Origin of the sequence: Gordonia malaquae (assembly GCF_037148075.1) — a bacterium.
Taxonomy (GTDB): Bacteria; Actinomycetota; Actinomycetes; order Mycobacteriales; family Mycobacteriaceae; genus Gordonia; species Gordonia malaquae.
Genome location: NZ_JBBCUB010000005.1, coordinates 114,261 through 171,931, shown reverse-complemented (window position 1 = coordinate 171,931; position 57,671 = coordinate 114,261). Strand labels below are relative to the sequence as shown.

Genomic DNA, 57,671 nt, shown 5'->3' with positions numbered 1-57,671 from the left:
CGGATGTGATCACGCGTCGAATGGTCTGATGCGGTCAGGCGCGTCACAGCGCGACCGCATATGGTGGATAAATGTTGGGCCGCGTCAATGGACATCCAGACAATGGTGATGACTTCGACATCACTGCCACCGTGTCGTGGCATGCGCTCGCCGCGCATCAGCAGCACGTCTACTCACTGCATCTTCGAGAACTGTTCGCGATGGATCCCGAGCGCGGTTCGTCGCTCGTCGTCGACGTCGCCGACCTGCACATCGACTACTCGAAGCACCTGATCACCGCCGAGACGATCGAGTTGCTCGCCAGCCTCGCCCGCGAAGCGGGGCTCGAGGAGAAGCGAGACGCGATGTACGCGGGAGCGCACATCAACACCACGGAAGACCGCGCTGCGCTCCACACCGCACTTCGGCTCCCACGCGACGCCGATCTTGTCGTCGACGGTCAGGACGTGGTCGCCGATGTCCACGAAGTGCTCGACGCGATGGGCGACTTCAGCGAACGCGTTCGCGACGGCTCGTGGGTCGGCCACACCGGGCGACCGATCACCGACGTCGTGAACATCGGCATCGGCGGCAGCGACCTCGGACCGGCCATGGCCTACCAGGCGCTGCGACATGACCGCCACGAGCGGATCTCGTGCCACTTCGTCTCCAACATCGACCCGTCGAACCTGGTGTCCGTCCTCGATCACTGCGATCCCGCGACCACCCTGTTCATCGTCGCCTCGAAGACGTTCACGACACTCGAGACCATCACCAACGCCGTCAGTGCTCGACGCTGGCTCGTCGGCGCGTTCGACGGCGACGCCTCCGCTGTCGCGAAGCACTTCGTCGCCGTCAGCACCAACGCCGACGAAGTCGAGAAATTCGGCATCGACACCGCCAACATGTTCGGCTTCTGGAGTTGGGTGGGCGGTCGGTACTCGCTCGACGCGGCGATCGGCCTGTCGTTGATGATCGCGATCGGTCGCCGCCGATTCGACGAGTTCCTCGACGGTTTCCATCTCGTTGACGAGCACTTCCGCACCGCGCCTCTCGAACACAACGCGCCTGCACTGCTCGGCCTCATCGGCCTCTGGTACTCCAACTTCTGGGGCGCGCAGACGAAGGCCGTGATGCCGTACGCGGACGACCTCGCCCGATTCCCGGCGTACCTGCAGCAGTTGACGATGGAGTCGAACGGCAAGTCGGTGACGACAACCGGGCGGCAGGTCACGTCGCCGACCGGCACCATCTACTGGGGAGAACCGGGGACGAACGGCCAGCATGCGTTCTACCAGCTGCTTCATCAGGGAACATGGCTGATCCCGGCCGACTTCATCGGTTTCGCGATCCCCACCGACGACCGCGAGACCGTCGACGGCGGCTCGATGCACGACGTCCTGATGAGCAATTTCTTCGCCCAGACGGAAGTCCTCGCGTTCGGAAAGACGGCGGAGGACATCGCCGCCGAAGGCGTCCCGCCCGCGCTGGTCCCGCACAAGGTGATGCCGGGCAACCGTCCGTCGACGACGATCCTCGCCCCGCAGATCACTCCGTCGGTCCTGGGGCAGCTGATCGCGCTCTACGAGCACGAGACCTTCGTGAAGGCGATGATCTGGGGCATCAACCCCTTCGACCAGTGGGGTGTGGAACTGGGCAAGGACAAGGCGAGCGCGCTGCTCGGCGTGGTCTCCCAGGCGGATTCGCCCGCGCCGCAGCCGGACTCGTCGACCGACGCCCTCGTCCGCTGGTACCGCTCACACCGAGGGCGTCGAGGCTGACTCCGCCCGCCGCTCCACCCGCTCCACGAGCAGACGGCGACCCGCCCGCTCCTTGAGCGAACGGCGACCCGTCCGCTCCTTGAGCGAACGGAGTGAGTCGAAAGGTCGGTCGCGCTTGCACCGGACTCGGCGAAAAGACGCCTGGACAGCCCGCGGTGACGAGCCTCGTAGCCTCATGCGCCGCGAATCACTTGCCTCATCTCGCACCTCCCTGCCTCAACTTGACTCACCTGCCTGAGCTCAGGCAGGTAGGTCGCATTGAGGCGGGGAGGTGCGAGATGAGGCAGGTATGTGGACGTTCGCTGACGGAGCGCGGTGGGGTGCGTCGCGCGAAGCTCAGCGGCCGAGGGGGCCGCGACCGAGACGCAACAGGAGCATCGCCAAGGTGTGACCTTCGGATCCGAGTGCGGAGAAGCGGTCGAGGACCTTCACTTCGCGGCTGTGGACCAGGCGCGGACCGCCGGTCGCCATACGGTGAGCGCCGATCTTCTTCGACACCGCACTCCGACGCTGGATGGCGGCGAGGATGATCGCGTCCATCCGGTCGATCTCCAGACGCAGGGTGTCGATGTCGTCGGGCAGATCGGCGACATCGGTGCTCAGACCGTCGACTCCCAGGTCCTTGTCGGATTCGCTTGACTCGCTCACGGTTCACGATCTTGCCATGAACCTCGACGCCGAGGGCTCGTGCCCGCCGGAAACCCGTGGCGCGGTGTACCGGCGGGACGCGGTGCGCGACAATGCAGGAATGCTGGATGCCAGGAAGATCACCGCACTCGCCGCGGCTCTCATCGTTGCGCAGACGATCGTGAGGGCGTGGCTTGTCATCCGGGGTGACTTCTACGGAGACGACCTGCTCCTCATCGCGCAGGCGTCCAGCCACGACGGTCTCGGCTGGTCCTTCTTCGGTCAGAGCCATGACGGGCATCTGATGCCGGGCGCCTATCTGGTGGTCGTGGTCTCGACATACATCGCACCGCTCCAGTGGTGGCTGCCCGCCGCGACGCTGGTCGTAGGGCAGGTGCTCGCTTCGCTCGCAGTGTGGCGTGCCATCCGGATCATCGCGCCGAATGCGAGAGGGGGAGCGCTTGCGGCGTTGGCCTTCTACTTGTTCGTGCCGATGACGGTGACCTCGTTCGTGTGGTGGGCCGCAGGTCTCAACACGCTGCCGTTCCAGGCGGCACTCGCATGGGTTGTCGGCAGCACGGTGGTGCTGGTTCGTGACGAGCCGACCGGGCCGCGCCGGACCCGACTGGTCGTCGGTGCGGTCGCCGCGTTTGCCGTCGGCCTGGTCTTCTTCGAGAAGTCGTTGGTGATACTGCCCGTCGCCCTGGTGGTGGCTCTGCTCGCGGTCCGCCACGACCGTCGTGTCGGACCGCTGCTCACCGCGGTGTTCAGCAGGGCGAAGGAGCTCTGGGCGGCGATGGGCGTCGTATTCGTCGCATGGGCGGTGCTGTTCTTCACGACGTCCACCACGGGCGACGGTGAACGTTCGGCGTCGCAGATGGCCGAACTGGTCTGGCGCAGCGTGAACAATGCGATCGTGCCGTCGTTCGCAGGCGGGCCGTGGGTGTGGGAACTGTGGCCGCCCGCTCCGCCGATGGGGTTGGCGCCGGTCTGGATGATCGTCGTCGGCTGGTTGGTGATCGCGGCTCTCGTCGTGACGACGGTTCGCGCCCGTCGCGGTGCGGCGATCGTCTGGGTCTTCGCAGCCGTCTACGCGGTCGGCGTGCAGATCCCCGTCATGTGGCTGCGATCGAGCGAGAACACCGCACTCGAACTCGCCCAGACTCTGCGGTATCTGCCCGACACCGCCCTGGTGTTCGCGCTCGCCTTCGCGTTGATCGCCGCCGCGCCCGCTCCCGGTGGGTCACACGCCGCGAAGGCTGAGCCGGACCGCAGACTCTCGATCGCCGGAGCCGCCGGATGTGGACTGCTGGTCCTGTCGGCGATGGTCGGCACGTCGTCGTTCTCGCAGTCGTGGAGCGAGGGACCCACGGGGGACTACCTGACCAACGCCCGCCAGGCGATGAAGGACAACGCCGGGCGCGTGATGTTCGACCAGGCCGTGCCGATCGAGGTGCTGCACCCGGTCACCTACCCGAACAATCAGATCAGTCGAATCTTCGGGCGCCTGCACGACCGTCCCGACTTCGGCGGATACACCGACAGGCTCGTGGTTCTGGCCCCGGACGGGCGGGCGGTTCCGGGGGCGGTCACGAGGTCCCGCACCATCGCGCCCAGCCGCGGCACGTGCCGGAACCCCGGCATCGCGGGCCCGCAGCGACTCCGCCTCGACGGGCCGCTGTTCAACGTTCAGTGGACGATCCAGCTCAGCTACTGCGCCAACATCGGGGGCGACGTGGAAGTCGGCCTCGAAGGGGGCCAACCGCTTCGCATCACTGTCGAGCCGGGTCTGCACGCGGTCTACCTACAGGTGAGCGGCCAGGGAGACAGGCTGCGGATCCGTCCGGTGACCCCCGGCCTGCGACTGCACACCGGCGAAGGACGTGTTGGACTGCCGGTGATGGCCGACCTCGCGCCCTGAGGGGTCGGCAGAACTGTCGTAGGTCGAAGGTAGCCTGGCAAGGCGATGAACACCTCTGTCACTTCTGCCTCCAGCCACTCCGACGCGGACCTCACCGACCGTGGTCGGGAACTGCTCGACGGGCTCAACCCGCAACAGCGGGCCGCCGTCGTTCATCAGGGTGTGCCGCTGCTGATCGTGGCCGGAGCCGGGTCGGGCAAGACCGCAGTCCTGACTCGTCGTATCGCATATCTGCTGGCCGAACGCGATGTGACACCGGGGCAGATCCTCGCGATCACCTTCACCAACAAGGCCGCCGCCGAGATGCGCGAGCGAGTCATCGACCTCGTCGGTCCCCGCGCCGCGTACATGTGGGTGTCGACGTTCCACTCGACGTGCGTCCGGATCCTGCGCGCGCAGTCGGCGCTGCTCGGCAACCGGAACTCCAACTTCTCCATCTACGACGCAGACGACTCGCGTCGTCTGCTCGGCATGGTGATCCGCGACCTCAACCTCGACCCCAAGAAGTTCAGTCCCCGCGGAGTCGGAACGCTCATCTCGAATCACAAGAACGAACTCGTCGACCCGGAGGAGGCGGCTGCGCGTGCCGCCGGCGACGACGGCGACCCGACCGAGCAGACCGTCGCCCAGATCTACGCCGAGTACCAGGCCAGGCTGTCCACGGCGAACGCTTTCGACTTCGACGACCTGATCGGCGAGACGGTGTCGCTCCTGCAGCGGCACCCCGACGTCGCCGAGTACTACCGCAGGCGTTTCCGTCACATCATGATCGACGAGTACCAGGACACGAACCACGCGCAGTACGTTCTCGTCCGGGAACTCGTCGGTGACGCGGAGTCGGCGACCGGCGGCGTCGAACCGTCCGAACTGTGTGTGGTGGGAGATGCGGACCAGTCGATCTACGCGTTCCGCGGCGCCACGATCCGCAACATCGAGGAGTTCGAGCGCGACTACCCGAACGCCGAGACCATCCTTCTCGAACAGAATTACCGCTCCACGCAAACCATCCTGTCGGCCGCCAACGCGGTCATCTCCCGGAACACCGGTCGTCGTGAGAAGCGACTGTGGACCGACTCGGGAGACGGTGAACTCATCGTCGGTTACGTCGCCGACTCCGACCGTGACGAGGCGGCGTTCATCGCCAAAGAGATCGAGCAACTCGTCGACTACTCGATCGGCGGCTCGGCCAGCCACACCTACTCCGACATCGCCGTCTTCTACCGCACCAACACCGGCTCGCGCGCGCTGGAGGAAGTATTCGTCCGTCACGGCATGCCGTACAAGGTTGTCGGAGGGACGAAGTTCTACGAACGCAAGGAAGTCCGCGACATCGTCGCCTACCTGCGTGTGGTGGCCAACCCCGACGATCAAGTGAGTCTGCGCCGCATCCTCAACACCCCGCGCCGAGGAATCGGTGATCGTGCGGAAGCGTGCGTGGCGGTGCACGCGGAGAACCTCGGCGTGAGCTTCTATCAAGCGCTGATCGACGCGACCGAGGGGCGAGTGGCTCTGCTGAACACTCGGGCGGTCAAGCAGATCACCGGGTTCGTGGAACTGATCGAGGGCCTGCGCACCGACTTCCTGATGTCGTTCGGCGCAGTCGGCGGGGAAGCGGACGAGGCGGTCGCGGACGCGACGACCGAAGGCTCCGACATCGGCGAACTCGTCGACGCCATCGTCGAGCGCAGTGGCTATCGAGCAGAGCTCGAGGCGTCCAACGACCCACAGGACGGGGCGCGACTGGACAACGTCAACGAGCTCGTAGCCGTGGCCCGGGACTTCAGCCTCGAAGCAGCTCAACGTGCAGAGGACGACGAGGACGACGACGCTCCGCTCGACGCTCCGAGTCCTGTCGAAGAGGGCGAACCGGAGCCGGGCTCACTCGCGGCGTTCCTGGAGAAGGTGTCCTTGGTGGCCGACGCCGACCAGGTTCCGGACGAGGGCGAAGGTGTTGTCACGATGATGACGCTGCACACCGCAAAAGGCCTCGAGTTCCCGGTCGTGTTCGTCACGGGCTGGGAGGACGGGCACTTCCCGCACATGCGAGCGCTCGGCGATCCGAACGAGCTCAGCGAGGAGCGACGTCTCGCCTACGTGGGCATCACCCGTGCCCGTCAGCGTCTGTATTTGACGCGCGCCATGTCCCGGGCGTCGTGGGGTCAGCCGGTGTCGAACCCGGAGTCGAGGTTCCTGCAGGAGATCCCGCAGCACCTCATCGACTGGCGACGCACCGAGCCGCGTCGTGCTCCCCGGGAGTTCGGTTCCCGGTCGGGAGGGTTCGGCTACGACTCAGGACGCGGTTCGTCGAGCGGTTTCGGCGGCGGTGAGTCGTTCGGTCGTGGTCGTTCGTCGTACTCCTCCGATCCGACGAAGGGCCGGAACAAACAGGTCAACTACGAGATCGGCGACCGCATGAACCACCCGAAATTCGGGATGGGGAAGGCCGTGGCGAAGGAGGGGAACGGCATCACTGAGCGCATCACCTTCGACTTCGGCGGCAACGTCGGCCGCGTGACCCTCATGACCGCGGGCGGTCTGCCGGGGGAGAAGCTTTAGGCGCCGTTCGGGGATCGAGCGGAACCACCGACGGTGTGCCGGTGACCGGGTCGGGAACCACCAGGGCGTCGATATCGAACACATCACGCACCAGGTCGGCAGTGATCACCTCATCGGGTGGGCCGGTCGTCACGACCTCACCGTCGCGCATCACGATCAGGTGAGTGGCATACCGCGCCGCCTGGTTGAGGTCGTGCAACACGACAACTTGGGTGCGGCCCTGCTCGTGCAACGTCCGGAGCAACTCGAGCAGGTCGAATTGGTGAGCGATGTCGAGGAACGACGTCGGTTCGTCGAGCAGGAGGACGTCGGTCTGCTGCGCGAGGAGCATCGCCAACCAGACACGTTGACGTTGTCCGCCCGACAGTTCGTCGACGAAACGATCGGCGAGGTCGGCGGTCTCGGTGGCGGCCATTGCGCCGATGACAGCGCTCTCGTCGTCCGGAGTCCACTGTTGGAACATGCGTTGGTGGGGGAACCGTCCTCGTGCCACGAGTGATGCGACGGTGACGCCCGACGGCACGATCGCGGTCTGCGGGAGCAGCGACAGCCTACGGGCGATCTGCTTGGCAGACAGCCGTGCCACATCGTCGCCGTTGAGGAGGATCTCGCCGCTCTTCGGCTGGAGGAGGCGTGCGAAGCTGCTCAGCAGCGTCGACTTTCCGCAGCCGTTCGGGCCGATGATCATGGTGAGCGAGTCGGCTGGGATCTCGACGCTCAGATCCTCGAGGATGGTCCGGTCGCGATACCCGACTGTCACTTTGTTCGCGATCAGCGGTGACTCAGACACGAGTGGACCTCCACATGTAGTAGATCAGCAGCGGTGCGCCGAATGCCGAGGTCACAGCCCCGATCGGCGTCGTCCACGGGATGGCGGCCCGGGCGGCCGTGTCGGCCACGACAACGATGATCGCGCCGGCCAGGGCTGACGCCACCAGCGGAGGGGCAGGTCGACGGGCGATGGACCGAACGATCTGAGGTGCCACGAACGCCACGAACCCGATCGGCCCGGTTGCCGCTGTGGCGAGTGACGCGAGGACAACCGAGAGGAAGAGCAGTGTGCGTTCGGTTCGCAGGGTGTCGACTCCCATGGTGGCGGCTTTGGCGTCGCCCAGTGGGAGCAACCCGATCGATCGGGTCAGGGGTATCAGGACACCGCCGCACAGCACCAGCCCGATGAGGACAGGCCAGATGTGCTGCGGTCCGCGGCCGTTGAGTGTTCCGGCGAGCCACGACATCGCTGTGTGCGCCACATCGCCGTCGATGTAGGACAGCAGGAAGGTGATGGCGGCCGAGCACAGTGCGGCCAGCGCGATGCCGGACAGGACCAGACGCAGTGGATCGAGCCCGGCCGCGACCAATGCCATCACGCCGGCGATCACGGCGCCGCCGATGAGGGCCCCCACGGGGACGGCCCACGGAGCGACTGCGGGGCCGCCGTTGACGACGATCACGGCGACTGCGCCGACGGACGCACCGCCGGTGACACCGAGGATGTCAGGGCTGGCGAGTGGGTTTCGGGTCACGGTCTGCATCAGCGCACCAGCGAGCCCGAGCGTCGACCCCGCGAGCGCCGCGACGATCGTGCGATTCGCGCGCAGGTCGAGCATGATGATGCGGTCGGGCATCGCTCCGCCGCCGGTCAGCACCTCAAAGGCGCGCAGCGGCGGAATCGTCGGCACGCCGAACATGAACGCGGCGCCCACCGCGGCGACGAGAAGAGCGGCACACGCCGCGGTCACGGCGATGCTTCGCCGTTCGACGATCATCGATAGTCGGCCGACCGAAGCCACCTGAACGGATCTCAACTTCCCGGCGTTCACAACTGCACGAACCTGGATCGACGGACGGCGGCGAGGAAGAACGGGACGCCGACGAGGACCATCATGATTCCCGCCGGGATCTCGCGGAACGCGATGACCCGGCCGAGGATGTCGGCGACGAAGAGGATCGCCGTCGCGCTGAGTGCCGAGACAGGCACCACCCATCGGTAGTCGGGGCCGGTGAGTGTCCGTGCGAGGTGCGGTGCGATCAAGCCGAGGAACGCGATCGGCCCGGCGATCGCGGTGGCCGCTCCCGCGAGGAGGGTCACGGCGACCACCGCGAGCACGCGAGTCCTGGAGAGATTGAGACCGAGGGACTGCGCGGCGTCGTCACCCATCGTCAACAGGTTGAGTCCGGGCGCAGAGATCGCCGCCACGATCACGCCGACGACCAGGAATCCGATCGCGGGGACGAACGAGTTGTAGTCGGTGATCGCGACCGAGCCGGTCGTCCAGAATCGGTACCTGTCCAGTGTCTCGGAACTCCGTAGGACCAGGGTGGTGGTGATGGCGATGAGCAGTGCGCTCACCGTGGCACCGGCGACGATCAAGGTGATGGGTGACGATCCGCGGCCGCGGGATCCGCCGAGGACGAAGACGGCGACCGCGGCGACCGCCGCGCCGGTGAAGGCTGCCAGAAGCTGGGGCAGCGGGGTGGAGACGGACAGGAATCCGATGCCGACGACAACGGCCAGCGCCGCGCCCGCCGAGATCCCGAGGAGACTCGGATCAGCGAGCGTATTGCGGGTCAGTCCTTGAATGAGGGCGCCCGCCACACCGAGGGACGCGCCGACGAGAGCGATGACGATGGTGCGGGGAACACGGAAATGGAGGACGGCGACCTCGGCGGGTGTCGGCTGTCCGGACTGCCCGTCGACGACGATGCGCAGGGTGTCGCCGGGGGCGGTGGCGAGTGCTCCGATGCACAGGCTCGCGATCGCCAGCGCGAGGACGGTGACGGCGAGGGCCGCGACCGCGGCACTCGGGCGTCGCACCGCGCTCAGTTGTGTTCGCACTCGGAAAAGATTAGCTTAGCCTCAGTTAAAGGGTGAATCCGGGTGGTCCGGTTCCTAGCAGGTCAGGAGTGTTCGAGTGCGTAGAGGTTTGATGTCAGTTGTGGCGGTGGCGGCGGCGATGTCCGCGGTTCTCGCCGGCTGCAGTTCCGGCGCGTCCGATGTGGGAGGCGACCGCACGGTGTCGGTTCAGGGGACCGACTACACGATCCCGTCCGACCCGCAGCGGATCGTCTCGATCTTCAATGCGGCCACCCAGGCGCTCATCGAAGCGGGTGGGGCGGACCGCATCGTCGCCGCGCAGGATCTGTCGCTCAATCTTGTGCCGGCGGCGAACCGGGCCGCATACAAGGCGATCCCCGCGAAGATCGACATGGACGGCTCCGCGGAGTCGCAGGCGTCGTACAACCCGGACCTCTTCGTGTCCGTCGACTTCGTCGAGCCGGGCCTCAACGATGAGCTCGCCAAGTTTGCGCCGGTCGCGATCATGCAGGTGAGCGGCAAGGGGCGCCCCGATTGGAAGGGTCGCTCGAAGGCGGCAGGCGAGATCCTCGGAACATCCGACAAGATCACCGAACTCGAGACGACGCTCGCCGCACGTCAGGCAGACATCAAGTCGCGTTTCGCCGACGTTCTGGGATCGAAGACGGTGACCGTTCTCGATTCCTACGAGCGTGGCAACCTCTACGCCTACGGCACCAAGTCGATGGTCGGCAGCCTCTTCGGCGACGCCGGTGTTCGTTTCGCGCCGTCTGTGGCCGGAGACGGCACCACGCCCGACACCAATCCCGGTGAATTCGAGTCGTCGGCGGAGAAGTTGGGCGACTTCCTCGACGCCGACATCGTCCTCGTCGTGTCCGACTACGACCGGAAGTACGACGAACTGCAGACCGCGCTCGTGAACAACCCGCTTCTCGCCAATTCCGGCAAGCCGGTGCAGTCACTCGGCATGGGACAGATCTCGTCGTACGCCCAGGCTAACTTCCTCCTCGACTCGCTGGAGAAGGCCCTCACGGCCGCTCGCGCGCAGAAGTAGCCCGAACGACGTCGCGCGGCCGAGACCTCATGGTCTCGGCCGCGTTTGTCATTCATGAGGCGTCGCGGCGGGAATCGGTGAGTTCACGCCAGTCCCGCGGTCGCGCCGCTGGGAGATCGGCTATCCAGTCAGAGCGACGAGCCGGATGCCGTGCTTCGCAAGCCAGGGCGCGGGGTCGATCTTGAAGTAGCCGCCGCCTTTGGGGATCCAGACCTCGAAGTGGAGGTGGGGTCCGGTGGAGAAGCCTTCGTTGCCGACGAGGGCGATCACGTCGCCTGCGGTGACCTTCTCGCCCTTGGTCACCTTCACGCCGCTTGACGACATGTGGCCGTACATGGTGATGGTTCCGTCTGCGCCCTTGACCTGGACCCAGTTGCCGTAGCCGGACGCCGGGCCGGCGTTGACGACAACACCGTCGGTGACGGCGTGGATCGGAGTGCCGAGCGGCGCCGCCATGTCCAGTCCACCGTGGAACGCGCCCCAGCGAGGTGCAAACGCCGACGTCAGTGAGTACTTGTCGGAGATCGGGCTGACGAACATCGGGCGACGAGCGGCGTCGTCTGCCGCGGCCTTCGCGGCCGCGATCTTCTTGCCCTGCGTCAGCTGGTCAGAGAAGTCGCTGAAGTCCGGCGCCGCATCCGACTCGGTGATGCCGGGGCCGAGATCGTCGGCCGAACGGGCGAGTTCCGGTGACGCGTCCGCGGGCTCGGGCGCCGAAGCCGCATGCGTCGCCTGGTCCACGCCGGAACCGACGATGGCCACGGCGCCTGCGCCTGCGGCGATCGCCACGAGCGCGGTGCGGGCCTTGAGTGCCGACGACGGAGGACGCAGGCGATGGCGACCGTTCGGCTTCGATCCGGTGCGGGCCTTGGCCAGAGCGGACTCTGTCACGGGCGTCGGGACGTCATCGTCGTCAGTCACCGGGATCTCGGTGGTGCGGACGTTCGCGATCACGGCGTCGTCGGCGCGGAGTCCGAGACGGAGGGCACGAGAGGGGACCGGGATGTCGCGCGTGACCGGAGCGTCGACAACGGCGGAGGCGTCCGCCTCGGGGTACATAACGTCCCGTGTCGTCAAGTGCTCGTCACCTCGTATCGCGTCCTGTGGAATGTAACCATCTCGTTATCAACCTCCACGACGGTAACCAAGTGTCCGCCCTAAGTCCACCTTCGGCCAGAAGTCAGTGAGATGGGGCACAAGCTTGGGGCTGCTTGGGCTGTGGGGGCATGACAGGATTAGAGTCCGATATGGCCCGCGTTACACCGAGGCGGGCAAAACTTACTTCAGATGGTGAGCTGAATGGATCTCTTCGAATACCAGGCGAAGGAACTGTTCGCCAAGCATGGGGTACCCACCACACCCGGTCGGGTGACCGATACTGCCGCCGATGCGCGGGCGATCGCCGAGGAAATCGGCAAGCCCGTCATGATCAAGGCGCAGGTCAAGGTCGGCGGCCGTGGCAAGGCGGGAGGCGTCAAGTACGCCGCTACCCCTGATGACGCACAGACACACGCCGAAAACATCTTGGGCCTCGACATCAAGGGTCATGTCGTCAAGAAGCTCCTCGTCGCTGAAGCCAGCGACATCGCTGAGGAGTACTACATCTCGTTCCTGCTCGATCGGTCCAACCGCACCTACCTGGCCATGTGCTCGGTTGAAGGCGGCATGGAGATCGAAGAAGTCGCAGCGACCAAGCCCGAGCGTCTCGCTCGCATCGCAGTCGACGCCGTCAAGGGAGTCGACCTGGCATTCGCGCGCGAGATCGCCGAAGCTGGCCACCTGCCCGCAGAGGTCCTCGACGCCGCAGCAGTGACCATCCAGAAGCTCTGGGAGGTCTTCGTCGCCGAAGACACCGTGCTCGTGGAGGTCAACCCGCTGGTCCGCACCCCCGACGACCAGATCCTCGCCCTCGACGGCAAGGTGACCCTGGACGAGAACGCCGACTTCCGTCAGCCCGGCCACGCCGAGTTCGCCGACGTCGACGCCACCGATCCCCTTGAGCGCAAGGCCAAGGAGAACGACCTCAACTACGTCAAGCTCGACGGCCAGGTCGGCATCATCGGCAACGGCGCGGGTCTGGTCATGTCGACCCTCGACGTCGTCGCCTACGCGGGCGAGAACCACGGCGGCGTGAAGCCGGCCAACTTCCTGGACATCGGCGGCGGCGCATCGGCCGACGTCATGGCCGCAGGTCTCGACGTGATCCTCGGCGACGAGCAGGTCAAGAGCGTCTTCGTGAACGTCTTCGGCGGCATCACCGCGTGTGACGCGGTCGCCAACGGCATCGTCGGCGCACTCGCCAAGCTGGGCGACAGCGCGAGCAAGCCGCTGGTCGTCCGCCTGGACGGCAACAAGGTCGAGGAGGGTCGCAAGATCCTTGCCGAGGCCAACCACCCGCTGGTGACCCTGGCGGAGACCATGGACGAAGGCGCCGACAAGGCCGCCGAACTGGCGAGCAAGTAGGAGCCTGCGAACATGTCGATCTACCTGAACAAGAACAACAAGGTCATCGTCCAGGGCATCACCGGCGGCGAAGGCACCAAGCACACCGCCCTGATGCTCAAGGCGGGCACCAACGTCGTCGGCGGCGTCAACGCGCGCAAGGCCGGCACCACCGTGTCGCACGTCGACGCTGACGGCAACACCGTCGAGCTTCCGGTCTTCGGTTCGGTCGCCGAGGCCATGGAGAAGACCGGGGCCGACACCTCGATCGCCTTCGTGCCCCCGGCCTTCTCGAAGGACGCCATCATCGAGGCCATCGACGCGGAGATCCCGCTGCTCGTGGTCATCACCGAGGGCATCCCCGTGCAGGACTCGGCGTACGCCTGGGCGTACAACGTCGAGAAGGGCGAGAAGACCCGCATCATCGGCCCGAATTGCCCCGGCATCATCACGCCGGGAGAGGCCCTGGTCGGCATCACGCCGAACAACATCACGGGCAAGGGTCCGATCGGCCTCGTCTCGAAGTCGGGCACCCTCACCTACCAGATGATGTACGAGCTCCGGGACCTCGGCTTCTCGACCGCCATCGGCATCGGCGGCGACCCGGTCATCGGCACCACCCACATCGACGCCATCGAGGCCTTCGAGAACGATCCGGAGACCAAGCTGATCGTCATGATCGGTGAGATCGGCGGCGACGCCGAAGAGCGTGCGGCCGACTACATCAAGGCCAACGTCACCAAGCCGGTCGTCGGCTACGTCGCGGGCTTCACCGCGCCGGAAGGCAAGACGATGGGCCACGCAGGCGCCATCGTGTCGGGCAGCTCCGGCACCGCGCAGGCCAAGAAGGAGGCCCTCGAGGCCGCAGGCGTCAAGGTCGGCAAGACCCCGAGCGAGACCGCTCGCCTCGCCCGCGAACTCTTCGAGGCGCTCTGATCCCTCAGGGACTCATCACAGAACCCCGGTCCGGCACGAGAGTGCCGCACCGGGGTTCTGTGCATCTGACATGATTTACCGATGATCTCGAAGTTAGTGTCCGAAACGGTCGGCAAGGCCGTCTCTGTTCCGGGCAGCACCGTCCGGTTCGTGCTGTCGGAGGCGTTGACGTTCCTCACCGAGGAGATCGATGCGACGCAGATGCTGATGGACGCGATCGACCTCAACCGGATCGTCGGAACGCTCGACGTGAACCCGATCGTCGAGAACGTCGACCTGAACGCTCTCCTCGAGAAACTCGACATCAACGCGGTCCTCGACACCGTCGACCTCAATCGCCTGATCGCTCGCCTGGACATCAACGCAGTCCTCGACCAGGTGGACCTGCCGAAACTGCTGGAGCGGATCGACCTGAACGCGCTCCTGGCCGACCTCGACCTCGACGCAGTCCTCGACCGCGTCGACGTCAACGCGCTGCTCGACGGCGTCGACATGTCGTCGGTGGTACGCGGCGCGAGCACCACCGTCACCACCGAGATGATCTCCGACGTCCGGACCGGCAGCGAACGCGCCGACGACGTCGTCGAGGGCATCGTCAACCGCATGCTCGGACGGAAGCAGGGCAATGAGTGAGGCAGCCGCTCCCTCGGAGGAGACGACGATCCGCGATGCGGGCATCGTGTCCCGGTCGATCGCGGCCGGCATCGACTTCGGCGTTGTGATCGGGTTGATGGGCATCGGGTACTTGTCGATGGCGATCATCCTGTTCGCCGTCGACTTCCGCGAGTTCCGGTTTCCCGAAGTGATGTGGATCTTCACGGCGAGCGGGTTCTTCGTCACTGCGGTGCTGTACCTGTTCGTCTGCTGGGCCGTCACCGGCCGCACCGTGGGTTACGCGTTCCTCGGACTCCGCCTGGCGAACACGGCAGGCGACGACGTCCCGGTGGTGCGGATCCTTCCGCGTGCGGCCTTCTGCGTGGTGTTCCCTTTCGGGCTCGCGTGGGTTGTGCTGTCCCCGAAGCGGAAGTCGTTGCAGGACATCGTGCTCCGTACGCGAGTGGTCTTCGCCGACTGACCTTCGTTCCGTCCCTGACATGGCCGCGGTGTATGTCGTTCGAACGAAATCGACGAGCCGAGGGGGTCTTGCCGATGAATACGTGCCAATCGAGTGGTTCAATACTCCCATGACGCAGCCGCCGTACCCGGGTCAGCCGGGCAACGTCCCCAGCAATCCCAACGTTCCGACGGGCGGATTCGACGCCACGACGAACATCGAGCAGCAGGGACAGCAGTGGGGCGCGCAGCCTGCACCGCAGAGCCAGCCGTTCCCCGGTCAGCCCGCGCCCGGGCAGCAGGTGCCGGGACAGTACGGCCAGCCCATGCCCGGACAGTACGGCCAGCCCGCGTTCGGCCCGCCGGTGCCGGCTCGGCCGTCGTTCCTGGCACTGCTGCCGCTGCCCTACAAGCTTGCGCTCGGCTCTGCGGTCGCAGGCGTCATCACCTTCTTCATGGGCTTCCTGGCATGGCTCACGATCGACGAGAGCGTCGAACGCGACGCGGAGAACTGGGCGGCAGACCTCAACGGCTCGGTGGACATCCCGGCGTTCTTCTCGCCGACCCTCCTGCTCAGCGTCGGCTGGTTTTTCATCCTGCTGGGGGCCGTCGCCGTCGCGACGTTCTCGCTGATCGCTCCCAAGTGGCGCAAGTTCCTGCCGTATCTCGCGTTCGGATCCGTTGCGGGCTGGCTGGGCATCTTCGCGGCCTCGATGGGTATTCCGCCGTTCATCGGACTGGGTGCGGGCGCGATCGTCGCACTCATCCTGGGCTTCGTGCAGGCGGCGCTGCTGGTGGCCGCGGTCATCATCGATGGTCTCGCAGAGGCTAAGAACCCGCCGCAAAACTGATACATGGCGGACGCTGAGCATCCCGTTCCCGGTGCCGCTGGTGCGGTGCCGGGAACAAAGCGTTCCCAGGCCAAGGCCGCTCGACGGGCGGAACTGATTGCCGCGGCGGCTCGGCAGATGGCTTCGCGGGGCTTCTCCGGTGTGCGCTTGGAAGACATCGGCGCGGAGGTCGGTGTCAGCGGGCCCGCCATGTACCGGCATTTCTCGTCCAAGACCGATCTTCTCGACCAGATGCTCCTCGACATCAGCGAGCGACTGCACGCGGGAGGCGAGGGCGTGGTCGAGGCGGGCGGAGAGCCGGGCGACGTCCTGCGGCGGCTCGTCGACTTCCACATCGACATGCTCGTCACCAAGCCGGACTTGATCGTCGTGCAGGGGCGCGACATGTCGTCGATGACTCCCGACACGAATCGCCGCGTCCGATCGTTGCAGCGACGGTATGTCGAGAGATGGGTCGACGTCCTTCTAGCCGCTTCCGGTGAGTCGTTGAGCCGTGAGCAGGCGCGTGTGCGGGTTCACGCAGGATTCGGCCTGCTCAACTCCTCGCCCCGCCTCCCCGCGTATCCGACGGATCAACTCGGTCCGCTCCTGGCCGGCATGGCGCTCGCCGCGCTGTACGCGGACCCGCCGGACTGAGGCGATCACCTGGTGCGGGTTGCGTTTTGTGCCAGCGACACACCCGTTCCTGTTCGATCGATCAACTTCGGGATACGTTCATGTGATGGTCACCTCAACGCGCTCCTGGGTTCGCAGCATTGCGGCGACGGCGACATCGATCGCAGCGCTCGTCACCGTGCTCGTGGTGCCGGCGGCGGCCGAGCCGCAGTCGGGCGGCTGGACGACGCCCCGGCTGACCGTTGCGCATCGAGACATCACCGATGTCACCGGCCGCACCGTGATCCTGCGCGGGGTGAACGCGAACCATCTCGTCGAGTACGCCCAGAACGGGCAGCCGCTGGCGACCGTCGTACCGGAGTCCGACGTCGACTACGCCGACATGGCCGCCCTCGGATTCAACGTCGTCCGACTCAACATCTCCTGGTCGCAACTTGAGCCGACCCGCGGCGCTTTCAACAGGGCCTACGTCGATCGCATTCGGCAGGCCGTCGATCAGGCGAAGGCCCACGGGATCTACACGGTGCTCGACATGCACCAGGACGCCTGGGGCCCGACGATCGGAACGCCGCGCGGCGCCAAGTGCCCGGGCCCGCTCCAACCCGGCATCGGCTGGGACGGTGCACCCGGCTGGGCGACGATCACCGACGGCTGGACCACGTGCACCATCGCAGGCCAGCGAGAAGCCGCGCCGGGTGTGGCCCGGGCATTCCAGAACTTCTACGACGACCGCAATGGAATCCAGGGTCGCCTCGTCGCAACCTGGGCGCGGCTGGCAGGCGAGTTCAAGAACGAGCCGGCAGTCGCGGGCTACGACCTGTTGAACGAACCGAACCCGGGTCTGCGCGAACCGATCGGCGCAGCGGACCAGATCGGCCGGTTCTACCAGCGTGCGATCCGGGCCATCCGCGTCGCCGAGCGAGGCGGTTTCGAGCACCTCGCCATCGTCGAACCCAGTGCGCTCTGGTCGGCCTTCGGAACCGACGTCCTCCCGCCGGCCAAGTACCTGACGGACCCGCGCGTCGTCTTCTCTCCACACCTGTACAGCGGGTCGATCAACGTCAGCAACGACATCCCGTCCGTCGAACAGGGCTTCCAGATCGCGAAGAACGCGGCCGCCGTCTACAACGCGCCGCTGTGGACCGGGGAGTGGGGCTGGTGGAGTGATCCCAGCCGTCGTGCCTCCGACGTCGCTCGCTTCATGCGCTCCGCCGATGCGCACCGGATCGGCGGCGCCTGGTGGTCGTGGGCGCAGGCGTGCGGCGACCCGCATGCGGTGAAGGGCGACGACACCCTCAACGACCAACGTCACCTGAACATCGTCGCCTGCCCGTCGGGCGTCATGGCCGGACTCGACCGCTCTGTCGCAGCGGTCCTCGGCCAGGCTTTCCCTCGCGCCGTTCCAGGACGACTCACCCGCACCGACAAGCGCGGGTTCGCAGGCGTTGGAACCGGCCGGGTGGAGGCGTGGATCCCGGGAACTGCACGCCCCACTGCGAAGACCACCGGACTGTCCGACGTCGAGCTCGTCCAGGTCGATGGAGGATGGCAGTTCATCGCCCGCTCGGCCGGGCGGTACTCTGCGTCGTTCTGAGGCCGTGAACGCGGCCTTCATCGACGAACGCTGCTCTCCTCGACACAAACCGACGCTTCGCCGACAAACGCGGCCTACGTGAAGGCCGCGTTTGTCAGTGAAGGTCGCGGCGGCAGCCGGCCGAACGTCGACGCGAAACGAATCGCCGCCTGGCTGTCCTAGCGTCTTTGACAAACGCTCCCGCAGGGAGCGGTAGCCCGGTGGGACGACTCGACCTCTGACAAGGCCGCCACCCGGTTTCGCGTCAACGTTCGGCTTGCTGGCGGGGGAATCGACGCCGCGACCTTCACCGACAAACGCGGCCTTCACAAAGACCGCGTTTGTCGGCGAGGCGTCGATCTGTGTCTGCGAACGCCGCGTTCGTCGCCGACGGCCGCGAACAGCGGCTACAGGGCGCGAAGCTGGCGGGCCATCTCCGCACGGTAGCGGGCGACGTTGCCCATCTTGACTCCCTCGTAGCCGCGGACCATGTCCGGCAGGTCGGCGATTGCGGTGGCGGCGGCGATCCGCTCGGGCGCCGGGTACGTTCCGAGAGCAGCGACGACGACGTCGACGGCACGGCGGTACTCGACGATCAGCTCGCGTTCGGTGCGACGGACCTCGCCGTGGCCGAACGGATCGAGCTTGGTTCCGCGAAGACGCTTCATCGACGCGAGACTCCGCATCGCCGGATCGGCCCACTGGCCGAGCGACAGCTTCTTCTTCATGCCCATCTCACGCAGCATCGGCGGGTGCAGGCGCAACGACACCTTCGCGTCGTCACCCCACGTGTTGGAGATCTCCGCAGCGAACGCGGCGTCGCCGGCGAGACGCGCCACCTCGTACTCGTCCTTGTAGGCCATGAGCTTGTACAGGTTCCGGGCGACGGCAGACGTGAAGTCGTCGCCGTAACCGCCGCGATGGACACGCTGAACGTCCGCCAGCCAGGAGTCGGCGTACTTCGCGCTCTGGTAGGCGACCAGCTCGTCATAGCGTCGCTCGACGATCGCCGTGAGGTCCTCGCCTGCGCCGGCGAGGGTGGACGCAGCCTTCGTGGCGACCGCGCTCGGTGCGTACGTCGGGACCTGGACGCGGACCGATTCGGCCGCGGCCGCCACGTCGTCGGGTGCGACGACGGCCTGGCGACCACGGCGGAACGCCTGGATGTTCACCTCGACGGCGACGCCGTTGAGTTCGATGGCCCGCTCGATCGCATCGGCCGAGATGAGAAGTGCGCCGGTCTGGTACGCCGCGCCCACCATGAGCATGTTCGCGTACTGCTCGTCGTCGAACAGGTCATCGGACAGTTCACCCGCGTTGAGGTACACCGAGCGCGCGACGTGATCGTCGATGGCTGTGCGGACCGCGAGAGCCTCCGGGAACGCGACCGACGTGTCGATGACCATCGATCCGGTGGGCACTTTCGCGGTGGAGACGACGGCGACAGTCTTCTTCGACGACGCGACCTTCAGGTTCACCGGATCGGCGCCCACGAGCTGGTCACAGGCGAGGTACACATCGCAGTCGCCGGACGCGACCTTCGCCGCCTGCTCCACCGGCGACGCGGACACCTTGATGTCACTGACGACGGCGCCGCCCTTCTGGGCGAGTCCCGTCATGTCGACGGTTCGTGCGCTGTGACCGTCGATGACGGCTGCGGTGGCGAGCACCTGGGACACGGTCACGACACCGGTGCCGCCGATGCCGGTGATTCGAATAGTGAAGTTTCCGTTCATGGTCGGAACCAACGTGGGTTCCGGGATGAGCGAACCGGTGATGGAGGCGACCTTCTCGCGGCTGCGCGCCGTGCCCGGCACGATGCTGACGAATGCCGGGCAGTCGCCCTCGAGGCACGAGAAGTCCAGGTTGCACGAGCTCTGATCGATCTGCGTCTTGCGGCCGAACTCGGTCGACACGGGATGCACAGACAAGCAGTTCGACTTCGCGCCGCAGTCGCCGCAGCCCTCGCAGATGCGTTCGTTGATCATCACGCGCTGCTTCGGAGTCTTGAACTGGCTGTTCTTGTCGGTCCCCTTGTCGCGCTTGCGCTTGCGGCGCTTCTCCGCGGCGCAATGCTGATCGTGGACGAGGACGGTGACGCCGGAGACTTCGGCGAGCTCCTTCTGGACGTCGAGCATGTCGTCTCGGTGGCGGACGTCGACGCCCTTCGGCAGGCCCAACGCCTTGGTGCGTGACGGATCGTCCGACGTGACGACGATCTTCGCGACCCGCTCGGCCTGCAGCAGTGCGAGGATCTGGGGAAGTGTCATCTGACCCACCGGGTCCTGACCGCCGGTCATCGCGACAGTGCCGTTGAACAACAGCTTGTAGGTGATGTTCTCGCCGGACGCCACCGAGGAGCGGACGGCGAGTGAACCCGAGTGCATGAACGTGCCGTCGCCGATGTTCTGCACGAAGTGGTTCTCCGTGACGAACGGCGCCATGCCGAGCCATTGGCTGCCCTCGCCGCCCATCTGGGTGACGCCGGCGATGTCGCCGACCTGCTCCGGCTCCATCAGGAGCACCATCGCGTGGCAGCCGATGCCTGCACCGACAAGAGTGTCGTCGGCGACCTTCGTCGAGCTGTTGTGCGGGCAGCCCGAGCAGAAGTAAGGGGTGCGAACGGCCAGCGGCAGCATGATGCGCTCGCGTGTGGCATTGCGTTCGTCCATCCACCGCTGGGCGGGTTCGATCTGGTGGTACTTGCCGAGGCGGGCCGCCAGGCCTCGCGAGACGGAGTCGACGTCGAGCTCACCGAAACGCGAGAACAGCGTGGAACCGTCTTCGTGGGTCTTGCCGACGATCGCGGGGGCGTCCGGACGACGGAAGAGGATGTCGCGCATCATCGTCTCGATGAAGTCGCGCTTCTCCTCGATGACGATCACTTCGTCGAGGCCGGCTATGAAACGGTCGAGAATCCCCCGCTCGATCGGGTAGACCATGCCGAGCTTGAGGATGCGGATGCCGAGGCGGCCGAGGTCGTCGTCGGAGATGCCGATGAGACGCAGAGCCTCGCGGAGGTCGAGGTACGTCTTACCTGCGGCGACGATGCCGATGCGGTCGTCGCCCGTCGACTGGACGATGTTGTTGAGGCCGTTGAGGCGCGCATACTCGACGGCGCGCGGGATGCGGGTGGTGAGTTGGTTCTGCTCGAGCTCCATCAGCGTGGGACCGAGGAGCCTGCCGGACGGGATGTGCGGACTGGTGCCGAGGCCGCCGTAGTCCACCTCGAATCGGTCGAGGTCGATCTCTGCAGTCGACGAGCCGTCGGCGACGTGCGCCGAGATCTTCATCGACGTCCACAATCCGGAGACGCGGCTCATCAAGGCTGCGTGGATGCCGAAGTCCAGGATGTCGGCGCTGTCGGCCGGGTACAGGATCGGCATGTACAGGTCGGCGAGGGCCATCTCCGACGAGCAGGGGACCGTTGAGCTCTTGGCGCCGGGGTCGTCGCCGACGAGTGCGACGGCGCCGCCCGCCGAGTGGGTGCCGATGATGTTCGCGTGACGCAGCGCGTCGGTCGCGCGATCCAGGCCGGGCGCCTTGCCGTACCAGTACCCGACGACGCCGTCGCGCTGCACGCCGGACTTGTCGGCGGCGAGGTGGCCTACTCGCGCTGCCACCTGCGAGCCCATCACCGACGTCGCGCCGATCTCCTCGTTGAGGCCGGGACGATGGACGATGTCCCACTTCTCCAGATGCTTGCGGCGTCGGGCGATCTCGAGGTCGTAGCCGGCGAGTGGCGAGCCCTCGTAGCCGGAGATGAACGACGCGGTCTGCAGGCCGTTGCGGCGGTCGAGCACCGCGCGGTCGCGCACGGTGCGGACGAGGGCCTGGATGCCGGTCAGATAGATGCTTCCGGACGCGCGTGTGTAGCGGTCGTCGAGCGAGAAATGCGAGGGGCTGCTCGCAGGGGTGGACTCCGCGTGGGCGCGGTCGTCGGCGACGGTCATGGGTTCACCTGGCCTTGCTGTATTCGGCTCAACACGCAGGCCAAGGGTGATAGGCGTGCGGTCGAGAGCGTTGTTGATGACGCCACGAGGGTGTGTGGCTTGCCCCCACCCTAACTGTTTCAGTGAGCTGCGTCACCAGTGATGGAACAATCTATTTCGGGTCTGGCGGATGTGCGTCGGGTCACGTATGGTCAACTCGGTTAATGTCGAATAACTGAAAGGTGTGGCGATGGTCGACCAGTTTCTCGCCCCGCGGGACGCTCATCGGTCCAACGTGGACGAGCTCCGCGAACGACTGCTCGCAGCTGCGGCCGGAGGCGGCCAGAAAGCTCGGGACCGTCACGTCGAGCGCGGCAAACTGCTCGCTCGCGACCGGATCGACGGACTCGTCGACCCCGGTTCACCGTTCCTCGAAGTCGCGCCCCTCGCCGCGTACGGGATGTACGACGGGAAGGCGCCCAGCGCGGGCGTCGTCGCCGGCATCGGCCGCATCCACGGCAGGGAGTGCATGATCGTCGCCAACGACGCGACGGTCTCCGGCGGCACTTACTACCCGGTGACCGTCAAGAAGCATCTGCGCGCGCAGGAGATCGCCGCAGCGAACAGGCTGCCCTGCATCTACCTCGTCGACTCGGGTGGCGCGATGCTCCTCAACCAGGACGACGTGTTCCCGGACCGCGAGCACTTCGGTCGGATCTTCTTCAACCAGGCGAACATGAGCGCTGCCGGGATCCCGCAGATCTCAGCGGTCCTCGGTTCGTCCACCGCAGGCGGTGCGTACGTCCCCGCGATGAGCGACGAGAACGTCATCGTCCGCAATCAGGGCACCATCTTCCTGGCCGGCCCGCCGCTGGTGAAGGCCGCGACAGGCGAAGACGTCACTGCCGAAGACCTGGGCGGCGGCACCATGCACTCGTCGATCTCCGGCGTCACCGATCACCTCGTCGACAACGACGAGCAGGCGTTGGAGAAGGTCCGCGAGATCGTCGCGACATTCGGCCCGCGCGCGGCCGCTCAATGGGAGACATCGCCCACCGTGGCGCCGCCGCGCGCGCAGACCGACCTGTACGACGTGGTCCCGACCGACCCGAAGATCCCGTACGACGTCCGACAGGTGATCGAGATCCTGTCCGACGGCGGTGAGTACACGGAGTTCAAGGCGGACTACGGGACGTCGCTGGTCACCGCATTCGCCACCCTGCACGGACATCCGGTCGGCTTCGTCGCCAATAACGGCGTCCTGTTCAGCGAGTCTGCGCTCAAGGGCGCTCACTTCATCGAACTCTGCGATCAGCGGCGCATCCCGTTGATCTTCCTGCAGAACATCACCGGGTTCATGGTCGGCCGCGAGTACGAGGAGGGCGGCATCGCGAAGAACGGCGCCAAGATGGTCAACGCCGTCGCCTGCGCAAGTGTCCCGAAACTGACAGTCATGATCGGTGGCTCGTTCGGTGCGGGCAACTACTCGATGTGCGGCCGCGCCTACTCGCCGCGCTTCCTCTGGATGTGGCCGAACGCTCGCATCTCGGTGATGGGCGGGCCGCAGGCCGCCGACACTCTCGCCACGGTCCGTCGCAAGGGTGTGGAGCGTGCGGGCGGAACCTGGTCGGACGCCGACGAAGAGGCTTTCAAGGAACCGATCCGCGCACAGTTCGCCGAGCAGTCCGACGCGTACTACTCCACCGCCCGACTGTGGGACGACGGGATCATCGACCCTGCCGACACCCGCACCGTTCTGGGCCTCGCCCTCGAGGCATGCCGTTACTCCCCGCTCGCCGAACCGCGCTACGGCGTCTTCCGGATGTGATCACCATGAACCAGGAGTCAGCAATGCACTCATCACGCAAACCGATTCGCAAAGTCCTCGTCGCGAACCGCGGTGAGATCGCGGTCCGGGTGATCAACACCCTCGACCAGATGGGCGTCGAGTCGGTCGCCGTCTACTCCGATGCCGACGTCGATGCACCCCACGTCGCCGCGGCGGGTGAAGCGGTGCGTCTCGGTCCGGCCGCCGCGTCGCAGAGCTACCTCGACATCACCAAGGTCGTCGCCGCAGCGCAGGCGACAGGCGCCGACGCAGTCCACCCCGGCTACGGCTTCCTCTCCGAGAACCAGGCGTTCGCGGCCGCATTGAACGATGCGGGCATCGTCTTCATCGGGCCGCCTGCCCGGTCGATCGCCACGATGGGCGACAAGATCACCGCCCGTGCAGCCGTCACCGAGAGGAACGTCCCGGTGGTCCCCGGACTGTCTCGGCCGGGACTGACCGATGCGGAACTGATCGAGGCCGCGCCGGGGATCGGCTTCCCGGTGCTGATCAAGCCGAGCGCCGGTGGCGGCGGCAAGGGCATGCATCGTGTGGAGAGCATCGACGATCTGCCCGCGGCCCTGATCACGGCACGACGAGAAGCGGGGGCGGCGTTCGGCGACGACTCGTTGTTCCTCGAACACTTCGTCCTCACCCCGCGCCACATCGAGGTGCAGGTCCTCGCCGACACCCACGGCAACGTCGTCCACCTCGGGGAACGCGAGTGCTCCCTGCAGCGGCGGCACCAGAAGGTGATCGAGGAGGCTCCGTCGGCGCTCCTCGACGAGGCCACTCGCGCTCGCATCGGCCAGGCCGCATGCGATGCGGCGCGCAGCGTCGGGTACACCGGCGCGGGCACGGTCGAGTTCATCGTGTCGGCGCGGGATCCCGAGAACTTCTACTTCATGGAGATGAACACTCGTCTGCAGGTGGAGCACCCGGTGACCGAACTCGTCACCGGACTCGACCTGGTGGAACAACAGGTCCGCATCGCGCGTGGCGAGGCGTTGTCGTTCACACAGGACGATGTCACCTTGACCGGCCACGCCATGGAAGCCCGTGTGTACGCCGAAGACCCGGCGCAAGGCTTCCTCCCGACAGGCGGCGAGATCGGCGACCTCGCGTGGCCGCGGTCGGCACAGACACGGCCTGCTCACTTCGTTCCCGGCGCCGTGCGAATCGACTCCGGTGTCGTCGCCGGTTCGGTCGTCGGCAGCGACTACGACCCGATGCTCGCCAAGGTGATCGTCCACGGCGCAGACCGTGCCGAAGCCGTCGAACGTCTCGACGAGGCGCTCGCTCAGACCCGCCTCACCGGTGTCGTCACCAACATCGATTTCTGCCGTCACGTGCTCGCGCATGACGCAGTTCGGGCGGGCGACCTGGACACCGAACTGCTCGACCGGATCGTCGTGGACTATCAGGCTCCGACTCCGCCGCCCGAGGCGCTTGTCGCCGCGTCGCTCGGAGTCCTCGATCTCGGCGACCCGGATGACCTTTGGTCCAGTGCCCTCGGCTTCCGGGTCGGAGCGCCGTCGCCGTACGTGTCTCGTCTGTCGGTCGACGGCGAGACGTACACGGTGTCGTCCGTGATCCGTCCCGGAGCCGTCGGTGTGGTGGAGGCCGATGCGACGGTCACGTCCGACGACACACAACCGTGGACCGGGCATGTGTTGCTCGCGCGCATCGGAGAGCGGGTCCGACTGACGGTCGACGGCGTCGCCCGCTCGTGGACGGTCCGCGGCCAGTGGGTGGCCGGCGACGCCGGGACGTGGCAGGTCCATCGCAAGCGCGTCCTCGCCGACGGCGACGACGCCGCCGCCGCGGGCGATGTGACGAGCCCGATGCCAGGGACCGTGGTCGCAGTCCCCGGTGTCGACGGATCGACGGTCTCGGCAGGCGATCCGCTTGTCGTGGTCGAAGCCATGAAGATGGAGCACACTCTCCGCGCGCCGGTCGACGGCGTTGCGAGCATCACCGTTCGCGTCGGTGACAAGGTCGCCTCCTCCCAGGTCATGGCTCACGTGGCGACGCAAGCCGATGTCTGAGCGACGCGCAACCCCACCTGCTCCTTGAGTGGGGCGCGAAGTCCCTGTTCCTTGAGCGAGCTTGCGAGCGTTGTCCCGAGCGCAGCCGAGGGGTCGAAAGGTGCTCGGGTGCAGACCTTTCGACTCGCTTCGCTCGCTCAAGGAGCAGAAGGGGCCGCACGCGCGAGGAGGCAGAGGAGGTTGCGCGGGGCGACGGAGGAGGGCGGTCGCGCGGGGCGACGGAGCAGAGGGAGTGCGCGGGGAATGAGCAAGTTGTGGCGGCAGCGGAAGAACACCAAATGAAGGAACAGACATGGAATTGACCCAGGATTACACCGACCTCGTCGACAGCGTGCGCGACTTCGCGCAGAGTGTCGTCGCACCGGTCTCGGCGCAGCACGACCGCGAGAAGACCTTCCCGTACGAGGTCGTCGCCAAGATGGGTGAGATGGGCCTGTTCGGTCTGCCGTTCTCAGAGGAGTTCGGTGGCATGGGCGGCGACTACTTCGCCCTGGCCCTCGCGCTTGAGGAACTCGGCAAGGTCGATCAGTCGGTGGCGATCACCCTCGAAGCGGGGGTCGGCCTCGGCGCGATGCCGATCTACCGCTTCGGAACGCAGGCGCAGAAGGAGCGATTCCTTCCCGATCTGCTGGCAGGCAAGGCTCTCGCCGGATTCGGCCTCACTGAGCCGGGCGCCGGCTCGGATGCAGGCGCGACTGCGACGACGGCCCGTGAAGAGGGTGACGAATGGGTGATCAACGGCGGCAAGCAGTTCATCACCAACTCCGGCACGGACATCACTTCGTTGGTCACCGTCACGGCCGTGACCGGTGAGAAGGCTGGCGGCGGGAAGGAGATCTCAACGATCATCGTGCCCGCCGGGACGCCCGGATTCACCGCCGAGCCCGCGTACGACAAGGTCGGCTGGCACGCATCGGACACACATCCGCTGAGCTTCGACGAGGCCCACGTCCCGCGCGAGAACCTCCTCGGCGAGCGTGGCCGCGGCTACGCGAACTTCCTGTCGATCCTCGACGAGGGCCGTATCGCCATCGCGGGCCTCGCGACCGGCGTCGCGCAGGGCTGCGTCGACGAGTGCATCAAGTACGCGCGTGAGCGCAAGTCATTCGGGAAGGCGATCGCCGAGTACCAGTCGGTGTCGTTCGCGATCGCCCGCATGGAGGCGCGTGCTCACGTCTCCCGCATGGCCTACTACGACGCTGCAGCGCGCATGCTCGCCGGAAAGCCGTTCAAGAAGGAGGCGTCGATCGCGAAGATGATCTCCAGCGAGGCCGCGATGGACAACGCACGCATGGCGACGCAGATCCACGGCGGGTACGGATTCATGAACGAGTACCCCGTCTCGCGTCACTACCGCGACTCGAAGATCCTCGAGATCGGCGAGGGCACCACCGAAGTCCAGTTGATGCTGATCGCCCGTTCGCTGGGACTCCCGGCATGAGCGAGGGCAAGCGCGTCCCGCAGCGCGGACTGTGGTTCGAGGAGTTCGAGATCGGGACAGTGTACGAACACCGCCCCGGGCGAACCGTCACCGAAGCCGACAACGTTCTGTTCACGACGCTGACGATGAACACTCAGGCACTGCACCTGGACGCCGCATGGTCCGCGCAGCAGCCGGGATTCGGCGGACAACGGCTGATCAACTCGATGTTCACGCTGTCGACGATCGTCGGACTCTCCGTCTCGCAGCTGACCCAGGGGACGCTCGTCGCGAACCTCGGATTCAGCGACATCGCGTTCCCGCATCCGCTCTTCGCGGGCGACACGCTGTACGCGGAGACTGAATGCACCGGAAAACGAGAGTCGTCGTCGCGCCCCGGTGAAGGAATCGTCCAGATAACGCACATCGGCCGCAACCAAGACGGTGTCATAGTGGCGAGAGCGTTGCGCTCGACGCTCGTCCGACTCGCACCCAAGGAGAACTGAACTCGCATGACTGTCGAATCGTGGACACCCGCAGGACCTGCACTCCTGTTCTGCCCGGCCGATCGACCCGAGCGCTATCTGAAGGCGCTCGATCGCGCCGACATGGTGATCCTGGACCTTGAGGACGCCGTCGCTCCTGTCAACAAGGCTGCTGCGAGGGAGGCGCTCGTCGCGAATCCGGTCCACCCGGATCGGGTGATCGTCCGGATCAACCCGGCGGGCACCGAAGACCACGAACTCGACCTCGCCGCGGTGCAGGCGACGCCGTATCGGGTCCTGATGCAGGCCAAGGTCGAAGAGCCCTCGCAGATCGCCCACCTGCCGACGATCGCCCTGATCGAGACGCCGATGGGTGCACTCCGGGTGGAGGAGATCGTCGCGGCGCCGAACTGCATCGGCTTGATGTGGGGAGCGGAGGATCTCGTTGCAGGTCTCGGCGGCACGTCGAGCAGGTTCGGCGTCGGTGAGCCGTACGCGGGCGAGTACCGCGATGTGGCCCGTCACGTTCGTTCGCGTGTCCGGCTCGCCGCAGGCGCATACAGCAAGGCCGCGATCGACGCCGTCCACATCGACATCGCAGACGTCGACGGACTGGTCGCCGAAGTCCAGGACGCAGTCGCACTCGGGTTCACCGCGACCGCGTGCATTCACCCGTCGCAGGCCGCCCACATCAGGGACGGGTACGCGCCCGCTCCGGAGCGTGTCGAATGGGCCACGCGAGTGCTTCAGGGTGCGGTCGCCTACGACGGCGGCGTCTTCCAGCTCGACGGCCAGATGGTCGACGGTCCCGTCTTGGCGCAGGCTCGCGCCGTCCTGTCCCGCGCGGGCGTCACGCGGTAATTCACAACCCGGAGGAACTCATGGCTGACCAGATGTACACCGACACCGACTCCTATGCCCGCGGCGAGTCCGAGCCTGCACTGCTGACTCAGACGATCGGCGCGACACTGGCCGCCACCGCGGAGAGGTTCCCGGACTCCGTCGCGCTCATCGACGCGAGCGTCGACAGGCAGTGGCCCTACCGTGAGTTCCGGCGCGACGTCCGGGCCCTCGCCGCCGGGCTGTTGCGGCTGGGTGTGAACCCGGGTGATCGGGTGGCGTTGTGGTCGCCGAACAGGTTCGAATGGGTCCTCACCCAGTTCGCCGCCGCTGAGATCGGTGCGGTGCTCGTGGTGATCAATCCGTCGTACCGTCGTCACGAACTGGCGTACGTCCTCGGGCAGTCGGGGACGACCGTGGTGCTCGCCGCAGAGCGGTTCCGCGACTCCGAGTACGCGGTGATGCTCGACGACGTCAGGGATCAGCTTCCGGAGCTCCGTCAGGTCGTGTTGTTCGAGTCGGAGGAGTTCGCGACGCTGTTGTCCGAGCCGACGGCCGACGAGCTCGCCGCCGTCGACGAGATCGCCTCTCGACTCGACGCTGACGACGCCATCAACATCCAGTACACGTCGGGGACCACGGGCTCGCCGAAGGGCGTCACCCTGTCGCACACCAATATCGGAAACAACGGGTTCCTCGTCGGCGAGCTGGTGAACTACACCGAAGCCGACCGGATCTGCCTGCCGGTGCCGTTCTACCACTGCTTCGGCATGGTGATGGGCAATCTCGCCGCGATCTCGCACGGGTCGGCGATGGTGATCCCGGGCCCGGCGTTCGACCCGGCGACAGCGCTCGCGGCCGTCGAGAAGTACGGCTGCACGAGCCTGTACGGCGTGCCGACGATGTTCATCGCCGAACTCGCGTTGCTTGACACAGGCGCGTCGTACGACCTGTCGACGTTGAGGACGGGCATCATGGCGGGTTCGCCGTGCCCGGAGGCGGTGATGCGTCGGGTGATCGACGAGATGAACATGGCCGAAGTGTCGATCTGCTACGGCATGACCGAGACCAGCCCGGTCTCCACGCAGACCCGTACCGACGACGAGCTCGACTTGCGCGTCGGCACCGTCGGCCGGGTCGGACCACACCTGGAGATCAAGATCGTCGACCCGGTGACGCGCGAAGTGCTTCCGCGCGGCGAGACCGGCGAGTTCTGCACGCGTGGCTACTCGGTGATGCAGGGCTACTGGAACGAGCCGGAGAAGACCGCGGACGCGATCGACGCCGACGGCTGGATGCGCACAGGCGACTTGGGCGTGATGGGCGACGACGGCTACGCCCGCATCACGGGCCGGATCAAGGACATGGTGATCCGCGGCGGCGAGAACATCTACCCGCGTGAGATCGAGGAGTTCCTCTACACGCACCCCGACATCGTCGACGCGCAGGTCATCGGCGTGCCGGACGAGAAGTACGGCGAAGAACTGATGGCGTGGGTCCGCGTGCGCGATGGCGCCGCACCGTTGGACGCCGACGCTGTACGTGAGTTCGCGTCCGGTCACATCTCGCGCCACAAGATCCCGCGGTATGTCCACGTGGTGGAGGAGTTCCCGATGACCGTGACAGGCAAGGTCCGGAAGGTCGAGATGCGCGAGAAGTCGATCGAGTTCCTGGGGCTCGTCAAGTGACCGAGTCGCAGATCAGCCGTTTTGCAGAGACTTACGGCGACCTTGTGGGCCGTGATCTGACCGAGTACGGCTCCCTGTGGGAGCAGTCGGTCGCCGACCTTCCGGGCTTCTGGCGAGCGGTGTGGGATCACTTCGCCCTGGACACGATCGCCGCGGCGCCTCTCGAGGACGGCGACGACGCCGTGCTCGCGGATCGCGAGATGCCGGGCGCACGATGGTTCCCCGGCGTCGAACTGAACTATGTCGACGCGGTGCTGGCCAACTCGGGGCTCGAGGGCGCCGCGATCGTCGGGATCACCGAGGACGGGAAGCGCACGGAGATCTCCTGGGCGGAGCTCCCCGGACTCGTCGGCGCGGTGGCGCGCACGTTGGCGGACGCGGGTGTCGGGCGAGGAGACGTCGTCGCCGCCTACCTGCCGGACGTTCCGGAGACGGTGATCGCGTTCCTCGCCACCGCATCGCTCGGCGCACTGTGGTCGGGATGCGGTCAGGACTACGCCCCGGAAGGCGCGGCCGGTCGCATGGCTCAACTCTCCCCGAAGGTCCTCTTCTCGTCGTCGGGCTATCGGTACAACGGGAAGGACGTCGACAAGCGGGCTGATTCCGAGGAACTCGCCGGTCTCCTCGGCGTCTCGACGCACATCGTGGTCGGAGCGCCGGTCGCCGGTGCGGTGTCGTGGGACCAGGCGACCTCCGACCGCTCCCAGCCTGTTGCACCGGTCAAGGTCCCGTTCGATCATCCGCTGTGGGTTCTGTTCTCCTCCGGAACCACCGGCAAGCCCAAGGGCATCGTCCACGGTCACGGCGGTGTGGTGCTCGAGCACCTCAAGGCGGCCGGACTGCACAGCGATCTGCGCCCCGGCTCGGTGTTCTTCTGGCAGACGGCGCTCAGTTGGATGATGTGGAACTTCCAGGCCGCCGGACTCCTCGTCGGTGCGCGGATCGTCACCTACAGCGGATCGCCGCTGTATCCCGATGCGGACACCCTGTGGCGGATCGTCGCTGACGAGAAGGTCACCTACTTCGGAACCAGCCCGGGCCAGTTGCAGGCGTCGCGGAAGGCAGGACTTCGGCCGGGTGCCGACCATGATCTATCGGCACTGGAAACGCTCGGAAGCACCGGATCGACGCTCGCAGCAGACCTGTTCACCTGGGTGGACGACAACGTCGCAGCCGGATTGCCGATCTCCTCCATCAGCGGCGGAACGGATGTGGTGTCGGCGTTCGCGGGTGGTTCGACGGGCGTCCCGGTGGTCGCAGGCGAACTGTCTGTCCGATATCTCGGGGTGGCCCTGGAGAGCTGGTCGCCGCAGGCGAAGCCGCTCATCGGCGAAGTCGGGGAGATGGTGATCTCCGCACCGATGCCGTCGATGCCGGTCCACTTCTGGGACGACCCGGACGGTGAGAGGTACCGAAAGGCGTACTTCGCGCATGAGTGGGACGCAGTTGACGTCCCGACCGTCTGGCGTCACGGGGACTGGGTGACCGTCACCGACCGTGGCTCGCTCATCATTCACGGACGAAGCGATGCGACCCTCAACCGCAACGGCATCCGCATGGGTTCGGCTGACATCTACGAGGTCGTCGAAGGCGTCAGTGAGATCGCGGAGGCGTTCGTGCTCGGCGTCGACGGCCCCGGCGGCGAGTATTGGATGCCGCTGTTCGTCACCCTGGTGCCGGGCGCGGAGCTGACCGACGAGTTGACCGCGCAGATCGCGTCCCAGGTCAAGACGCGACTCTCGGCCCGCCACGTGCCGGATGAGGTGATCGTCGCGCCGGGGATTCCGCATACCCGCACGGGCAAGAAGCTGGAAGTCCCGGTGACGGCGATTCTCGCCGGACGGACCGAGGTGAGCATCGACCCGAAGTCGGTGGACGACTACTCGCTCATCGACTGGTACGCAGAGCAGGGGCGTGCTCACCGAGGCTGAGATCAGAACGCGCCAGTACACGCATGTCGGACCCTCTCAGGCGACGTGTATTAGCGTGGACTGCGTTCGTCGGAACGGCCGATGATGTGAGTTCGACGTGAGGGAGCGACACGATGACCTACCCGCAGTCCGGCGGTTACGGCTACGGCCAGGACCCGCAGGGGGCCCAGAACCAGCAGTACGGCCAGCAGGGCTATGACGCCGCGCAGGGACAGTACGGCCAGGCCGCGCAGTACGGCCAACAGGCTCAGGCGCTGTACGGTCAGCAGGCGCAGGACCCCTACGGCCAGCAGGCGCAGTACGGCTACGGTCAGCAGCAGGTTCCGGCCCCGAGCCAGGGACTCCCCGCGAACACGCCGGTCATCGTCGCCGCCGTCATCGGCGCGCTCGGCGTCATCACGCTGTTCTGCGGGTTCCTCGCCGGCTACACGTTCGACGATGGCGATTACTCGCGCGATCCGATGAAAGTATTCGAGACGAGTTTCGGCATTCCGTGGGCACTGCTGGCTGTTGCCGGCCTAATCGCGCTCACGACGTTCGCGCTCGGCGTCGAGAAGTGGGTCGTCGGTTCCGTGCTGGCGTTGACGGTGGTCTCCGCGTTCGGAACGGTCTTCATTTTCGCCGGTGCGGAAACCTACGATGGATCGAACGGCGCGGGAGCGATCGTCCTGCTCATCACGTCGATTCTGGCGGCGATCGCCGCAGTCGTGTGGCTGCTGATCGAGGGCGGTCAGATCAAGTTGGCTCCGGCCGACGCTGCAGCGACCGCGGGTTCGGTCGGCTACGCGGCACCCGCCGCCGACCAGTACGCCGCTGCACCCCAGACCGCAGATCCGTACGCCGCACAGCAGCAGGCGCAGCAGCCCGCAGCGGGATACGGCTACGGGTACGGTCAGCAGGCTCAGGGCCAGGCTCCCGCAACCCAGCAGCCCGAGGCGCAGGGCTACACCCCCGCGACCCAGGCGATCTCGACCAACCAGCAGCCCGCTGCCGGGTACGGTCAGCCCGCGGGCGACGTGAACGCCACCACCGCGTTCGTCAAGCCGAACACCGATTCGGGCGCGGCCACCCCGCAGTCCGAGCAGCAGTAACACCCAGGTTCGCCGCGACCGCGTGAGTCCAACGCCGAACTCTCTGGCCGCCCGCCTCCGGCAGGTGCGCCTCACTCGTCGTGCCGACGTGACCCCACGGAAGGCAGCGACGTGGGATCTGGTGAAGGTCGCGCTGCTGTCCCCGATGATCACCGTGATCGTGATCGCGGTGATCATCGGGATCATTCGCCTTCTCGCGGGCGACGGTCTGTCGGGTCTCGGCTCCGCCGTCGCTGCGGGATGGCTCGCGGTGAACCAGGTGCCCGTCACGATCGGCGGCGTCACTCTGGGAATCCTTCCGCTCCTGCCGACCCTGCTCGCGGCCGCCGGAACGGTGAAAGTCGTCGCCGAAGGCGCCTCGACTGCCCGTGAACTCCCTGATCTGATCGGCATCGCCGGCGCCGCGCTCGGCGGTTCGATGCTCGTCACCACGCTGTCCCTTGCGGTGATCGCCGACGGTTCCGCGGTGACGCCGATCGGGCAACCCGATTCACTGCAGGCGTTCGGCTACACGTTGCTGGTCCAGGGAGTGGCGGTCCTGGTCGGCGTCGCCATCCCGAGCTTGAAGCCGATCCTCACCGAGTTCGCGGTTCCGGCCACCGAGCGCGTCGGAGCGCGCGGTGGTCTGATCGCGTTCGGCCTGTTCATCGCGGGCGGCGCGGCCATGGTGTTCGCGGGGATCATCGCGCACTGGGGCGCGATGAGGACGATGATCGACGACGGAAACACCGTCGACGGCTATCTCGGGCTCACCGTGCTCTCCGTGCTGTACCTGCCCAACATGATCGTCGGTGCCACGGCGATCAGCACCGGGGCGAGCGCCCAACTCGGGACCACCGTGCTCGACGCATTCGACGTCGCGCGCGGTGAGGTCCCGCCATTGCCGGTCACCGCTGCGCTCCCCGAGACGAGCATCGGACCGCTCGGTGCGTTCGTCTTCATGATCCCGCTGATCGCCGGTGCGGTTCTCGGCTGGTACTGCCGCAGCGACGACCCCGTCCGTCACCTTCGAGCTGTCGGCATCGGAGCAGCCGTCGCGGCCGCGCTGATGGTCGCCGCCGCGTGGGTGTCCGGCGGTCGCCTCGGCGAACTCGGCCATTCCGGTGTCAACGTGCCGACCGCCGGTGTCTACACCTTCGCTTGGCTCGCGCTCGGCGGAGGTCTGGTCGTCGCAGTCCTCTGGCTCGCCGACGGTGGGTTCGCCGGTCGTCGACGAGCGGCCGAAGAGGTCGGCGACGACCTCGACGATTGGTTCGACGTCCCCGAATCAGGCTCGGTCGACAGCGCTGATGCAGGCGATGCGTCCGTCGACGATGCTCCCGATCTTGCCGGTCGGGAAGCAGCCGATGAGGCCGACGACGATGCGGCTCTCGCCGATGACACGTCGACGCCGGGCACGGATGCCACCGAGGCGCCCGCCTTCGGCACTGATCCACTCACTGAGACCGACCCGGGGAAGCACTGACTTCCGACTCGGTTACTCGAGGAACAAATCTATGATATGAGTCACCTCTGGCAAGTTCGTGTGTTCGATGGCCTGATGCCGGCTGTCGTCACGTGCGCTCAGTCGATCAGAGACCTCCGACAGCGCTGCGTATGCAGAGGTGGGGCGGAAGGCGACGTGGTCTGCAACACGCCTTAGACTCGTTCCTGTGACAGGCCCCCAGGACGCATCGCGCACCGAGAAGTCGCCCGTTGTGGTCCTCGCCTCCGGAACCGGCTCGCTCTTCGCGTCGATTCTCGAGCATGCGAGCCGGCCCGACGCATCGTTCACCGTGGTCGGCGCAGTCGTCGACAGGGACTGTGCGGCCGTCGGCATCGCCGACGCCGCGGGAATCCCAGTCATCCGGTGCCGACTGAAAGACCACCCGGACCGTGCTGCGTGGGACGCCGCACTCGCCGCCGACGTCGCGAACATGAGTCCGGAATGGGTTGTGACCGCGGGTTTCATGAAGATTCTCGGTCCCGCGTTCCTCAACCGATTCGGTGGGACGATCGTCAACTCGCACCCAGCCCTGCTGCCCGCCTTCCCCGGCGCGCACGGAGTCGCCGACGCGCTCGCGTACGGCGTCAAAGTCACCGGCACCACCGTCCACCTCGTCGACGACGGCGTGGACACCGGCCCGATCCTGGCTCAACGAATCGTCGAGGTTCGCCCCGACGACACCGAGGCCTCCCTGCACGAACGCATCAAAATCGTCGAACGCGCTCTGCTGCCAGAAGTAGTGGACGCGCTTGCCGCCCGTGGCGTTGTCACCGATGGACGAAAGGCACACCTCAAGTGAACGCAACTGCAGATCGCCGCGCCGTGCGGCGCGCACTGGTCAGCGTCTACGACAAGACAGGACTGACCGAACTCGCGACCGCGCTGCACGCAGCAGGCGTGGAGATCGTGTCGACCGGCTCCACTGCGAAGACGATCGCCGGTGCGGGCGTCCCCGTCATCGAGGTCAGCGAACTGACGGGCTTCCCCGAATGCCTCGAAGGCCGCGTCAAGACCCTGCACCCGCGCGTGCACGCAGGCGTTCTCGCGGACACCCGCAAGGACGATCACCTCCGGCAGCTCGACGAACTCGGTATCGCGCCGTTCGAGCTGGTGGTGGTGAACCTGTACCCGTTCACTGAGACCGTCGCGTCCGGTGCGACTCCGGACGAGTGCGTCGAGCAGATCGACATCGGCGGTCCGTCGATGGTCCGCGCGGCGGCGAAGAACCACCCGTCAGTCGGCGTCGTCGTCGACCCGTCCGACTACTCGAAGGTCACCGAAGTGGTCGCCGCTGGCGGCTTCACGCTCGCCGAGCGCAAGGCCCTCGCCGCCAAGGCGTTCCGTCACACCGCCGACTACGACGTCGCGGTCGCCTCGTGGATGAGCAGCGTCGTCGCCCCCGATCCCGAGTCCGACTTCCCGGTGTGGGCCGGTGCGACGTGGGAGCGCGCCGACGTGCTCCGTTACGGTGAGAATCCGCACCAGGCCGCGGCCCTGTACACCTCGACGAACGGTCCGGCAGGCCTCGCGCAAGCCGAGCAGCTGCACGGCAAGGCCATGTCGTTCAACAACTTCACCGACGGTGACGCCGCCTGGCGTGCCGCGTACGACCACGCCGATCCGGCCGTCGCGATCATCAAGCACGCGAACCCCTGCGGAATCGCCGTGGGCGCCGACATCGCCGAAGCGCACCGGCGTGCGCACGCCTGCGACCCGGTCAGCGCCTACGGTGGCGTCATCGCCGCCAATCGCGAGGTGAGCGTCGAGATGGCCGAGCAGGTCGCGGACATCTTCACCGAGGTGATCATCGCGCCGTCGTACGCCGAGGGCGCAGTCGAGGTCCTCTCCCGCAAGAAGAACGTCCGGATCCTCGTCGCCGAGGCCCCGAGCGAGAAGGTCGCCGAGATCCGGCCGGTGTCCGGTGGAATCCTCCTCCAGCAGCGCGACGTGATCGACGCCGAAGGCGACGACCCCGCCAACTGGACGCTCGCCGCGGGCGATGCCGCCGACGAGAAGACTCTCGCCGACCTGGTGTTCGCGTGGCGAGCCTGCCGTGCGGTCAAGTCGAACGCGATCCTGCTGGCCGCCGACGGTGCGTCGGTCGGTGTCGGCATGGGCCAGGTGAACCGAGTGGACTCTGCACACCTCGCGGTGAACCGCGCGGGTGATCGCGCGAAGGGCTCCGTCGGTGCGTCCGACGCGTTCTTCCCGTTCCCGGACGGTCTGCAGGTGCTGCTCGACGCCGGTGTCCGGGCCGTCGTTCAGCCGGGCGGGTCGATCCGCGACAACGAGGTCATCGAGGCTGCCAAGGCCGCGGGCGTGACCATGTACCTCACCGGATCGCGCCACTTCGCGCACTGATCGATGACGCCCGCCGACTTGGTGCTCCTCGTCGGGGCGGGCTTCGCCGCCGGGCTCGTCGGATACGTGACGGGCCTGGCGTCGATCATCAGTTATCCGGCGCTTCTGATCGTCGGGTTGTCGCCGCTCGCCGCCAACGTCACCAACACGGTGGCGATGGTGGCCGTCGGCGTCGGGAGTTTCGCCAAGTCCGGTCGTGAGCTCATCGACTACGTGGGACGACGCTCTCTCGCTGCCAGCGGCGGCGCGGCCCTCGCCGGGGGAGTCGTCGGTGCGATCCTGCTGCTGTCCGCGCCCGACTCGGTGTTCGCCGTCGTGGTGCCGTACCTCGTGGCGTTCGCATCGATTGCGCTGCTCGTCCAGCCGAAGTTGCGGACCTGGATCACGAGTGGCGCCGACCAGCCGGTGGCGTGGCTGATCGGCGTCTTCGCCGTCTCCGTGTACGGCGGATACTTCGGTGCGGGCGCTGGCGTTGCCTTCGTCGCCCTCGCGCTCCTCGTCACGTCGGTGCCGCTGCCGAAGGCCATGATCTACAAGTCGGCGCTGTTGGGCCTCGCGAATGCGGTCGCCGCGGTCGGTTTCATATTCTTCGGTCCCGTTCAGTGGCCCGCCGCACTGGCGATGGGCGCCGGATGCCTCGTCGGCGGATGGGCCGGTCCGCCAGTGGTGGAGAGGCTTCCGGTGACCCCGTTGCGCATCACCATCGGTGTCGCCGGGCTCGGACTCGCGGTCTGGCTGGCCGTCTCGTAGAACTGACCCGGATGGTCGGTTCTACGAGATCAGGGGATCGCACGTCGGATCGTCACGTACGACAACCCGGCGAGTACGGCGTCAATGGCCACGATCAGGCCTGCTGCTTCCAGCGGACGCAGGTCGGCGAGCCAGCGACCGACGGCGGGCCACTCGTCGGCGAAGCTGATGGCGAACGCCGCGACCAGAATTGCCAGTGCGATGCCGATGCCGGTTGCGATCAGCCACACCAAGCCGAACCTCTTGTACAGGGTTGACGCCCAGAACCCGATGGTGAACGCCAGCATGGCGATCGTGAAGTACAGGATCATCGCCGCGATCGGTCCAGAGTCCCAGATCCACGGCAGATAGAAGAAGTAGGCGTCGAAGCCCCACCCGTCGGTTGCCCGTTCTATGCCGCCGCCGACGATGAAAGCCGCGGTGAGTGTCAGGGAGGTGATGCACGCCGTCGCGAAGGTGCCGATGAAGAACTCGCGCCTGCTGATGCTCAAGGCCTGTGAGAACGGGAACGTGAACGACAGCGCCTGGACACCGATCACGAGGAAATACCAGAGCGGAGCCTGCGATCCGCCGCTGTACATGGGATCGGTGCGATCACTCGTCGAAAAGGCGACGATTCCGTGGATGGCCATCGTGATGGCGAAGGAGGCGGCGAGGATCAACAGCGGCATCCACACGAAGGTCTGCTTGTTGATCAACTGCATGCGGATCACCTTGCCGGTGCGCAGAGTTGCGGTCGCGGTGGTCATCGGAGTGCTCCTTTCGCGTGCGCTCGACTGGGAGCGCCCGGCGTCGTGCGGGTGGTGTCCGCGTGTTGGGTGAAGCGAACGATGAGTTCTTGGAGTGACACCGGTGCGGTGTTCAGATTCAACTCGTCGATGCGGCGGAGGTCGGCGACGTCGAGCGCGCCGAGGACTGTTGCCGATGCGATGGAGCCGAGCCGTTCGCGGTGGAGTTCTTCGCGTCCGGCGACGAACTCGTCGACCGCGCTCTCCGCGCCGATCACCGTGACCGCTCGACCTCGCAGGTCGTCGGCGTCCTCATCGAGGACGATCGATCCGTCATCGACCACGAGGACTCGTTCGATCAGGTCGGAGATCTCGTCGATCAGGTGGCTGGACAGCACCACGGTGCGGGGATGCTCGGCGTAGTCGGCCAGCAGGCGGTCGTAGAAGATCTGCCGTGCGACGGCGTCGAGGCCGAGGTACGGCTCGTCGAAGAAGGTGATCTCCGCGCGCGATGCGAGCCCGATGATGACGCCGACCGCGGACAACTGGCCGCGTGACAACTTCTTGATCCGGGTCTTGCACGGCAGACGGAACTCGTCGATGAGTCGCGTGGCGAGGTCGTCGTCCCAATTGGGGAAGAACAGTTTCGCGGCGGCGAAGGCATGGGATGGCCGGGCGTCGTCCGGGTACTTCTGGCCCTCGCGGACGAAGCAGATCCGGGAGAGGACGCCCGGGTTCTCGTAGGGGTCTTCGCCGAAGATCCGGGCGTCGCCCGCCGTCGCGAAATTCTGTGCGGTGAGGATCGACATGAGCGTCGTCTTGCCTGCGCCGTTGCGTCCGAACAGGCCGCATATCGTGTTCGCCGGGATGTCGAAATCGACGGAGTCCAGAACCGTGTTGTCGCCGTAGCGCTTGGTGAGGCCGCGTGCGCTGACTGCCGTCGTGTTCGTCATGTCGGGTCTCCTTCGGGTGCGGTGGTGTGGGGTGCGCGGTCGCGGATGAGGGCGACGAGGTCGTCTGGTTGGAGCCCGAGCCTGCGGGCCTCGCCGAGCAACGGTTCGATGAATCGGTCGGCGAACGCCTGCTGACGTTCGCGTCGGAGCGTGTCGCGGGCGCCGGTGGCGACGAACATGCCGACGCCGCGCTGCTTGTAGAGGATTCCCTTGTCGACCAGCATGTTCACGCCTTTCGCTGCTGTTGCGGGGTTGATCCGGTGGAAGGCGGCCAGTTCGTTCGTCGACGGCGCGCGGGTCTCCTCCGCGAGGGTTCCGTCGATGATCGAGTCGGCCACACTGTCCGCGATCTGCTGGAAGAGGGCCCGTCCGTCGTCGATCATGGGCGCCTCCTGTTCTTTGGTTAGTTACTTGACTAACTAACCATGGCACCGGGGGTGCCGAGTGTCAAGGGATTCGTCATGTCAGGGTGGAGCCGTGAATGAGCGACGATGTCCGTGCGGCAGTGGTGAGACCCTGGCCGCATGCTGCGGCCGATTCCTGTCCGGTGGGGTCGCGCCGACCGCTGAAGTCCTGATGAGAAGCCGATTCACGGCGTTCGCCGTCGGTGATCGTGAGTATCTGCTCGACACGTGGCATCCGTCGACTCGCCCATTGTCGGTGGACCTCGACGAGGGGACGCGCTGGCTGCATCTGGAGATCGTCGACGTCGTCGACGGTTCGCTGTTCGATGACGCAGGGATCGTGGAGTTCACTGCGGTCTATCGCGATGCCGACGGCAGGGGTGACATGACCGAGCGCAGCACATTCGAACGTGTCGACGGACGGTGGCTCTACGTGTCTGGTGTTCATCGCTGAATCTTCATCAACCAAATGGTTGACAATGACGTGGAAGAGGCGTGTACTAGTGATCAACCGGATGGTTGAACAAGGAGGTCGGTGATGTCGGATGATCAGCTCTCGCGAGTGTTCTCGGCACTCGCCGATCCGACTCGACGCGACATGGTAGCCCGGTTGACCACGGCAGATGCCACCGTGAACGAACTGGCTGAGCCGTACAACGTGAGTCTGCAGGCGGTGTCCAAGCATCTGAAGGTGCTCGAGGACGCAGGTCTGGTGACTCGAACCCGCGACGCCCAGCGTCGTCCAGTCCACCTGGAAGCGGAGGTGTTCGACCTGATGACCAAATGGATCGAACGTTATCGGCAGCAGGCGGAGTCGCGGTATCGGCGACTGGACGCGCTGCTCGCCGAGATAAACCCACGGACCGACTCGTCACAGGAGAACGCATCATGACCACCACCGCTCAGGCCGCCATCGAGGCCGACAAGGACCTGCCCGTCATCCGCATCACGCGCGACTTCGCCGCCACCCCCGCGCAGCTGCTCGCTGCTCACCTCGACCCCGACCTGTTCGCCCGGTGGGTCGGACCCGACGGGATGGACACCCGGATCGTCGTGTGGGATGCGCGAGACGGCGGAGAATGGCGTTACGTCGCAGGTAGGGATGGCGAAGAGTACGGATTCCGAGGATGTTTTCACCGCATCGGCGCCGACACGATCGTCCAGACGTTCACCTTCGAAGGCATGCCGGAGGACGTCTCCCTCGAAACACTGCGCTTCGAGGATCTCGGCGACGGACGTACCCGCCTGCACGCGCAGTCGTTGGTCGACAGCTTCGAGGGGCGCGACGCGTGGTTGGCGTCGGGCATGGAGACCGGAGTCGATCAGGGCTATGCCAAGCTCGACGCGATGCTCGACGCCGGGGAGGTGACGGGCGCATGACCGCACTCGCCTCCGCGGCGCCCGCGGACCGCCATCGCATCGTCGCCGACGGGTTCGCTGCCGAGATCGCGGCAACAACGGACTGGGACGCGCCGGCACCCGTCGACGGATGGGCCGCGCGCGACGTCGTCCGGCATCTCGTTGAGTGGTTCCCCGCGTTTCTCGAGGCCGGGGGAGTGGAGTTGCCCGCCGTCGCATCGGTCGACGACGACCCCTCGACTGCATGGTCCGCGCGATCGGAGGCCATCCAGGACATCCTCGAATCCAGTGACGCCGCACGGGACTTCACCCATCCGCGGCTGGGGACCATGCCGCTCGAGCTGGCTGTCGATCAGTTCTACTCCGCTGACGTGTTCATGCACACGTGGGACCTCGCGCAGGCCGGCGGGCGTCGTCCGGCGATGGACCCGGAGTTCGCCGCGGCGCTCCTCGCCGGGATGCATCCGATCGAGGAGATGCTCCGCGGCTCCGGACAGTACGGTCCCGCATTTCCGACACCTGACGAATCTGATCCTGTCGTGTCCCTTGCCGCCTTCATCGGCAGAGATCCGTCGTTCGTCGCCTGAACACGTCCGACTTCGGCGGCGTTTCCCCTGTTTGTCGGGGTGAGACGTCGCCAAAGTTGTCTCCAGAGTGTGCCGTCATACGTGATGAGGTCGCGACCTGGGAAGCTTGCGAGTCCTTAACACCACGCTGATCGCAAGGCTGGGCCGCTCCACGTCGGTCAGCCATTCTTTCTCGGGTGAGTACAACACAGACCGACGTCGACGCCCCGTCGCCGATCGACGACGAGACAACCGAGCCGAGAGGCTTGTGGCGGCATCCGGCCTTCGTGAAGGTCGGGTTGCCCGTCCTGTCTGCGGCACTGTTCGCAGTCCTGTGGCAGGTCGCCGCATCGAGCGGCATCTGGTCGGCGACGTTCGTCCCCAGCATCGGGTCGATCTGGAAAGCGTTCGTCGACATGTCGACCACGCACGACGGGGTCCGCGGCTACGGCGGGTATCTCCTGTGGGAGCACCTGTACATGACTCTCCGACGAGTGCTGCTCGGTGTGACCGTCGGTGTGGTCCTGGGTGTGCTGCTCGGCCTCTCGATGGGCGTGGTCCCGTGGTTCCGTGCGCTCGTGGAGCCGTGGCTCACGTTCCTGCGCGCACTGCCGCCGCTGGCCTACTTCTTCCTGCTGGTGATCTGGCTCGGCATCGACGAGGCGCCCAAGGTGACGTTGCTCGCGCTGGCGGCACTGCCGCCGGCCGCAGTCGCGACCACCTCTGCCGTCGCCGCGACCCCGATCGCATTCGTGGAGGCGGCCAGGGCGCTCGGAGCGAATCGCCTCCAAGTGCTGCGTGACGTGGTGATCCCGTCGGCGCTGCCCGAGACGTTCACCGGCATCCGACTGTCCGTCGGCATCGCCTACTCCTCCGTGGTGGCGGCCGAACTCTTCAACGGAATCCCGGGCATCGGAGGCGTCGTCAAAGACGCCAGCAACTACAACAACACCCCTGCGGTCCTGGTCGGCATCCTTGCCATCGGGCTCTCGGGACTGGTGATCGACGGAATCCTGCGCGTCATCGAACGACGTGCAGTGCCATGGCGCGGAAAGGCGTGACAGATATGAGTACGACCAGCTTCAAGACGAGGCTTCTCGCAGCAGTGGTGGCCGTCGCGGCCGTGGCCGGCCTGTCCGCCTGCGCGATCAGCGACGGAACCGACTCCAGCAAGCCGACCATCCGGCTCGCCTACCAGTCGTTCCCCAGTGGCGACCTCATCGTCAAGAACAACCGCTGGCTCGAAGACGCACTGCCCGATTACAACATCGCATGGACCAAGTTCGACTCCGGCGCCGACGTGAACACGGCTTTTGTCGCAGGCAAGATCGACTTCGGCGCAATCGGGTCGAGCCCCGTCGCGCGCGGACTGTCTGATCCGCTCCGCATCGACTACAAGGTCGCGTTTGTGCTCGACGTCGCAGGTGACAACGAGGCCCTCGTCGCCCGCAACGGCAGCGGCGTGAACAGCGTCGCGGACCTGAAGGGCAAGCGAGTCGCGACGGCGTTCGCGTCCACCGCGCACTACTCGCTCCTCGCGGCACTGCGACAGGCGAACGTCGACCCGGCATCGGTCGACCTCATCGACCTGCAGCCGCAGGCCTCACTCGCCGCGTGGCAGCGGGGGGACGTCGACGCCGTGTACACCTGGCTCCCCACGCTCGACGAACTCCGCAAGGACGGGAAGACGTTGATCACCAGCCGCGAGATCGCAACGGCAGGCAAGCCGACCCTCGACCTCGGCGTGGTCTCCGGGTCGTTCGCGAAAGATCACCCCGAGGTGGTCGACACCTGGCGCAAGATCCAGGCGCGGGCGCTGCGCCTGATCCACTCCGACCCCGCAGCCGCGGCCAAGGCGATCGCCGCGCAACTCGGAACCACCGAGGAGGACGCCGCCGCGCAGCTCAAGCAGGGCACGTACCTGACGCCCGAGGAGATCGCATCAGCGGAATGGCTCGGCACCGACGGTAAGCCCGGCCGTCTGGCGTTCAACCTGTTCAGCGCGGCGCAGTTCCTCGTCGACCAGAAGCAGATTCCGACCGCGCCGAGCGAGCAGGAGTTCGGCAACGCCCTGTACACGAAGGGATTGCCCGATGTCCTCGCTGACAAGTAGGAAAGCGCCCGCTCCGACCGTGCTCGCCGACTCGACACCGGACGTCGGACGCGTCGAGATTCGAAACCTGGAACGCCGATTCGGAACCGGAGCCGACCGGATCACCGCGCTCGGACCGATCGACCTGGACATCGCGCCGGGAGAATTCCTCGTCCTGGTCGGTGCATCCGGATCAGGGAAGTCCACGCTCCTCCGGCAGGTGGCGGGGTTCGACTCGCCGACCAAGGGCACGGTCGCCATCGATGGCAGAGCGCCACACGCCGGTCGAACCGCGGGAGTCGTGTTCCAGCAGCCGCGCCTGTTCCCGTGGCGGACAGTTCGCGGCAACGTCGAACTGGCACTCGGATACGCCGGAGTCGCACGGTCCGAACGGCACGCCAAGGCCGACGAACTCCTCGCGAGAGTCGGACTCGAAGGCACCGCGAAGCGGCGCGTGTGGGAGATCTCCGGCGGTCAGCAGCAGCGTGTCGCCATCGCACGTGCCCTCGCAGTCGAGACGCCCGTCCTGCTGATGGACGAGCCGTTCGCCGCACTCGATGCACTGACGCGTGAACGACTCCAAGACGACGTCCGGCTGGTCAGCGCCACCACCGGACGCACCACGATCTTCGTCACGCACAGTGCGGAGGAGGCGGCGTTCCTCGGCACCCGCATCGTCGTCCTGTCGAAGCGGCCGGGCCAGGTGGTGGCCGACATCGCCTCGCCTCTGGCGCGCGACGCCAAACCGGAACACGTCCGCGACTCGCTTGAATTCTCTGCGCTTCGCCAAGAGATCTCGACAGCGGTCAAGTCCGCCGCGCAGTGACCATCACAGACACCGAAAGGAACCTCCCATGACCGCATCGATCAACGGCTCCGCTCCGACCACGACGCGAGCTTCCGACAACATCTCGTCGGGTGTCGAGTTCGACATCACTCCGATCGGCCCGACACACGGCGCCCGAATCTCCGGTTTCGACATCGCCACCGCGTCCGACTCCCAGATCGCCGCGCTGCGCATCGCGCTCGCCGAACACAAGGTCCTCGTGCTGAACGACCAGCACCTCGACGACGACCAGCACGTCCGTTTCGCCGCACGAATCGGTGATCTCACCGCCGGGCATCCGGTGTGGGACAGCGGCGCCGACCTGCCTGCCGAGGTGTACTCGCTGGACAGCACCGACAACGGGTTCGCAGACGTCTGGCACACCGACGTCACGTTCATGCCGCGTCCGCCTGCCGCGTCCATCCTTCGTCCGCTGGTGCTCCCTCAACTCGGCGGCGACACCAACTGGGCCGACGGCGAAGCCGCATACGCGTCGTTGTCGTCGCCGATGCAGCGGCTCGCCGACGAACTCGTCGCCGTCCACGACGGCAACCGGGAGTTCGGCTACTACCTGCGCCATCGCCGATCAGGCAAGGGCAACGTGTGGGACGGAGAAGAGGTCACCGGCCTGCGTCCGGTGCGGCATCCCGTCGTCCGAATCCACCCGGTCACCGGACGGAAGGCGCTGTTCGTGAACCCCGGATTCACCTCGCACATCGCGGGCGTCTCCGAGGCGGAGAGCCGTGGACTGCTCGACGCGTTCTACGGGCATCTGACCAAGCCCGAGCACATCGTGCGGCACAGCTGGAGCCTCGGCGACGTGGTCCTGTGGGACAACCGGAGCACTGCCCACTACGCGAACCGCGACTACTCGCAGCGACGCATCATGCACCGCGTGACCCTTCGCGGCGACCGTCCGGTGGGACCACAGGGCCATGTCGAGCCGTTCGGTGACGAATCGGGCCACTGGTGGGCCGCGGAGTCGAAGTCCGTCGGCTGAGCCGAACCTCGAGAACCGACCACGGGTAACGTGGGTCACGTGGCAGATTCCAGCAATCCTCCCCAGATCCACACCCTCGGCGAGCTGCGCGCGTCAGATCACATCGAACGCGATGTGCGGGACGAGATCAGGCACAACCTCCTCGCCGCACTGCGCAACGGAGACGACCCGTGGCCGGGTGTCGTCGGCTTCGACGACACCGTGATCCCGCAGCTCGAACGGGCCCTGATCGCGGGGCACGACGTAGTCATGCTCGGCGAACGCGGCCAGGGCAAGACGCGTCTGCTCCGTACTCTTGTCGGACTCCTCGATGAGTGGACACCCGTCATCGACGGCTCCGACCTGGACGAGCATCCGTTCTCGCCGATCCTGCCGGAGTCGATCCGGCGGTCGGACGAACTGGGCGACGCGTTGCCCGTCGCGTGGCGGCACCGCACCGAGCGGTACCGCGAGAAGCTCGCTACTCCCGACACATCGGTGGCCGACCTCGTCGGCGACATCGACCCGATGAAGGTGGCCGCGGGGCGCAGCCTCGGCGACCCGGAGACCATTCACTTCGGGCTGATCCCGCGGTCGCACCGTGGCATCATCGCCATCAACGAACTCCCCGATCTCGCCGAACGCATTCAGGTCTCGATGCTGAACGTGATGGAGGAGCGCGACGTCCAGGTGCGCGGCTACAGCCTGCGTCTGCCGCTCGATGTCCTCGTCACCGCCAGCGCGAATCCGGAGGACTACACGAACCGCGGTCGCATCATCACGCCGCTCAAAGACCGGTTCGGCGCCGAGATCCGCACCCACTACCCACTCGACCTGGACGACGAGATCGACGTGGTCGAGCAAGAAGCCGACCTTGTCGCGAGCGTCCCGACACACCTGATCGAGACGCTCGCCCGGTTCACCCGGTACGCACGTGAACATCCGTCGATCGACCAGCGGTCCGGCGTGTCCGCCCGATTCTCGATCGCGGCCGCAGAGACGGTCGCAGCCGCGGCACTGCACCGCGCCGCGGTGACCGGAGAGGACCTGCCCGTCGCTCGTCCGGTCGACCTGCAGTCGGTGATCGAGGTGCTCCGCGGCAAGATCGAGTTCGAGTCCGGTGAGGAGGGACGCGAACTGGAGATCCTCGACTACCTGCTCCGCAAGTCGGTGGCCGACGTGGTCCGCGCTCATCTCGGCGGGCTCGACATGCGCCCGCTGGTGGCCGCTCTCGAGGCGGGCCATCCGGTCCTGACCGGCGACCGCGTGCCTGCCGTTGAGGTCATCGGTGCGATCGGCGACGACTCCGAGGTCCTGGCCGTCCTCGACGAGATCGCGGCCCGCCTCGACGCCGACGACGACGCCGAACGTGCGAGCGCTCTGGAACTCGCGTTGGAAGGGCTTTTCCTGGCCAGGCGGATCGGGAAGGACGAGGACGAGCAGGGGCGGACGGCGTACTCGGTCGTGGCCGACGACGAACTCGAACGTGATGGCGCGTAACCGATTCCACCGGTCTCGATACGGTCGCTACACCGGCGGACCGGACCCGCTCGCGCCGCCGGTCGACTTGAGGGAGGCGCTCTCGGCGATCGGCGACGACGTCATGCAGGGCGTGTCGCCGGAGCGAGCCATGCGCGAGTTCCTGCGCCGCGGCGGGGCGTCGTCGCGCGGTCTCGACCGGCTCGCCGAGGAGGCGAACCGGCGTCGGCGGGAACTGTTGAAGAATCGGAATCTCGACGGCACGTTCGACGAGATCAGAGAACTCCTCGACTCCGCTGTGCTGGCTGAGCGGAAACAACTCGCTCGTGACCTCGACGACGACGCACGGTTCGCCGAGATGCAGATCGGCAACCTTCCCGCGTCGACGGCGAAGGCCGTGCAGGAGTTGTCGGACTACGACTGGCGCAGCCCGGAGGCGCGTGCCGACTACGAGAAGATCTCGGACCTCCTCGGCCGTGAGGCCCTCGATCAGCGGTTCGCGGGAATGAAGGAGGCACTCGAAGGCGCGACCCCGGAGGACCGGCAGCGGATCACCGACATGCTCGCCGACCTCAACGAGCTGCTCGCGAAGCACAACAACGGGACCGATACGCAGCAGGACTTCGACCAGTTCATGAACGCGCACGGCGAGTTCTTCCCCGAAGGCCCGCGGAACGTCGACGAACTGATCGACGCCCTCGCCAAGCGGTCCGCCGCCGCTCAACAGTTCTTCAACTCGCTCACTCCGGAGCAGCAGGCCGAGCTCGCCGGGCTCTCACAGCAGGCGTTCGGTTCACCGGAGTTGATGAACGCGTTGTCGCAGATGGACGACGCTCTTCGCCAAGCCCGACCCGACCTGAACTGGGGTGGATCGCAGGAGTTCTCCGGCGATCAGTCGATGGGAATGGGTGAGGGGGCGGCAGCGCTGCGGGACATCGCCGAACTCGAAGAACTCGCCGAGCAGCTGTCTCAGTCGTACGCGGGTGCGCAGATGGAGGACATCGACCTGGACGCGCTCGCGCGACAACTCGGCGACGACGCCGCCGTCGACGCGCGGACTCTCACCGACCTCGAGAAGGCCCTGCGGGACCAGGGCTTCTTCCGGCGCGACCCGGACGGTTCGATGAAGCTCAGCCCGAAGGCGATGCGCCGTCTGGGGCAGTCGATCCTGAAGGACGTCGCCGCGCAGTTGTCGTCCCGCGGCGGCGACCGTCGGACCGATCTGGCCGGCCGCCTCGGTGAGCCGACCGGTGCCACCCGGGAGTGGGCGTTCGGCGACACCGAACCCTGGGACGTGACGCGGACGGTCACCAACGCCGTGCTCCGCACGGTCGCCGAGCAGAGCGACCCTACCTCGGGAGTGCAGATCGACGTCCGTGACGTCGAGGTCACTGAGACCGAGGCCCGGACCCAGGCCGCGGTCGTGCTGCTCGTCGACACGTCGTTCTCCATGGTCATGGAGGGCCGGTGGACGCCGATGAAGCGGACGGCGCTCGCGTTGAACCAGCTGATCTCCACCCGCTTCCGGTCCGACGAACTGCATCTCATAGAGTTCGGCAGGCATGCGCGGTCGACGACTGTCGACGAACTCACCGGGCTGGAACCGCGGATGGAGCAGGGCACGAACCTCCATCACGCCCTCCTGCTGGCGCACCGCCATCTGCGGCGGTTCCCGAACGCTCAGCCTGTGGTCCTCATCGTCACCGACGGTGAGCCGACGGCTCATCTCGAGCCGGACGGCGAGGCGTTCTTCTGGTATCCGCCGCACCCCGAGACCATCGGTAAGACGGTCCGTGAACTCGATCACCTGTCGCGGATGGGCACGCAGATCACGTTCTTTCGACTCGGCGACGATCCGGGTCTGGCGAACTTCATCGACCGCGTCGCCCGGCGTATCGGTGGCCGAGTGGTCGCGCCGGAACTCGACGGTCTCGGCGCCGCCGTCGTCGGTGACTACCTGCGTGCGCGTCGTGCCAGATGAGGTCACGCCAGCCGAGTCATGCGAACGCTCACGTCTAGACCTGAGCTGCCGCCGCCGGTGACGATCCCTTTGACAGGAGTGACGTCGGCGTAGTCACGACCGGTGCCCACGACGACATGGTTGGTACCGATCTCGATCGCGTTCGTCGGATCGATGCCACACCACTGACCGGTCCAGGTCTCGATCCAAGCGTGGGACTCGCCGTCTACTGCCTCACCGATCTCCGAGTCGGACCGGGGAAGAAGATACCCGGACACGTAGCGAGCAGGGATTCCCAGGCTCCGGATCATCGACAACGTGATGTGGGCGTAGTCCTGACATACACCTGCGCGCCGGTCCCATGCGTCTGGAGCTGTCGTGTAAACCCCTGTGCTCCCCGGACAGTACGTCATCTTGTCGTGTACGGCGGCGACAACGGCCACGACCGCGTCGGCCGGTGTCAGACCGCTGGTGACGCCCCGTGCGAAGTCGGCCAAGTCATCGGTGAAGGGCGTGTAGTCGGTCGCTGCGAGCATCTCGTCGAAGTCGCCCGCGACGGTGTCCGCATGCAGCGCGGTCCAATCTATCGCGTCGGTGCGAGGCACGGCGTCTGCGGTCTCGACGACGGTGGTGCCTGTCACTTCGAGGCGATCGTGCGGAGTGTGCACATCGAAAGCGGTGACAAAGGTCCCCCAATAGTCGGTGTACCGAAATTGGTGGACTGGAGGTGAGGTGTCGATGTGCGACGCGACGACATTCTGATGGGAGTCGGTGCGAGGGGTGAGTCGGGCTTCGTTGTACGACGACGCGACGGGCGAGGTGTACGTGAACCCGGTGGTGTGGACGACACGGAGTCGGGCAGTCATCGGACCTCCAGAGACAGGCTCGCGTCAGTCCACGAGACGAAGGGTGCAGGGTGGAAGTGCTCCGCCGATATCGACTCGCTGACAGCACGGCACGTGTCTTGCAGAAGGCTGAGATGTGCGGACAGGTCAGCGGTCAGAGTCGACGCGTCGACGAACTCGAGAGAGCTTCGTGCACGCCCCAGGAGCGTCCGAGCTCTGGATTGAGCGCCTACGCGGTCCGGCGTCCGGTCGAGTGCCGCGAGATTGAGTTCCGCCGAACGGAGAGCGTGGAACACCGAACGTGGAAACAGTCGATCCAGCAGGATGAACTCGACGACGCGTTCGGCGTCGAGGCTCCCGCGATGTGTTCGGATGAAGGTGTCCTGCGCGCCGGCCGCGATGAGGACGCTCATCCACGACGCAGCGCCTCCCGCCCCACCGGATCTCGCGTGAAGCATCCGGACGATCATGTCGACGCGCTCGACCGAACGACCGACGAGCAGGTAGCTGTACCCGTCGTCGTGACTGAGGGTTGCGTCGGTCAGTCCGGCGAACATCGCGGTCCTCGCTTTGACATAGCTGAGGAACTCGTGCGGTCCGAGCCTTCTGGCCCGTAGTTCGGCTTCGCCGAGATCGTTGTAGGTAGCGTTCAGGCATTCCCACATCTCGCTGGATATCACTTCGCGCGCACCGCGGGCGTTCTCGCGGGCGGCCCCGATCAGTCCCACGATCGACCTGGGGTCCGATCGGTCGTAGGCGACCTGTTCGGTGAGACTCCACACCGTCCGCTGCCGATCGAGCTCGGGTGTGAAGCCGAGGACCGCGGTGACGTGCTCGACGGCGGACTCCACATCGGTGGTCGGGTCCTCGAGGAGTTGGTGAACGGCGACGTCGAGGATGCGTGACATGTCGTCAGCTCGTTCGGTGTACCTGCCTATCCAGTACAGCGATTCGGCGTTTCGAGAGAGCATCATCGGGAACCTCCGGTACAAGACGACTGCTGTTGCTGGCGCTCCTGTTCGGCGACAATCGGCGCGGAAGCGGACGGCATCGGGCGGAGGAGTTCCAATTGGCCGTCGACAGCGGCTGGTCCAGAAGATGTCGGCTTCGGACGGGTCGCCAGGACCCACGTGTCTTTGGATCCGCCTCCCTGGGACGAGTTGACGACGAGGGAGCCTTCGTTCAGTGCGACCCGCGTCAAACCGCCGGGAAGCACCCACACCGACGAACCGTCGTTGACGGCGAAGGGACGAAGGTCGACGTGCCGCGGTGCGAGTCGATCGTCGATCATCGTCGGGTTGGTCGATAGAGAGATCATCGGCTGAGCGATCCAGCCGCGCGGGTTGGCCCGGATCGCCGCGATCGCGGACTCCCTTTCGGCGGGTGATGCGTCCGGACCGAACACGATTCCGTAGCCGCCGCTGCCTTCGACCGGTTTGACGACGAGCTCATCGATGCGGTCGATCACTTCTTCACGTTCTTCGGGCAGCCAGCACCGAAGGCTCTCCACGTTCCGCAACACGGGCTCTTCACCTAGGTAGTACCGGATGATGTCGGGCACGTAGGTGTATATGAGCTTGTCGTCCGCGACTCCGTTGCCGACGGCGCTTGAGATCACGACGTTGCCTTCACGCGCCGCGTTGACCAGGCCCGCCACACCGAGCATCGAGTCGGGGCGGAACTGCATCGGATCGAGGTAGTCGTCGTCGATGCGTCGGTACACGACGTCGACGCGGGTGTCGCCCGCGGTGGTTCGCATGAAGACCACGTTGTCCCGACAGAACAGGTCACGTCCTTCGACGAGTTCCACGCCCATCTGCCGGGCCAGCAAAGAGTGTTCGAAATAGGCGGAGTTGGCTACGCCTGGGGTGAGCACGACGACGGTCGGGTCAGCGACATTCGACGGCGCCGCCGCCCGAAGAGCTCGCAGGAGATGGCGCGGGTAGTCGCCGACCGCGCGCACGGCGTGGGTCGAGAACAGGTCTGGGAAAATTCGCGCGATGGTTCGCCTGTTCTCCATCACATAGGAGACTCCAGACGGTGAGCGCACATTGTCTTCGAGAACGCGGAGCTCACCCTCCTCGTCGCGGATCAGGTCGATCCCCGCAACGTGGATACGGACTCCGTTCGGCGGCCTGATTCCTGCGGCCTGCCGATGGAAGTGTTCACACGAGTGGATGAGTCTCCGCGGGAGCACACCGTCGGCGAGGATCGCCTGTTCTCCGTACACGTCGTCGAGGAACTTCTCCAACGCCTTCACGCGTTGGGCGACCCCGCGTTCCACGGTCTTCCACTCGGCCGCGTCGATGATCCGGGGAATCGGATCGAGGGGAAGCGGCCGTTCGGTGCCGGAGAGCGTGAAGGTGATCCCCTGGTCTGCCAAGGCCCGATGCAGGGCGTCGAGGCGAGCACGTAAGTCGGACGGTTCAAGTGCCCGCAGAGCACCGTCGATACCGCGGTACGGCGGACGCACGCTTCCGTCGCGTCGATACATCTCGTCCACTGCATCGGCTGTTGGGAGATACGGTGCGACAGGAGTCGGAGCCGTCGAGGACTGCATCGAGGCGTTCATGAACGCATCGTGCTCTCGGAATATTGCGGAAGCAGTCGGAAATGTTGCCGCTGAGTAACCATCCGCACGGTGGTAGTGATAGGTGAGTGAGCTTCTCGCGTTCCGAACTTCTGAGTTACGCCGACACGACCGTCCCCGACCTGATCGGACCCGACTGCCGATTGTTGATCTCCGGCATCAACCCGGGACTGTGGACGGCCGCGACCGGCGCGCACTTCGCGCGGCCGGGCAACCGTTTCTATCCGGCGCTGTACACCGCGGGAATCACGGACCGACTCATCGACGCATCGGCCGGTATGAGCGAGGCCGACGCCCGCGCGCTGACAGACGCCGGTGTCGGGATCACCAACGTCGTCGCGCGCGCGACAGCGAAGGCTTCGGACCTGAGTCGCGACGAACTGGAGGCCGGCGGTCGCAGGCTCGTCCGCACCGTTGAACGAGTGCGTCCACGGGTGCTGGCAGTGCTCGGCGTGACCGCCTATCGATCAGCTTTCAGGGAGTCGAAGGCGGCCGTCGGCGAGCAGGACCGCCACATCGGCGACACGACGATCTGGGTGCTGCCCAACCCGAGCGGACTCAACGCCCACGAGACCGTCGCGACACTCGCGGCCGCGTATCGGAGCGCTGCATGCGCCGCGGGAATTGTCTGATCCGACGCAGATCGGGGATTCTCGGCAGAATGGCCGGATGAGAATGTTCCTCAGGAGAGCTTCTGTCGTAGTCGGAGTCGCCGTGCTGACAACGGCGCTCGTCGCCGTCGGAATCCGGTACTGGCCGGGTGGGAATGTGCCGACGATCGCGGCGGCATCGGTGTCGCCGTACGTGTTCGCGATCGCGATCGTCGTCGCAGCCGCCGCCGTGTTCGCGCTGCGCGGCCGTACACGATGGGTCGGCGGAACGATGGTCGCAGTTGTCGCGGTCTCCGGTGTCGCGGTGCACGCACCTCTCTTCGTATCGGACGACCCGCCGACAGGGGAGGCGCTCACAGTGCTCACCTCGAACATCCAGTTGGGAATGGGCGACATCAGCGAATTGGCGTCTCTCGTCCGGAAGAACGAAGTCGATGTTCTCGCGGTCGAGGAGCTGACCCCGGACGCGGTGCAGCGGATATCCGAGTCGACGATCGCACGGGATCTGCCCTACTCGTTCGTTCGGCCTCGCACGCTGGCCGGTGGAACCGCGATCTACAGCAGGTATGAGCTGTCGGCGCCGGCCTCACTCGACGGCTTCGGGTTGGAGAATCTGACAGCGGTCGTCACGGTGCCGAACGTCGGCGAGGTGCAGGTGTTCGCCGTCCATCCGGTGCCGCCCAGCTTTCCGTCCGATTGGGCGGAGGAGCTCGATCGACTGCGCGCCGCAATCGGATCGGCGCCCTCGGAACGGCCGGTGATCGCGCTCGGCGACTTCAATGCGACCACCGACCACACGCAGTTCCGACGACTCCTGTCCGGTGGGTTCGCCGACGCAGCGGACCTCGCGGGCGCAGGCCTGCTGCCCACCTATCCCACCGACAAGTGGTACCCGCCGGTCGTCGGCATCGATCACGTCCTCCTCCGCGGATTCGGAGCGTCCGCGGTGACGACACACACGATCTCCGGCGCCGATCACCGCGCAGTGCTGGCGACCATAGGCGCGGTTTCGATTACGCGAGCAGCAATGCGATGAGTGCGATGACCGGGATCGACAAGACCGTGGTGATCAGCGCGGTGTCGCGAGCCAGAACAACACCGCGGCCGTACCGGGTGGCGTAGACGAGCACGTTCTGCGCGGTGGGCAGGGCCGCGATGACCACCTGGGCGAACAGATCGTGTCCAGACATGCCGAACATCCACCGGGCGACGACGTACGCGAGTGTGGGCATCACGATCGCCTTGAGGAACGACGCCACGGCGACGTCGCGTCGGGGACTCTCTCCCTTGGCGAAGATCGTGGTGCCGGTCAGGGTGAGGCCGAAAGTCAGGAGCGCGAGCGGCACAGACGCCTGGCCGAGCATGTCCGCGGGTTCGAGAATCGCCTGCGGCGGCGTCCATCCGCTCAACGACAATGCGAGACCGATCACCCCGCCGATCAGGATCGGGTTGCGTAGCGGGACGGCGATGGTCTTCCACACCGACCCGCGATGGGCCGAGTCGAGGGCCGTCAGGTCGAGCGTCGCGAGCGCGATGGGGGAGTAGAACACGATCTGAAACAGCAGGAGAGGCGCGATGAACGAGGCGTCGTCGAGCACGAAGATCGCGATCGGCAGTCCGAGATTGACGCTGTTCACGTACGACGCCGACAGTGCTCCGATCGTCACTTCGGGGATAGGCCGTCTGAGCCAGAAGCGCGCCACGATCAGGTAGATCAGGCCCATCATCAGCGCGGAGACGGACGCGACGGCGAGCGTCGGGGAGAACACCACCGACAGGTCGCTGGTGGCCAGCGAATGCATGAGCAACGCGGGGGTGCAGACGAAGAAGACGAGGCGGGCGAGTGTCGTCGACGCATGGTCGCCGAGAGCCCCCGTCCGCCCCAGGATGTATCCGAGGCCGACGACGAGGAAGATCACCGTGAACCCCGAGATGACGCCAGACACGCGGGCAACACTAGTTCCTGCGACGCGTTTTGCCACAAGGGCTCTCGGCCGGTTAATCTGTTCAGGTTGTGTGCCGCGGACGGATTGCCGTGGATACAGGCGATCAGCGGGTTGTGGCGGGTCGGGAGAGACCCGGACCCATGCCCGCGCCGAACGTGAGGAAGGCGAGAACCATGGCAGTACCGAAGCGCCGGATGTCGCGGGCGAACACCCGTAGCCGTCGTTCGCAGTGGAAGGCGGATAACGTCACCCTGCAGGAAGAGAAGATCAACGGAGTGTCGCAGCGTATGCCGCGTCGCCTGGTCAAGGCTGTCAAGCTTGGCCTGGTCGATCTCGACCGTCGCTGAGCGTAGCTCGCGGCAAACTGAACTACAAAGGCTGCGGCCGGTGGGATCTCCCACCGGCCGCAGCCTTTTGTCGTCACAAAGAAGTCTCGATGCGGTCACGACCCCGATGTCCCGGGTGGCTGCTGCGTAGGTTGGGCACGGAACGAAACCGGAAACTCACGTAACGCAGACACAGTTCGTCAGGGGAGTGGTCGTGACGCAGGTTCGCCAGTCGACATCGGATCGTCCGGACGGCGCGGGGTCGGTCGTCCCGCCCCCGATTCCGGTCAACAAGAGGGTGTTCTTCGGGGCGAGCGCCGGAGTGATCGCGATCATCGTCTGGGCGCTCGTCGACACCGCCGGTGCGGACCGCGTGATTCAAGCGGCCGTCACCTGGGTCGCGGACGAACTCGGATGGTTCTACATCGCACTGGTGGTCGCGGTTCTGCTGTTCGTTCTGTGGGCGGCCTTCTCCCGGGTCGGTGGCGTGAAGCTCGGACCGGACCACTCAAAACCCGCATACCGACTCTTCTCGTGGACTGCGATGCTCTTCGCGGCCGGGATCGGCATCGACCTCATGTTCTTCTCCGTCGCCGAACCGGTGACGCAGTGGACGGCGCCGCCCACCGGGGACGGGCAGACGTTGGAGGCCACTCGCCAGGCCGTCGTTTGGACGCTGTTCCACTACGGAATCATCGGGTGGGCCCTGTATGCACTGGTAGGCATGTCGTTGGGCTACTTCGCCTACCGGTACAACAAGCCGCTGAGCTTGCGGTCGGCGTTGCAGCCGATCTTCGGGGACAGAGTCGACGGACTCCTCGGCGATTCCGTCGACATCGCGGCACTTCTCGGGGCGATCTTCGGTCTGGCCACCAGCCTGGGCATCGGCGTCGCGCAGCTCAACGTCGGTCTCGACGACCTGTTCGGAATCGCGCAGAGTCACTGGGCGCAGGCCGGTCTGATCGCGGTCGCTGTGATCATCGCGATCCTGTCGGCGGTGTCCGGCGTCGACAAGGGCGTGAAGCGGCTGTCGGAGATCAACGTGGTGATCGCGATCGGACTGCTGCTCTTCATCCTGATCGCCGGATCGACGACGTACCTGATGAACGGGCTGGTCCAGAACATCGGCGACTTCGCGAGCCGATTCCCGTCGATGGCCCTCGACACCTTCGCCTACCAGGACACCGGCGAGTGGAAGGCGACGTGGACTCTGTTCTTCTGGGCGTGGTGGATCGCGTGGGCGCCGTTCGTCGGACTGTTCCTCGCCCGGATCTCCCGCGGCAGAACCATCCGACAGTTCGTTCTCGGCACCCTGACAGTGCCGTTCGCGTTCATACTCATCTGGATCTCCGTCTTCGGGAACAGCGCACTCGAGGTCGCTCGACGGGACGGAGACTTCGCGACGACCGCCGTCGAGACCCCGGAGAAGGCGTTCTACGCCCTGCTGCACGAGTACCCGGCTGCACCGCTGCTCGTCGTCATCGCGACATTCACGGGACTGCTGTTCTACATCACCAGTGCCGACTCCGGTGCGCTCGTGATGGCTCACTTCAGCTCCCACATCTCCGACAACGAGTCGGACGGTGCGAAGTGGGTCCGAATCTTCTGGGCCCTCGCGACAGGCGGTCTGACGATGGCGATGCTGCTCATCGGCGGCATCACCACTCTGCAGAACGCGACGGTCATCATGGGCCTGCCGTTCGCGATCGTCGTCGCGCTGATGATGCTCGGCCTGTTCCGAGCGTTGCGCGCGGAGGGGCACTGGGTCGCGTCGCGTCGCGAGGCGATGACACATGCGTTGTCGCATCGTGCGTCGGGCGGGACCGCCCTCAACTGGCGGCAGCGGGTCGAGCGCCTGGTGCACTATCCGGACCGGGACGATGTCGCGCGGTTCTCCGAATCCGTGGTGCGCCCCGCGCTCGCCGACGTCGCGGACGAACT

General features: G+C 66.3%; 51 protein-coding genes (2 of these 51 cut by a window edge). 38 read left to right on the top strand and 13 right to left on the bottom strand.

Features of this window, described 5'->3' with window-relative positions:
* Together WFK36_RS17685 and pgi are read left to right on the top strand one after the other, a co-directional pair.
* A protein-coding gene (locus WFK36_RS17685; protein ID WP_336793260.1) for an SDR family oxidoreductase crosses the window boundary here: on the top strand, positions 1 to 29 show its end. 715 nt of this gene lie to the left of the window's left edge; the window shows 29 of its 744 coding nt (coding positions 716-744); the start codon falls outside the window, past its left edge; it ends in the stop codon at positions 27 to 29.
* 42 nt (positions 30 to 71) lie between these two features.
* Positions 72 to 1,760 (top strand): glucose-6-phosphate isomerase, encoded by a 1,689-nt coding sequence (gene pgi, locus WFK36_RS17680; RefSeq protein ID WP_336793259.1) that lies wholly within the window; start codon positions 72 to 74, stop codon positions 1,758 to 1,760.
* Positions 1,761 to 2,096: 336 nt separating this feature from the next.
* On the opposite strand, the gene WFK36_RS17675 is transcribed toward pgi, so the two are convergent.
* The gene (locus WFK36_RS17675) at positions 2,097 to 2,408 is read right to left on the bottom strand and encodes a chorismate mutase (RefSeq protein WP_008379088.1); all 312 of its coding nucleotides are present in this window, start codon (positions 2,406 to 2,408) and stop codon (positions 2,097 to 2,099) included.
* Between the two features lie 100 nt (positions 2,409 to 2,508).
* Between WFK36_RS17675 and WFK36_RS17670 the strand changes: the two genes are divergently transcribed.
* Together WFK36_RS17670 and WFK36_RS17665 are read left to right on the top strand one after the other, a co-directional pair.
* Positions 2,509 to 4,308: a hypothetical protein gene (locus WFK36_RS17670; protein ID WP_336793487.1), complete on the top strand. Its 1,800-nt coding sequence runs from the start codon at positions 2,509 to 2,511 to the stop codon at positions 4,306 to 4,308.
* Positions 4,309 to 4,353: 45 nt separating this feature from the next.
* The gene (locus WFK36_RS17665; protein WP_336793258.1) at positions 4,354 to 6,864 is read left to right on the top strand and encodes a UvrD-helicase domain-containing protein; all 2,511 of its coding nucleotides are present in this window, start codon (positions 4,354 to 4,356) and stop codon (positions 6,862 to 6,864) included.
* Here the strand turns inward: WFK36_RS17665 and WFK36_RS17660 are convergent.
* The 3 genes from WFK36_RS17660 to WFK36_RS17650 are packed head-to-tail and all read right to left on the bottom strand — an operon-like array spanning position 6,827 to position 9,703.
* On the bottom strand, positions 6,827 to 7,654 hold the full coding sequence (locus tag WFK36_RS17660) for an ABC transporter ATP-binding protein (RefSeq protein WP_336793257.1): 828 nt from the start codon (positions 7,652 to 7,654) through the stop codon (positions 6,827 to 6,829). The genes WFK36_RS17665 and WFK36_RS17660 overlap by 38 nt on opposite strands.
* Entirely contained in the window at positions 7,647 to 8,633 is a 987-nt protein-coding gene (locus tag WFK36_RS17655) for a FecCD family ABC transporter permease (protein WP_336793255.1), read from the bottom strand. Before WFK36_RS17655 ends, WFK36_RS17660 begins: the two co-directional genes overlap by 8 nt.
* Positions 8,634 to 8,683: 50 nt before the next feature.
* Positions 8,684 to 9,703 (bottom strand): FecCD family ABC transporter permease, encoded by a 1,020-nt coding sequence (locus WFK36_RS17650; RefSeq protein ID WP_336793254.1) that lies wholly within the window; start codon positions 9,701 to 9,703, stop codon positions 8,684 to 8,686.
* Between the two features lie 91 nt (positions 9,704 to 9,794).
* Here WFK36_RS17650 and WFK36_RS17645 point away from each other — a divergent pair, with 91 nt between their 5' ends.
* On the top strand, positions 9,795 to 10,736 hold the full coding sequence (locus tag WFK36_RS17645) for an ABC transporter substrate-binding protein (RefSeq protein ID WP_336793252.1): 942 nt from the start codon (positions 9,795 to 9,797) through the stop codon (positions 10,734 to 10,736).
* 120 nt (positions 10,737 to 10,856) lie between these two features.
* On the opposite strand, the gene WFK36_RS17640 is transcribed toward WFK36_RS17645, so the two are convergent.
* Positions 10,857 to 11,795 carry a M23 family metallopeptidase gene (locus WFK36_RS17640; protein WP_336793250.1) on the bottom strand — a complete coding sequence of 313 codons (939 nt, stop codon included), beginning with the start codon at positions 11,793 to 11,795 and terminating at the stop codon, positions 10,857 to 10,859.
* A gap of 240 nt (positions 11,796 to 12,035) precedes the next feature.
* Between WFK36_RS17640 and sucC the strand changes: the two genes are divergently transcribed.
* The 7 genes from sucC (at position 12,036) to WFK36_RS17605 (ending at position 18,227) form a co-directional block, all read left to right on the top strand.
* Entirely contained in the window at positions 12,036 to 13,199 is a 1,164-nt protein-coding gene (gene sucC / locus WFK36_RS17635) for an ADP-forming succinate--CoA ligase subunit beta (RefSeq protein WP_336793248.1), read from the top strand.
* A 12-nt stretch (positions 13,200 to 13,211) separates the two neighbouring features.
* Positions 13,212 to 14,114, top strand: a complete 903-nt coding sequence (sucD, locus tag WFK36_RS17630; protein WP_008379080.1) for a succinate--CoA ligase subunit alpha — start codon at positions 13,212 to 13,214, stop codon at positions 14,112 to 14,114.
* Between the two features lie 81 nt (positions 14,115 to 14,195).
* The gene (locus WFK36_RS17625) at positions 14,196 to 14,747 is read left to right on the top strand and encodes a hypothetical protein (RefSeq protein ID WP_336793246.1); all 552 of its coding nucleotides are present in this window, start codon (positions 14,196 to 14,198) and stop codon (positions 14,745 to 14,747) included.
* Entirely contained in the window at positions 14,740 to 15,189 is a 450-nt protein-coding gene (locus WFK36_RS17620) for an RDD family protein (RefSeq protein WP_336793244.1), read from the top strand. The genes WFK36_RS17625 and WFK36_RS17620 overlap by 8 nt, the downstream gene beginning before the upstream one ends.
* A gap of 109 nt (positions 15,190 to 15,298) precedes the next feature.
* On the top strand, positions 15,299 to 16,018 hold the full coding sequence (locus tag WFK36_RS17615; RefSeq protein ID WP_336793243.1) for a DUF5336 domain-containing protein: 720 nt from the start codon (positions 15,299 to 15,301) through the stop codon (positions 16,016 to 16,018).
* A 3-nt stretch (positions 16,019 to 16,021) separates the two neighbouring features.
* Positions 16,022 to 16,654 carry a TetR/AcrR family transcriptional regulator gene (locus WFK36_RS17610; protein ID WP_336793242.1) on the top strand — a complete coding sequence of 211 codons (633 nt, stop codon included), beginning with the start codon at positions 16,022 to 16,024 and terminating at the stop codon, positions 16,652 to 16,654.
* Between the two features lie 85 nt (positions 16,655 to 16,739).
* Positions 16,740 to 18,227, top strand: a complete 1,488-nt coding sequence (locus WFK36_RS17605; protein WP_336793240.1) for a glycoside hydrolase family 5 protein — start codon at positions 16,740 to 16,742, stop codon at positions 18,225 to 18,227.
* Between the two features lie 386 nt (positions 18,228 to 18,613).
* Here WFK36_RS17605 and WFK36_RS17600 read toward each other — a convergent pair whose 3' ends face one another.
* Complete coding sequence (locus WFK36_RS17600; RefSeq protein ID WP_336793239.1) at positions 18,614 to 22,159, bottom strand: indolepyruvate ferredoxin oxidoreductase family protein; 3,546 nt, start codon at positions 22,157 to 22,159, stop codon at positions 18,614 to 18,616.
* 229 nt (positions 22,160 to 22,388) lie between these two features.
* Here WFK36_RS17600 and WFK36_RS17595 point away from each other — a divergent pair, with 229 nt between their 5' ends.
* From WFK36_RS17595 to WFK36_RS17540, 12 genes are all read left to right on the top strand, one after another.
* Entirely contained in the window at positions 22,389 to 23,966 is a 1,578-nt protein-coding gene (locus WFK36_RS17595; RefSeq protein ID WP_336793238.1) for a carboxyl transferase domain-containing protein, read from the top strand.
* Positions 23,967 to 23,989: 23 nt separating this feature from the next.
* Positions 23,990 to 26,014 carry an acetyl/propionyl/methylcrotonyl-CoA carboxylase subunit alpha gene (locus WFK36_RS17590; RefSeq protein WP_336793236.1) on the top strand — a complete coding sequence of 675 codons (2,025 nt, stop codon included), beginning with the start codon at positions 23,990 to 23,992 and terminating at the stop codon, positions 26,012 to 26,014.
* 292 nt (positions 26,015 to 26,306) lie between these two features.
* The gene (locus WFK36_RS17585; protein WP_336793235.1) at positions 26,307 to 27,455 is read left to right on the top strand and encodes an acyl-CoA dehydrogenase family protein; all 1,149 of its coding nucleotides are present in this window, start codon (positions 26,307 to 26,309) and stop codon (positions 27,453 to 27,455) included.
* Positions 27,452 to 27,940 carry a MaoC family dehydratase gene (locus WFK36_RS17580; protein ID WP_336793234.1) on the top strand — a complete coding sequence of 163 codons (489 nt, stop codon included), beginning with the start codon at positions 27,452 to 27,454 and terminating at the stop codon, positions 27,938 to 27,940. The genes WFK36_RS17585 and WFK36_RS17580 overlap by 4 nt, the downstream gene beginning before the upstream one ends.
* Positions 27,941 to 27,946: 6 nt before the next feature.
* On the top strand, positions 27,947 to 28,780 hold the full coding sequence (locus WFK36_RS17575; RefSeq protein WP_336793233.1) for an HpcH/HpaI aldolase/citrate lyase family protein: 834 nt from the start codon (positions 27,947 to 27,949) through the stop codon (positions 28,778 to 28,780).
* A gap of 20 nt (positions 28,781 to 28,800) precedes the next feature.
* Positions 28,801 to 30,447 carry an AMP-binding protein gene (locus tag WFK36_RS17570; RefSeq protein ID WP_419717509.1) on the top strand — a complete coding sequence of 549 codons (1,647 nt, stop codon included), beginning with the start codon at positions 28,801 to 28,803 and terminating at the stop codon, positions 30,445 to 30,447.
* An 11-nt stretch (positions 30,448 to 30,458) separates the two neighbouring features.
* Positions 30,459 to 32,378, top strand: a complete 1,920-nt coding sequence (locus WFK36_RS17565) for an acetoacetate--CoA ligase (protein ID WP_419717513.1) — start codon at positions 30,459 to 30,461, stop codon at positions 32,376 to 32,378.
* A 113-nt stretch (positions 32,379 to 32,491) separates the two neighbouring features.
* Positions 32,492 to 33,469 (top strand): DUF5336 domain-containing protein, encoded by a 978-nt coding sequence (locus WFK36_RS17560; protein ID WP_336793231.1) that lies wholly within the window; start codon positions 32,492 to 32,494, stop codon positions 33,467 to 33,469.
* A gap of 88 nt (positions 33,470 to 33,557) precedes the next feature.
* Positions 33,558 to 34,934 (top strand): cell division protein PerM, encoded by a 1,377-nt coding sequence (locus WFK36_RS17555; protein WP_336793230.1) that lies wholly within the window; start codon positions 33,558 to 33,560, stop codon positions 34,932 to 34,934.
* A gap of 187 nt (positions 34,935 to 35,121) precedes the next feature.
* Positions 35,122 to 35,754, top strand: coding sequence for a phosphoribosylglycinamide formyltransferase (gene purN / locus WFK36_RS17550; RefSeq protein ID WP_336793229.1), 633 nt, complete (start codon positions 35,122 to 35,124; stop codon positions 35,752 to 35,754).
* Positions 35,751 to 37,316, top strand: a complete 1,566-nt coding sequence (gene purH / locus WFK36_RS17545; protein ID WP_336793228.1) for a bifunctional phosphoribosylaminoimidazolecarboxamide formyltransferase/IMP cyclohydrolase — start codon at positions 35,751 to 35,753, stop codon at positions 37,314 to 37,316. Before purN ends, purH begins: the two co-directional genes overlap by 4 nt.
* A 3-nt stretch (positions 37,317 to 37,319) precedes the next feature.
* Positions 37,320 to 38,066: a sulfite exporter TauE/SafE family protein gene (locus WFK36_RS17540; RefSeq protein ID WP_336793226.1), complete on the top strand. Its 747-nt coding sequence runs from the start codon at positions 37,320 to 37,322 to the stop codon at positions 38,064 to 38,066.
* Positions 38,067 to 38,095: 29 nt separating this feature from the next.
* Here the strand turns inward: WFK36_RS17540 and WFK36_RS17535 are convergent, their stop codons facing one another.
* The 3 genes from WFK36_RS17535 to WFK36_RS17525 are packed head-to-tail and all read right to left on the bottom strand — an operon-like array spanning position 38,096 to position 40,130.
* Positions 38,096 to 38,815 (bottom strand): hypothetical protein, encoded by a 720-nt coding sequence (locus WFK36_RS17535; RefSeq protein WP_336793225.1) that lies wholly within the window; start codon positions 38,813 to 38,815, stop codon positions 38,096 to 38,098.
* Entirely contained in the window at positions 38,812 to 39,747 is a 936-nt protein-coding gene (locus WFK36_RS17530) for an ABC transporter ATP-binding protein (protein WP_336793224.1), read from the bottom strand. Before WFK36_RS17530 ends, WFK36_RS17535 begins: the two co-directional genes overlap by 4 nt.
* On the bottom strand, positions 39,744 to 40,130 hold the full coding sequence (locus tag WFK36_RS17525; protein WP_336793222.1) for a GntR family transcriptional regulator: 387 nt from the start codon (positions 40,128 to 40,130) through the stop codon (positions 39,744 to 39,746). The genes WFK36_RS17530 and WFK36_RS17525 overlap by 4 nt, the downstream gene beginning before the upstream one ends.
* Before the next feature lie 94 nt (positions 40,131 to 40,224).
* On the opposite strand from WFK36_RS17525, the gene WFK36_RS17520 reads away from it, so the two are divergent.
* The 10 genes from WFK36_RS17520 to WFK36_RS17475 all read left to right on the top strand — a co-directional run bounded on the left by WFK36_RS17520 (position 40,225) and on the right by WFK36_RS17475 (position 49,433).
* Positions 40,225 to 40,605: a YchJ family protein gene (locus tag WFK36_RS17520; RefSeq protein WP_336793220.1), complete on the top strand. Its 381-nt coding sequence runs from the start codon at positions 40,225 to 40,227 to the stop codon at positions 40,603 to 40,605.
* Positions 40,606 to 40,689: 84 nt separating this feature from the next.
* Entirely contained in the window at positions 40,690 to 41,043 is a 354-nt protein-coding gene (locus WFK36_RS17515; protein WP_336793219.1) for an ArsR/SmtB family transcription factor, read from the top strand.
* Complete coding sequence (locus WFK36_RS17510) at positions 41,040 to 41,531, top strand: SRPBCC domain-containing protein (protein WP_336793218.1); 492 nt, start codon at positions 41,040 to 41,042, stop codon at positions 41,529 to 41,531. Before WFK36_RS17515 ends, WFK36_RS17510 begins: the two co-directional genes overlap by 4 nt.
* The gene (locus WFK36_RS17505) at positions 41,528 to 42,097 is read left to right on the top strand and encodes a maleylpyruvate isomerase family mycothiol-dependent enzyme (RefSeq protein WP_336793216.1); all 570 of its coding nucleotides are present in this window, start codon (positions 41,528 to 41,530) and stop codon (positions 42,095 to 42,097) included. Before WFK36_RS17510 ends, WFK36_RS17505 begins: the two co-directional genes overlap by 4 nt.
* Positions 42,098 to 42,312: 215 nt before the next feature.
* Positions 42,313 to 43,137, top strand: coding sequence for an ABC transporter permease (locus tag WFK36_RS17500; protein WP_419717512.1), 825 nt, complete (start codon positions 42,313 to 42,315; stop codon positions 43,135 to 43,137).
* Between the two features lie 5 nt (positions 43,138 to 43,142).
* Positions 43,143 to 44,189, top strand: a complete 1,047-nt coding sequence (locus tag WFK36_RS17495; RefSeq protein ID WP_336793215.1) for a taurine ABC transporter substrate-binding protein — start codon at positions 43,143 to 43,145, stop codon at positions 44,187 to 44,189.
* Positions 44,170 to 44,994, top strand: coding sequence for an ABC transporter ATP-binding protein (locus WFK36_RS17490; RefSeq protein WP_336793214.1), 825 nt, complete (start codon positions 44,170 to 44,172; stop codon positions 44,992 to 44,994). The genes WFK36_RS17495 and WFK36_RS17490 overlap by 20 nt, the downstream gene beginning before the upstream one ends.
* Before the next feature lie 28 nt (positions 44,995 to 45,022).
* Positions 45,023 to 45,994 carry a TauD/TfdA dioxygenase family protein gene (locus WFK36_RS17485; protein WP_008379029.1) on the top strand — a complete coding sequence of 324 codons (972 nt, stop codon included), beginning with the start codon at positions 45,023 to 45,025 and terminating at the stop codon, positions 45,992 to 45,994.
* Between the two features lie 39 nt (positions 45,995 to 46,033).
* Positions 46,034 to 47,473 (top strand): magnesium chelatase ATPase subunit I, encoded by a 1,440-nt coding sequence (locus WFK36_RS17480; protein WP_008379027.1) that lies wholly within the window; start codon positions 46,034 to 46,036, stop codon positions 47,471 to 47,473.
* Complete coding sequence (locus WFK36_RS17475; RefSeq protein ID WP_336793212.1) at positions 47,463 to 49,433, top strand: VWA domain-containing protein; 1,971 nt, start codon at positions 47,463 to 47,465, stop codon at positions 49,431 to 49,433. The genes WFK36_RS17480 and WFK36_RS17475 overlap by 11 nt, the downstream gene beginning before the upstream one ends.
* Positions 49,434 to 49,435: 2 nt before the next feature.
* Here WFK36_RS17475 and WFK36_RS17470 read toward each other — a convergent pair whose 3' ends face one another.
* Genes WFK36_RS17470 through WFK36_RS17460 form a run of 3 tightly spaced genes read right to left on the bottom strand, consistent with a single transcriptional unit; the run spans position 49,436 to position 52,829 of the window.
* Positions 49,436 to 50,278 carry a transglutaminase family protein gene (locus WFK36_RS17470; protein WP_336793211.1) on the bottom strand — a complete coding sequence of 281 codons (843 nt, stop codon included), beginning with the start codon at positions 50,276 to 50,278 and terminating at the stop codon, positions 49,436 to 49,438.
* On the bottom strand, positions 50,275 to 51,231 hold the full coding sequence (locus WFK36_RS17465; RefSeq protein WP_040519971.1) for an alpha-E domain-containing protein: 957 nt from the start codon (positions 51,229 to 51,231) through the stop codon (positions 50,275 to 50,277). Before WFK36_RS17465 ends, WFK36_RS17470 begins: the two co-directional genes overlap by 4 nt.
* Positions 51,228 to 52,829 (bottom strand): circularly permuted type 2 ATP-grasp protein, encoded by a 1,602-nt coding sequence (locus tag WFK36_RS17460; protein ID WP_419717508.1) that lies wholly within the window; start codon positions 52,827 to 52,829, stop codon positions 51,228 to 51,230. The genes WFK36_RS17465 and WFK36_RS17460 overlap by 4 nt, the downstream gene beginning before the upstream one ends.
* 86 nt (positions 52,830 to 52,915) lie before the next feature.
* Between WFK36_RS17460 and mug the strand changes: the two genes are divergently transcribed.
* Positions 52,916 to 53,479 (top strand): G/U mismatch-specific DNA glycosylase, encoded by a 564-nt coding sequence (gene mug, locus WFK36_RS17455; RefSeq protein WP_336793210.1) that lies wholly within the window; start codon positions 52,916 to 52,918, stop codon positions 53,477 to 53,479.
* Between the two features lie 37 nt (positions 53,480 to 53,516).
* Positions 53,517 to 54,494 carry an endonuclease/exonuclease/phosphatase family protein gene (locus WFK36_RS17450; protein ID WP_336793209.1) on the top strand — a complete coding sequence of 326 codons (978 nt, stop codon included), beginning with the start codon at positions 53,517 to 53,519 and terminating at the stop codon, positions 54,492 to 54,494.
* Here the strand turns inward: WFK36_RS17450 and WFK36_RS17445 are convergent.
* Positions 54,472 to 55,404: an AEC family transporter gene (locus tag WFK36_RS17445; RefSeq protein WP_336793207.1), complete on the bottom strand. Its 933-nt coding sequence runs from the start codon at positions 55,402 to 55,404 to the stop codon at positions 54,472 to 54,474. The genes WFK36_RS17450 and WFK36_RS17445 overlap by 23 nt on opposite strands.
* A gap of 173 nt (positions 55,405 to 55,577) precedes the next feature.
* Between WFK36_RS17445 and rpmF the strand changes: the two genes are divergently transcribed.
* A complete protein-coding gene (gene rpmF, locus WFK36_RS17440; RefSeq protein ID WP_008379013.1) occupies positions 55,578 to 55,751 on the top strand; it encodes a 50S ribosomal protein L32 in 174 nt (57 codons plus the stop codon).
* A gap of 193 nt (positions 55,752 to 55,944) precedes the next feature.
* Positions 55,945 to 57,671: the 5' portion of a choline BCCT transporter BetT gene (gene betT / locus WFK36_RS17435; RefSeq protein WP_336793205.1), read on the top strand. 445 nt of this gene lie beyond the right edge of the window; the window shows 1,727 of its 2,172 coding nt (coding positions 1-1,727); its start codon is at positions 55,945 to 55,947; the stop codon falls past the right edge of the window.

Coding starts and splice junctions, on each gene's coding strand:
- pgi (WP_336793259.1), top strand. CDS start 72: ATGTTGGGCCGCGTCAATGGACATCCAGACAATGGTGATGACTTCGAC.
- WFK36_RS17670 (WP_336793487.1), top strand. CDS start 2,509: ATGCTGGATGCCAGGAAGATCACCGCACTCGCCGCGGCTCTCATCGTT.
- WFK36_RS17665 (WP_336793258.1), top strand. CDS start 4,354: ATGAACACCTCTGTCACTTCTGCCTCCAGCCACTCCGACGCGGACCTC.
- WFK36_RS17655 (WP_336793255.1), bottom strand. CDS start 8,633: ATGATCGTCGAACGGCGAAGCATCGCCGTGACCGCGGCGTGTGCCGCT.
- WFK36_RS17645 (WP_336793252.1), top strand. CDS start 9,795: ATGTCAGTTGTGGCGGTGGCGGCGGCGATGTCCGCGGTTCTCGCCGGC.
- WFK36_RS17640 (WP_336793250.1), bottom strand. CDS start 11,795: ATGTACCCCGAGGCGGACGCCTCCGCCGTTGTCGACGCTCCGGTCACG.
- sucC (WP_336793248.1), top strand. CDS start 12,036: ATGGATCTCTTCGAATACCAGGCGAAGGAACTGTTCGCCAAGCATGGG.
- sucD (WP_008379080.1), top strand. CDS start 13,212: ATGTCGATCTACCTGAACAAGAACAACAAGGTCATCGTCCAGGGCATC.
- WFK36_RS17625 (WP_336793246.1), top strand. CDS start 14,196: ATGATCTCGAAGTTAGTGTCCGAAACGGTCGGCAAGGCCGTCTCTGTT.
- WFK36_RS17620 (WP_336793244.1), top strand. CDS start 14,740: ATGAGTGAGGCAGCCGCTCCCTCGGAGGAGACGACGATCCGCGATGCG.
- WFK36_RS17615 (WP_336793243.1), top strand. CDS start 15,299: ATGACGCAGCCGCCGTACCCGGGTCAGCCGGGCAACGTCCCCAGCAAT.
- WFK36_RS17610 (WP_336793242.1), top strand. CDS start 16,022: ATGGCGGACGCTGAGCATCCCGTTCCCGGTGCCGCTGGTGCGGTGCCG.
- WFK36_RS17605 (WP_336793240.1), top strand. CDS start 16,740: ATGGTCACCTCAACGCGCTCCTGGGTTCGCAGCATTGCGGCGACGGCG.
- WFK36_RS17600 (WP_336793239.1), bottom strand. CDS start 22,159: ATGACCGTCGCCGACGACCGCGCCCACGCGGAGTCCACCCCTGCGAGC.
- WFK36_RS17595 (WP_336793238.1), top strand. CDS start 22,389: ATGGTCGACCAGTTTCTCGCCCCGCGGGACGCTCATCGGTCCAACGTG.
- WFK36_RS17590 (WP_336793236.1), top strand. CDS start 23,990: ATGCACTCATCACGCAAACCGATTCGCAAAGTCCTCGTCGCGAACCGC.
- WFK36_RS17585 (WP_336793235.1), top strand. CDS start 26,307: ATGGAATTGACCCAGGATTACACCGACCTCGTCGACAGCGTGCGCGAC.
- WFK36_RS17580 (WP_336793234.1), top strand. CDS start 27,452: ATGAGCGAGGGCAAGCGCGTCCCGCAGCGCGGACTGTGGTTCGAGGAG.
- WFK36_RS17575 (WP_336793233.1), top strand. CDS start 27,947: ATGACTGTCGAATCGTGGACACCCGCAGGACCTGCACTCCTGTTCTGC.
- WFK36_RS17570 (WP_419717509.1), top strand. CDS start 28,801: ATGGCTGACCAGATGTACACCGACACCGACTCCTATGCCCGCGGCGAG.
- WFK36_RS17560 (WP_336793231.1), top strand. CDS start 32,492: ATGACCTACCCGCAGTCCGGCGGTTACGGCTACGGCCAGGACCCGCAG.
- WFK36_RS17540 (WP_336793226.1), top strand. CDS start 37,320: ATGACGCCCGCCGACTTGGTGCTCCTCGTCGGGGCGGGCTTCGCCGCC.
- WFK36_RS17535 (WP_336793225.1), bottom strand. CDS start 38,815: ATGACCACCGCGACCGCAACTCTGCGCACCGGCAAGGTGATCCGCATG.
- WFK36_RS17530 (WP_336793224.1), bottom strand. CDS start 39,747: ATGACGAACACGACGGCAGTCAGCGCACGCGGCCTCACCAAGCGCTAC.
- WFK36_RS17525 (WP_336793222.1), bottom strand. CDS start 40,130: ATGATCGACGACGGACGGGCCCTCTTCCAGCAGATCGCGGACAGTGTG.
- WFK36_RS17515 (WP_336793219.1), top strand. CDS start 40,690: ATGTCGGATGATCAGCTCTCGCGAGTGTTCTCGGCACTCGCCGATCCG.
- WFK36_RS17510 (WP_336793218.1), top strand. CDS start 41,040: ATGACCACCACCGCTCAGGCCGCCATCGAGGCCGACAAGGACCTGCCC.
- WFK36_RS17505 (WP_336793216.1), top strand. CDS start 41,528: ATGACCGCACTCGCCTCCGCGGCGCCCGCGGACCGCCATCGCATCGTC.
- WFK36_RS17495 (WP_336793215.1), top strand. CDS start 43,143: ATGAGTACGACCAGCTTCAAGACGAGGCTTCTCGCAGCAGTGGTGGCC.
- WFK36_RS17490 (WP_336793214.1), top strand. CDS start 44,170: ATGTCCTCGCTGACAAGTAGGAAAGCGCCCGCTCCGACCGTGCTCGCC.
- WFK36_RS17485 (WP_008379029.1), top strand. CDS start 45,023: ATGACCGCATCGATCAACGGCTCCGCTCCGACCACGACGCGAGCTTCC.
- WFK36_RS17475 (WP_336793212.1), top strand. CDS start 47,463: ATGGCGCGTAACCGATTCCACCGGTCTCGATACGGTCGCTACACCGGC.
- WFK36_RS17470 (WP_336793211.1), bottom strand. CDS start 50,278: ATGACTGCCCGACTCCGTGTCGTCCACACCACCGGGTTCACGTACACC.
- WFK36_RS17465 (WP_040519971.1), bottom strand. CDS start 51,231: ATGATGCTCTCTCGAAACGCCGAATCGCTGTACTGGATAGGCAGGTAC.
- WFK36_RS17460 (WP_419717508.1), bottom strand. CDS start 52,829: ATGAACGCCTCGATGCAGTCCTCGACGGCTCCGACTCCTGTCGCACCG.
- WFK36_RS17450 (WP_336793209.1), top strand. CDS start 53,517: ATGAGAATGTTCCTCAGGAGAGCTTCTGTCGTAGTCGGAGTCGCCGTG.
- rpmF (WP_008379013.1), top strand. CDS start 55,578: ATGGCAGTACCGAAGCGCCGGATGTCGCGGGCGAACACCCGTAGCCGT.